The sequence below is a fragment of the Vibrio sp. 10N.239.312.C11 genome (assembly GCF_041466065.1).
In the GTDB taxonomy this organism is placed as follows: domain Bacteria; phylum Pseudomonadota; class Gammaproteobacteria; order Enterobacterales; family Vibrionaceae; genus Vibrio; species Vibrio tasmaniensis_A.
On sequence record NZ_JBFSRZ010000011.1, the window covers coordinates 53,661 to 110,162 of the forward strand.

At 42.6% G+C, this 56,502-nt stretch carries 58 protein-coding genes and 1 tRNA gene (1 of these 59 cut by a window edge); 31 read left to right on the forward strand and 28 right to left on the reverse strand.

Annotated elements, in window-relative coordinates:
* Positions 1-658, forward strand: the 3' end of a protein-coding gene (gene pmbA / locus AB6D07_RS07245; protein WP_017103693.1) for a metalloprotease PmbA. Its footprint begins 686 nt before the window's first position; the window shows 658 of its 1,344 coding nt (coding positions 687-1,344); its start codon lies beyond the left edge, outside the window; its stop codon occupies positions 656-658.
* A gap of 97 nt (positions 659-755) precedes the next feature.
* Here pmbA and mgtE read toward each other — a convergent pair whose 3' ends face one another.
* From mgtE to AB6D07_RS07305, 12 genes are all read right to left on the reverse strand, one after another.
* Entirely contained in the window at positions 756-2,111 is a 1,356-nt protein-coding gene (gene mgtE, locus AB6D07_RS07250) for a magnesium transporter (RefSeq protein ID WP_017100033.1), read from the reverse strand.
* 147 nt (positions 2,112-2,258) lie between these two features.
* The gene (locus tag AB6D07_RS07255) at positions 2,259-2,534 is read right to left on the reverse strand and encodes an HPr family phosphocarrier protein (protein ID WP_009847745.1); all 276 of its coding nucleotides are present in this window, start codon (positions 2,532-2,534) and stop codon (positions 2,259-2,261) included.
* 2 nt (positions 2,535-2,536) lie between these two features.
* Entirely contained in the window at positions 2,537-3,406 is an 870-nt protein-coding gene (gene rapZ / locus AB6D07_RS07260; RefSeq protein WP_017097544.1) for an RNase adapter RapZ, read from the reverse strand.
* Between the two features lie 4 nt (positions 3,407-3,410).
* Positions 3,411-3,869: a PTS IIA-like nitrogen regulatory protein PtsN gene (gene ptsN, locus AB6D07_RS07265; protein ID WP_009847743.1), complete on the reverse strand. Its 459-nt coding sequence runs from the start codon at positions 3,867-3,869 to the stop codon at positions 3,411-3,413.
* Between the two features lies 1 nt (position 3,870).
* Positions 3,871-4,158 carry a ribosome hibernation promoting factor gene (hpf, locus tag AB6D07_RS07270; RefSeq protein ID WP_009847742.1) on the reverse strand — a complete coding sequence of 96 codons (288 nt, stop codon included), beginning with the start codon at positions 4,156-4,158 and terminating at the stop codon, positions 3,871-3,873.
* A 90-nt stretch (positions 4,159-4,248) separates the two neighbouring features.
* A complete protein-coding gene (locus AB6D07_RS07275) occupies positions 4,249-5,718 on the reverse strand; it encodes an RNA polymerase factor sigma-54 (RefSeq protein WP_017103692.1) in 1,470 nt (489 codons plus the stop codon).
* 54 nt (positions 5,719-5,772) lie between these two features.
* Entirely contained in the window at positions 5,773-6,498 is a 726-nt protein-coding gene (gene lptB / locus AB6D07_RS07280) for an LPS export ABC transporter ATP-binding protein (protein ID WP_009847740.1), read from the reverse strand.
* Positions 6,499-6,500: 2 nt separating this feature from the next.
* A complete protein-coding gene (gene lptA, locus AB6D07_RS07285; protein ID WP_009847739.1) occupies positions 6,501-6,995 on the reverse strand; it encodes a lipopolysaccharide transport periplasmic protein LptA in 495 nt (164 codons plus the stop codon).
* Complete coding sequence (lptC, locus tag AB6D07_RS07290) at positions 6,976-7,539, reverse strand: LPS export ABC transporter periplasmic protein LptC (protein WP_012604869.1); 564 nt, start codon at positions 7,537-7,539, stop codon at positions 6,976-6,978. Before lptC ends, lptA begins: the two co-directional genes overlap by 20 nt.
* On the reverse strand, positions 7,536-8,093 hold the full coding sequence (gene kdsC / locus AB6D07_RS07295; RefSeq protein ID WP_017103691.1) for a 3-deoxy-manno-octulosonate-8-phosphatase KdsC: 558 nt from the start codon (positions 8,091-8,093) through the stop codon (positions 7,536-7,538). The genes lptC and kdsC overlap by 4 nt, the downstream gene beginning before the upstream one ends.
* Entirely contained in the window at positions 8,093-9,064 is a 972-nt protein-coding gene (gene kdsD, locus AB6D07_RS07300) for an arabinose-5-phosphate isomerase KdsD (RefSeq protein WP_012604867.1), read from the reverse strand. The genes kdsC and kdsD overlap by 1 nt, the downstream gene beginning before the upstream one ends.
* A gap of 34 nt (positions 9,065-9,098) precedes the next feature.
* Positions 9,099-10,064, reverse strand: coding sequence for a calcium/sodium antiporter (locus tag AB6D07_RS07305; protein WP_009847735.1), 966 nt, complete (start codon positions 10,062-10,064; stop codon positions 9,099-9,101).
* A gap of 263 nt (positions 10,065-10,327) precedes the next feature.
* Between AB6D07_RS07305 and mlaF the strand changes: the two genes are divergently transcribed.
* From mlaF to AB6D07_RS07345, 8 genes are all read left to right on the forward strand, one after another.
* Positions 10,328-11,134: a phospholipid ABC transporter ATP-binding protein MlaF gene (mlaF, locus tag AB6D07_RS07310; protein ID WP_020477214.1), complete on the forward strand. Its 807-nt coding sequence runs from the start codon at positions 10,328-10,330 to the stop codon at positions 11,132-11,134.
* Entirely contained in the window at positions 11,124-11,903 is a 780-nt protein-coding gene (gene mlaE, locus AB6D07_RS07315; protein WP_009847733.1) for a lipid asymmetry maintenance ABC transporter permease subunit MlaE, read from the forward strand. Before mlaF ends, mlaE begins: the two co-directional genes overlap by 11 nt.
* Before the next feature lie 2 nt (positions 11,904-11,905).
* Positions 11,906-12,397, forward strand: a complete 492-nt coding sequence (gene mlaD, locus AB6D07_RS07320) for an outer membrane lipid asymmetry maintenance protein MlaD (protein WP_017100037.1) — start codon at positions 11,906-11,908, stop codon at positions 12,395-12,397.
* A gap of 4 nt (positions 12,398-12,401) precedes the next feature.
* Positions 12,402-13,061 (forward strand): phospholipid-binding protein MlaC, encoded by a 660-nt coding sequence (locus AB6D07_RS07325; protein ID WP_050546670.1) that lies wholly within the window; start codon positions 12,402-12,404, stop codon positions 13,059-13,061.
* Positions 13,061-13,369: a lipid asymmetry maintenance protein MlaB gene (locus AB6D07_RS07330; protein ID WP_004735315.1), complete on the forward strand. Its 309-nt coding sequence runs from the start codon at positions 13,061-13,063 to the stop codon at positions 13,367-13,369. Before AB6D07_RS07325 ends, AB6D07_RS07330 begins: the two co-directional genes overlap by 1 nt.
* A gap of 13 nt (positions 13,370-13,382) precedes the next feature.
* Positions 13,383-13,637, forward strand: coding sequence for a BolA family iron metabolism protein IbaG (gene ibaG / locus AB6D07_RS07335; protein WP_004738686.1), 255 nt, complete (start codon positions 13,383-13,385; stop codon positions 13,635-13,637).
* Positions 13,638-13,645: 8 nt separating this feature from the next.
* The gene (gene murA, locus AB6D07_RS07340; protein ID WP_029223045.1) at positions 13,646-14,911 is read left to right on the forward strand and encodes a UDP-N-acetylglucosamine 1-carboxyvinyltransferase; all 1,266 of its coding nucleotides are present in this window, start codon (positions 13,646-13,648) and stop codon (positions 14,909-14,911) included.
* Between the two features lie 150 nt (positions 14,912-15,061).
* Entirely contained in the window at positions 15,062-15,787 is a 726-nt protein-coding gene (locus AB6D07_RS07345; RefSeq protein WP_004735318.1) for a 1-acylglycerol-3-phosphate O-acyltransferase, read from the forward strand.
* 125 nt (positions 15,788-15,912) lie between these two features.
* Here the strand turns inward: AB6D07_RS07345 and AB6D07_RS07350 are convergent, their stop codons facing one another.
* The 5 genes from AB6D07_RS07350 to arcA all read right to left on the reverse strand — a co-directional run bounded on the left by AB6D07_RS07350 (position 15,913) and on the right by arcA (position 20,487).
* Entirely contained in the window at positions 15,913-16,302 is a 390-nt protein-coding gene (locus AB6D07_RS07350; RefSeq protein WP_009847729.1) for a RidA family protein, read from the reverse strand.
* A 135-nt stretch (positions 16,303-16,437) separates the two neighbouring features.
* Positions 16,438-16,899 carry an aspartate carbamoyltransferase regulatory subunit gene (gene pyrI / locus AB6D07_RS07355; RefSeq protein WP_004735320.1) on the reverse strand — a complete coding sequence of 154 codons (462 nt, stop codon included), beginning with the start codon at positions 16,897-16,899 and terminating at the stop codon, positions 16,438-16,440.
* Between the two features lie 12 nt (positions 16,900-16,911).
* Positions 16,912-17,841, reverse strand: a complete 930-nt coding sequence (gene pyrB / locus AB6D07_RS07360) for an aspartate carbamoyltransferase (protein ID WP_009847728.1) — start codon at positions 17,839-17,841, stop codon at positions 16,912-16,914.
* A gap of 265 nt (positions 17,842-18,106) precedes the next feature.
* Positions 18,107-19,111 (reverse strand): ornithine carbamoyltransferase, encoded by a 1,005-nt coding sequence (locus tag AB6D07_RS07365; protein WP_017103687.1) that lies wholly within the window; start codon positions 19,109-19,111, stop codon positions 18,107-18,109.
* A gap of 155 nt (positions 19,112-19,266) precedes the next feature.
* Entirely contained in the window at positions 19,267-20,487 is a 1,221-nt protein-coding gene (arcA, locus tag AB6D07_RS07370; RefSeq protein ID WP_009847726.1) for an arginine deiminase, read from the reverse strand.
* 577 nt (positions 20,488-21,064) lie between these two features.
* On the opposite strand from arcA, the gene rraB reads away from it, so the two are divergent.
* Complete coding sequence (rraB, locus tag AB6D07_RS07375; RefSeq protein WP_017103686.1) at positions 21,065-21,481, forward strand: ribonuclease E inhibitor RraB; 417 nt, start codon at positions 21,065-21,067, stop codon at positions 21,479-21,481.
* A gap of 124 nt (positions 21,482-21,605) precedes the next feature.
* Positions 21,606-22,403, forward strand: coding sequence for a glycosyl hydrolase 2 galactose-binding domain-containing protein (locus AB6D07_RS07380; protein WP_017103685.1), 798 nt, complete (start codon positions 21,606-21,608; stop codon positions 22,401-22,403).
* A 94-nt stretch (positions 22,404-22,497) separates the two neighbouring features.
* Here the strand turns inward: AB6D07_RS07380 and AB6D07_RS07385 are convergent, their stop codons facing one another.
* The 5 genes from AB6D07_RS07385 to pepA form a co-directional block, all read right to left on the reverse strand.
* Positions 22,498-23,403, reverse strand: coding sequence for a GNAT family N-acetyltransferase (locus AB6D07_RS07385; protein ID WP_372091335.1), 906 nt, complete (start codon positions 23,401-23,403; stop codon positions 22,498-22,500).
* A 79-nt stretch (positions 23,404-23,482) separates the two neighbouring features.
* Complete coding sequence (locus tag AB6D07_RS07390) at positions 23,483-23,887, reverse strand: DUF2061 domain-containing protein (protein ID WP_017103683.1); 405 nt, start codon at positions 23,885-23,887, stop codon at positions 23,483-23,485.
* A gap of 220 nt (positions 23,888-24,107) precedes the next feature.
* Positions 24,108-26,981: a valine--tRNA ligase gene (locus tag AB6D07_RS07395; protein ID WP_017103682.1), complete on the reverse strand. Its 2,874-nt coding sequence runs from the start codon at positions 26,979-26,981 to the stop codon at positions 24,108-24,110.
* A gap of 103 nt (positions 26,982-27,084) precedes the next feature.
* Positions 27,085-27,534: a DNA polymerase III subunit chi gene (locus tag AB6D07_RS07400; protein ID WP_009847719.1), complete on the reverse strand. Its 450-nt coding sequence runs from the start codon at positions 27,532-27,534 to the stop codon at positions 27,085-27,087.
* Between the two features lie 99 nt (positions 27,535-27,633).
* A complete protein-coding gene (pepA, locus tag AB6D07_RS07405; RefSeq protein ID WP_017097529.1) occupies positions 27,634-29,154 on the reverse strand; it encodes a leucyl aminopeptidase in 1,521 nt (506 codons plus the stop codon).
* A 191-nt stretch (positions 29,155-29,345) separates the two neighbouring features.
* On the opposite strand from pepA, the gene lptF reads away from it, so the two are divergent.
* The gene (gene lptF / locus AB6D07_RS07410) at positions 29,346-30,446 is read left to right on the forward strand and encodes an LPS export ABC transporter permease LptF (protein ID WP_029223043.1); all 1,101 of its coding nucleotides are present in this window, start codon (positions 29,346-29,348) and stop codon (positions 30,444-30,446) included.
* Between the two features lie 3 nt (positions 30,447-30,449).
* On the forward strand, positions 30,450-31,520 hold the full coding sequence (gene lptG / locus AB6D07_RS07415) for an LPS export ABC transporter permease LptG (RefSeq protein ID WP_017103680.1): 1,071 nt from the start codon (positions 30,450-30,452) through the stop codon (positions 31,518-31,520).
* A gap of 63 nt (positions 31,521-31,583) precedes the next feature.
* On the opposite strand, the gene AB6D07_RS07420 is transcribed toward lptG, so the two are convergent.
* Positions 31,584-32,060, reverse strand: a complete 477-nt coding sequence (locus tag AB6D07_RS07420) for an RDD family protein (RefSeq protein ID WP_017097527.1) — start codon at positions 32,058-32,060, stop codon at positions 31,584-31,586.
* 195 nt (positions 32,061-32,255) lie between these two features.
* Between AB6D07_RS07420 and AB6D07_RS07425 the strand changes: the two genes are divergently transcribed.
* Positions 32,256-32,340 (forward strand) — tRNA-Leu (locus tag AB6D07_RS07425).
* Between the two features lie 504 nt (positions 32,341-32,844).
* Complete coding sequence (locus tag AB6D07_RS07430) at positions 32,845-33,411, forward strand: hypothetical protein (RefSeq protein ID WP_371715156.1); 567 nt, start codon at positions 32,845-32,847, stop codon at positions 33,409-33,411.
* Positions 33,412-33,905: 494 nt separating this feature from the next.
* Here the strand turns inward: AB6D07_RS07430 and AB6D07_RS07435 are convergent, their stop codons facing one another.
* On the reverse strand, positions 33,906-35,489 hold the full coding sequence (locus tag AB6D07_RS07435) for a hypothetical protein (protein ID WP_213967074.1): 1,584 nt from the start codon (positions 35,487-35,489) through the stop codon (positions 33,906-33,908).
* Positions 35,490-35,911: 422 nt separating this feature from the next.
* Here AB6D07_RS07435 and AB6D07_RS07440 point away from each other — a divergent pair, with 422 nt between their 5' ends.
* The 4 genes from AB6D07_RS07440 to AB6D07_RS07455 all read left to right on the forward strand — a co-directional run bounded on the left by AB6D07_RS07440 (position 35,912) and on the right by AB6D07_RS07455 (position 38,774).
* Positions 35,912-37,153: a tyrosine-type recombinase/integrase gene (locus tag AB6D07_RS07440; RefSeq protein ID WP_372091336.1), complete on the forward strand. Its 1,242-nt coding sequence runs from the start codon at positions 35,912-35,914 to the stop codon at positions 37,151-37,153.
* A 157-nt stretch (positions 37,154-37,310) separates the two neighbouring features.
* Positions 37,311-37,697, forward strand: coding sequence for a hypothetical protein (locus AB6D07_RS07445; protein ID WP_372091337.1), 387 nt, complete (start codon positions 37,311-37,313; stop codon positions 37,695-37,697).
* 46 nt (positions 37,698-37,743) lie between these two features.
* Positions 37,744-38,244, forward strand: coding sequence for a hypothetical protein (locus tag AB6D07_RS07450; protein ID WP_372091338.1), 501 nt, complete (start codon positions 37,744-37,746; stop codon positions 38,242-38,244).
* A gap of 101 nt (positions 38,245-38,345) precedes the next feature.
* The gene (locus AB6D07_RS07455) at positions 38,346-38,774 is read left to right on the forward strand and encodes a DUF2787 family protein (RefSeq protein WP_372091340.1); all 429 of its coding nucleotides are present in this window, start codon (positions 38,346-38,348) and stop codon (positions 38,772-38,774) included.
* A 324-nt stretch (positions 38,775-39,098) separates the two neighbouring features.
* Here AB6D07_RS07455 and AB6D07_RS07460 read toward each other — a convergent pair whose 3' ends face one another.
* Both AB6D07_RS07460 and AB6D07_RS07465 read right to left on the reverse strand, forming a co-directional pair.
* Positions 39,099-39,554 (reverse strand): hypothetical protein, encoded by a 456-nt coding sequence (locus AB6D07_RS07460; RefSeq protein ID WP_372091341.1) that lies wholly within the window; start codon positions 39,552-39,554, stop codon positions 39,099-39,101.
* A 752-nt stretch (positions 39,555-40,306) separates the two neighbouring features.
* Complete coding sequence (locus AB6D07_RS07465) at positions 40,307-41,188, reverse strand: WYL domain-containing protein (RefSeq protein WP_326483257.1); 882 nt, start codon at positions 41,186-41,188, stop codon at positions 40,307-40,309.
* A gap of 267 nt (positions 41,189-41,455) precedes the next feature.
* On the opposite strand from AB6D07_RS07465, the gene AB6D07_RS07470 reads away from it, so the two are divergent.
* The 9 genes from AB6D07_RS07470 to AB6D07_RS07510 all read left to right on the forward strand — a co-directional run bounded on the left by AB6D07_RS07470 (position 41,456) and on the right by AB6D07_RS07510 (position 48,850).
* On the forward strand, positions 41,456-41,722 hold the full coding sequence (locus AB6D07_RS07470; RefSeq protein WP_372091342.1) for a hypothetical protein: 267 nt from the start codon (positions 41,456-41,458) through the stop codon (positions 41,720-41,722).
* Positions 41,723-42,013: 291 nt separating this feature from the next.
* Positions 42,014-42,211 carry a hypothetical protein gene (locus tag AB6D07_RS07475; protein ID WP_017084383.1) on the forward strand — a complete coding sequence of 66 codons (198 nt, stop codon included), beginning with the start codon at positions 42,014-42,016 and terminating at the stop codon, positions 42,209-42,211.
* A gap of 546 nt (positions 42,212-42,757) precedes the next feature.
* Entirely contained in the window at positions 42,758-43,048 is a 291-nt protein-coding gene (locus tag AB6D07_RS07480; RefSeq protein ID WP_371702452.1) for a hypothetical protein, read from the forward strand.
* Positions 43,049-43,386: 338 nt separating this feature from the next.
* Positions 43,387-44,544 (forward strand): tyrosine-type recombinase/integrase, encoded by a 1,158-nt coding sequence (locus AB6D07_RS07485; RefSeq protein ID WP_372091344.1) that lies wholly within the window; start codon positions 43,387-43,389, stop codon positions 44,542-44,544.
* Positions 44,545-44,554: 10 nt separating this feature from the next.
* Positions 44,555-44,737, forward strand: coding sequence for an AlpA family transcriptional regulator (locus AB6D07_RS07490; RefSeq protein ID WP_016790998.1), 183 nt, complete (start codon positions 44,555-44,557; stop codon positions 44,735-44,737).
* A gap of 104 nt (positions 44,738-44,841) precedes the next feature.
* On the forward strand, positions 44,842-45,282 hold the full coding sequence (locus tag AB6D07_RS07495; RefSeq protein WP_016790997.1) for a hypothetical protein: 441 nt from the start codon (positions 44,842-44,844) through the stop codon (positions 45,280-45,282).
* A gap of 62 nt (positions 45,283-45,344) precedes the next feature.
* Positions 45,345-48,050 (forward strand): DNA polymerase, encoded by a 2,706-nt coding sequence (locus AB6D07_RS07500; protein ID WP_372091345.1) that lies wholly within the window; start codon positions 45,345-45,347, stop codon positions 48,048-48,050.
* 171 nt (positions 48,051-48,221) lie between these two features.
* Positions 48,222-48,626 carry a hypothetical protein gene (locus AB6D07_RS07505; protein ID WP_372091346.1) on the forward strand — a complete coding sequence of 135 codons (405 nt, stop codon included), beginning with the start codon at positions 48,222-48,224 and terminating at the stop codon, positions 48,624-48,626.
* 59 nt (positions 48,627-48,685) lie between these two features.
* Entirely contained in the window at positions 48,686-48,850 is a 165-nt protein-coding gene (locus tag AB6D07_RS07510) for a hypothetical protein (RefSeq protein WP_372091347.1), read from the forward strand.
* Between the two features lie 130 nt (positions 48,851-48,980).
* Here the strand turns inward: AB6D07_RS07510 and asnS are convergent, their stop codons facing one another.
* Positions 48,981-50,381, reverse strand: coding sequence for an asparagine--tRNA ligase (gene asnS, locus AB6D07_RS07515; RefSeq protein ID WP_372091348.1), 1,401 nt, complete (start codon positions 50,379-50,381; stop codon positions 48,981-48,983).
* 596 nt (positions 50,382-50,977) lie between these two features.
* Here asnS and AB6D07_RS07520 point away from each other — a divergent pair.
* Positions 50,978-52,039 (forward strand): hypothetical protein, encoded by a 1,062-nt coding sequence (locus AB6D07_RS07520; protein ID WP_372091350.1) that lies wholly within the window; start codon positions 50,978-50,980, stop codon positions 52,037-52,039.
* Positions 52,040-52,093: 54 nt separating this feature from the next.
* Here the strand turns inward: AB6D07_RS07520 and AB6D07_RS07525 are convergent, their stop codons facing one another.
* On the reverse strand, positions 52,094-53,791 hold the full coding sequence (locus tag AB6D07_RS07525) for an Eco57I restriction-modification methylase domain-containing protein (protein ID WP_372091351.1): 1,698 nt from the start codon (positions 53,789-53,791) through the stop codon (positions 52,094-52,096).
* 568 nt (positions 53,792-54,359) lie between these two features.
* Here AB6D07_RS07525 and AB6D07_RS07530 point away from each other — a divergent pair.
* Together AB6D07_RS07530 and AB6D07_RS07535 are read left to right on the forward strand one after the other, a co-directional pair.
* Positions 54,360-54,767, forward strand: a complete 408-nt coding sequence (locus tag AB6D07_RS07530; RefSeq protein WP_029223884.1) for a VOC family protein — start codon at positions 54,360-54,362, stop codon at positions 54,765-54,767.
* An 81-nt stretch (positions 54,768-54,848) separates the two neighbouring features.
* Entirely contained in the window at positions 54,849-56,102 is a 1,254-nt protein-coding gene (locus tag AB6D07_RS07535; RefSeq protein ID WP_017097526.1) for an HD-GYP domain-containing protein, read from the forward strand.
* The last annotated feature ends 400 nt before the right edge of the window (positions 56,103-56,502 follow it).

The following is a 56,502-nucleotide window of genomic DNA, read 5'->3' on the forward strand; positions in this document are numbered from 1 at the left end:
CCGTTTGGATGCGAAAAAGCTACCAACAGGCCAATACCCAATCATGTTTGCTAACGATGTCGCGACTGGCTTGATTGGCCACCTTGTGATGGCGATCAGTGGTGGTAACCTATACCGTAAGTCATCGTTCTTATTGGATCACCTAGGTCAGAAAATTCTACCTGATTGGTTTAACATTTCTGAGCGTCCTCATATCTTACGTGGTTTGGCTTCAAGCCCATTCGATAGCGAAGGTGTTTACACTCAAGATCGTGAAATTATCACGGATGGTGTGTTAGCAACTTACCTGCTAACCAGTTATGCCGCACGTAAAATGGATATGACACCAACAGGTCATGCTGGTGGTATTCATAACTGGTTCGTTAAATCAACGGGTCAAAACTTTGAGCAGATGCTAAAAGAATTAGGAACCGGCTTCCTTGTGACTGAAGTAATGGGTCAAGGCGTTAATACCGTGACCGGTGATTATTCACGTGGCGCAGCAGGTTTCTGGGTTGAGAATGGAGAAATCCAATACCCAGTATCTGAAGTGACGATCGCGGGTAACCTAAAAGACATGTTCACTCAGATTGTTGCGGTTGGTAACGATGTTGAAACGCGTTCACAAATTCAAACGGGTTCTATCTTGCTTGAGTCGATGAAAGTCGCGGGTGAGTAATGAAGTTAGCGCCAATATGATGAATTAAAAAAGGGAGCCGATGGCTCCCTTTTTGTTTTCTGTATTTCGCCAAAAATAGGCTAGCAGCTTATGATAACTAGATCAGTATGGTTGCTAAGCCTAAGAACACCGATAGGCCAATAACATCGGTTACTGTGGTCAGTGCCATACCGCCCGCAAGTGCTGGATCGATATTCATCTTTTTTAGCATTACCGGGATGGTTACACCGGCGATACCAGCGACAATCAAGTTGGTCATCATTGCAGCTGAGATGATGCCTCCCAGTATCCAGTTACCTTTCCAAGCAACCACTATACCGCCAATGATAACAGCCCATAACACGCCGTTTAGGAAGCCGATGGCCGCCTCTTTGAGTAGTAGTTCGCGTTTGTTACTGTCACCGATATGACCGAGTGCTAAACCACGAATCACAAGTGCAACGGTTTGGTTACCAGCAACCCCGCCCATTGAAGGTACGATAGTCATTAGAACCGCAATCGCTGCCATTTGGTCGAGTGTTGCTTCAAACATATTGGATACAGATGCAGCAGCAAGTGCTGCGAGTACGTTAGCACCCAACCAGACACTACGACGACGAGCAGATTTTACGACTGGAGCGAAAGTATCTTCGTCATCGTCCATACCCGCCATGCTCATCATTGAGTGCTCGGCGTCTTCACGGATAACATCAACCACGTCATCGATAGTGATACGACCAACAAGATGCTGGTTACTATCAACAACGGGTGCAGAAACCCAATTACGACGTTCGAACAGACTGGCGATATCGGAAGCACTGGTTTCAACCGCAATCGCTTCGTCAGCATCTTCCATCACTTCGGAAACCTGAACATCGGGCTGAGTTGTTACTAGTGTGGTAAGCGATAGGTTACCGATCAGACGTTCTTCTTCATCAATAACATACAGAGCATCGGTTGCGTCGGGCAATTCGCCACGCATACGCATATAGCGCAATACAACGTCGACATCGACGTCGCCACGAATCGTGATTACGTCGGTATTCATGATCGCACCCGCTGAATCTTCTGGGTACGAAAGGGCGGTTTCTACTAATGCACGATCGACGGAGTCCATTTGAGAAAGGACTTCGCGAGAAACATCGTCGGGTAGGCTTCGAAGTACGTACGCGACGTCATCGGTTTCCATACCTTCTGTTGCTTCTGCCAAGGTTTCTGGTGCCATTTTCGACACAAGCGCATCTTTGACGTCTTCGTTTAGTTCATCAAGAATTTCACCGTAGTCTTCTGGATCGGTGAGTTGCCAGAGTACGTCACGACTTTTGCGAGGGGAGGCTTCTAAAAGGTGTGCAATATCTTCAGGTTCCATGTCCTGAAGTTGTCGACGTACGTGAACAAATCGGCCGTTTTCTAGGGCTTCGCTGACTTCTTGGAGGGTTTGGTGAGCTTGGTCGAATTCTAATTGCTCTGCCATATTTTCCTCCTATTTTTTATTCTAACAATGCTTGGGATAGTAACTTAATTCTGGGGCTTATTTAAATCATAAACTTAGCTAGAACTAAGATTTAATACTGGTTGGTTCGAAGTTTGAGTCTTCAGTGTTGTGAGTGACTCGTTTTCGCTACTCACCTTCATCAAACTTGTCTTCAATGAGGTGGCAAACAGCATCAAGTGCTTGTTGTGAATCGGTGCCTGTAGCTTGGATCGTGATGTGTTGCCCTTGCGCTGATTCCAGCATAAGCAACCCCATCACACTGTCTGCAGTTGCGATTTTATCTTCTTCGCTATGGATCGTGATAGTTGCATCAAAACTTTGGGCAAGCTCAACCAATTTTACGGCTGCTCTAGCGTGAAGACCCAAGCGATTTTGGATCAGTACAGTTCGAGTTAATTCCATGGTTAGCCTTGTTGGTGCTTCTCTAGGGAGGCATGTCTGATTTGAACTTGATGACCGAGTTGTTCGAAGTATTCACCAATTTTCTGAGTTAGATAAACTGAGCGGTGTTTGCCGCCAGTGCAACCAATCGCGACCGTTAGGTAACTGCGATTATTCTTCTCTAACATGGGTAACCACTGCTCAACAAAGCCTTGAATTTGTTGCTTGAGTTCAAGAACTTCAGCGTGTTTCTCTAGGAAAGAGTGAATTGGAGCATCAAGTCCCGTCAATGGTCGTAGTGCCGGTTCCCAGTGAGGGTTTGGCAGAAATCGAACATCAAACACATAATCGGCATCACTTGGTAGGCCGAACTTAAAGCCGAAAGACTGAAAAACGATAATGAGTTCTTGTTTTTCTTTGCCCTCAACTTTGAAACGAACCTGTTCACTCAATTCGTAGAGGTTACAGTCACTGCTATCAATCACAATGCTGGCTTGCTCTACAAGAGGAGTCAGAAGTGTTTTTTCTAAATCAATAGCTTGTTCAAGAGAGAGTTTTTCTTGGCCGATCGATAAAGGATGAATTCTGCGTGTTTCGCTGTAGCGCTTGAGTAGCGTCTGTTTACTCGCATCTAGAAATAAGACGTTTAGGTCTATATCTGTGGCGGCTTCTAGCTGGTCTAGCGTTTCTGTAACTAACTGAGGCTCTTTTGGTAGGTTACGAATATCAATGCTAACAGCGACGTTTTGATTGATCTCGCGTACCGATTCGACGAAGTCGTTGAGCAGGTTTACTGGTAGGTTATCAACACAGTAATACCCCAAGTCTTCAAGAACTCGTAGCGCAACACTTTTCCCGGCTCCTGACTGGCCACTGACAACGATTAATCGCATGTTATTACTCGCAAGTTGGCACTTGAATCATGATGTCGTAAAGCTCTTGATCGCTTTGAGCATTACGCAACTGTTTAAGAGTCTGCTTGTCGTTAAGTCGCTCTGCCATACAAGAAAGGGTTTTCAGATGCTCTTTACATTGTTCACTAGGAACAAGTAGAGCAAACAGTAGATCAACTGGGCGGTTATCGATAGCATCAAATTCGATTGGGTCTTGGCATTGTATTAATACAGCAATCGCTTTATCACTGACATTCATGCGTGCATGGGGAATCGCAATACCGTTACCGATACCTGTACTGCCCATTTTTTCACGGCTCAGCATGCACTCAAACAGTTCTGTTGAATCTTGACCGCAGCTTTCTGCTGCGATTTGACTGATCAGCTCAAGGGCTCTTTTTTTGCTTGTGCATTGGACTGCACTTTTAGTGCAGTCCAATGAAAGTACTTCGCTTAATTGCATGTTAGTGACTACTTAGTTTTTCTTTGTGCTTGTTGAGTTGGCGAACAAGTTTATCAACCAATGAATCAATCGCGGCATACATGCTTTCATCTGTTGCTGTCGCATGAATTTCCCCTTGATTTATATGCAGGGTAGCTTCTGCGATTTGATTGATTTTCTCAACTTTTAAAACAACTTGAACACTATTGATATGATCAAAGAAGCGCTCAAGTTTGTCGAATTTGGTGTGAACATAGTCTTGCATTGAATCGGTAAGATCAACGTGATGGCCTTGAATATTGATTTGCATAGACTTTCCTTTTCAGTTGGTTGCCAGGTTACAACTAAATTAATAGTTAACTAATCAATCGTTAATGAATAAAGAGCTAACTACTTTAGTTTATAGCAGGCGTTTACGCTGACTCGATGGGGCAATGCCCAGAGATTCACGGTATTTCGCTATGGTACGTCTAGCTACCTGAATTCCTTGGTCAGCCAGTAAAGCAGCAATCTTACTATCACTTAGAGGCTTTGCGGTATTTTCCGCTGCGACAAGCTTCTTAATGAGTGCGCGAATTGCTGTAGATGAACATTCACCGCCATTGTCAGTGCTGACATGGCTTGAGAAAAAGTACTTGAGCTCGAAGATGCCACGCGGTGTGTGCATGAATTTTTGAGTCGTCACACGAGAGATCGTGGATTCGTGCATATCAACAGCTAAAGCCACATCATTCAGTACCATCGGCTTCATGGCTTCTGCGCCATGTTCGAAGAAACCGCGTTGATGTTCAACAATACACCGAGCGACTTTTAGTAGTGTTTCATTTCGGCTCTCTAGACTTTTAATTAGCCATTTTGCTTCTTGCAAATTTGAGCGGATAAATTGGTTGTCAGCACTACTGCCTTTGCTACTAAGGGCCGCGTATTGTTGATTCACTTTTAGTTTTGGCACGCTATCTGGATTGATGGTGACCAACCATTTCCCAAGCTCTTTGAAGACGGATACGTCAGGAACCACATACTCGGTTTCGTCTGGCGTGATCTTACTGCCAGGGCGAGGGTCCAGCTGTTGGATTAATTGCAAAACTTCGCGTAGTTCCGCTTCTTTCAACTTGGTCTCTTTGATAACCAGTTTGTAATCGCGATTGCCGAGTTGGTCGATATGGCTAGTAAGTACTAACTTAGCTTCGTTAAGCCAAGGGGTATCTTGTGGGAAGGTCGCCAATTGCAGTAACAAGCAATCTTGCAGATTCACAGAACCGACACCTAGCGGATCAAACTGCTGAATTCGTTTACGAACGGCTTCAATTTCATCAAGCTCGATCTCTTCGTTGTCGAAGTTCTCAAGGATGTCTTCACAAGATACGGTAAGGTAACCGCGGTCATCGATAGCATCAATTAGCGCAAAAGCTATGCTGCGGTCAGTTTCAGTAAATGGTGTTAAATCGAGTTGCCAGAGCAGGTAATCGTATAGACTTTGTGTGGTTTCGCCTTGATAAACGGGCATATCGTCATCAATCGCAATGCCAGTGTTACCTGTGTTTGCGCTGTAAACGTCTTCCCAAGTTGTATCGATTTCTAGTTCGTTGCCGATCTCTGATTTTTCGATTAAATCGGAGCTGTCAGGTAAGTCTTGTTCAACTGTTTCAACTGTTTCAACTGTTTCTTTCTCGTCACTGCTAGGTTTTTCTTCCGATGTTGGCGTATCTTCATTGCCGTCTTCGACATCGAGTAGTGGGTTCGATTCAAGTGCTTCTTGAATCTCTTGTTGCAAATCCAAAGTAGACAATTGCAACAAACGAATCGCTTGTTGCAATTGAGGAGTCATTGCTAACTGTTGGCCTAGCTTAAGTTGTAATGAGGGTTTCATTCAGTGTTACTTACCTAGTTATTATTCTAAGAACTCTCGATACTCTCTATCTAATCATAGACGGAATTGTTCGCCTAGATAAACTTGTTTAACTTGTTCGTTATTGAGAACATCTTCAGGAGTTCCCTCAGCTATTAGATGCCCTTGACTTACGATGTAAGCTTTTTCACACACGTCTAATGTTTCACGAACGTTGTGGTCGGTAATCAAAACGCCTAAGCCGCGATCGCGTAAGTGAACGATGATTTTTTTGATATCGATAACCGATATAGGGTCAACACCGGCAAAAGGTTCGTCCAGGAGAATGAATTGAGGGTTTGCTGCTAGTGCACGAGCAATCTCAACACGTCGACGCTCACCACCCGACAAAGCCATACCATTACTCGCTCGAATATGTTGGATGTGAAACTCTTCGAGAAGATCTTCCAGCTTATCTTGACGTTGTGCGTTAGTCATCTCATCGCGCGTTTGCAAAACAGCCATGATGTTGTCTTCAACTGACAATTTACGAAAAATGGATGCTTCTTGAGGAAGGTAACCGATACCAAGACGAGAACGACTGTGCATTGGTAAGATACTGATGTCTCGGTCGTCAATGCTGATAGTACCTTCATCACGCGCAACCAGACCCACTATCATATAGAAAGAGGTGGTTTTACCTGCACCGTTTGGGCCAAGTAGCCCGACGATCTGACCTGACTCTACTTGCAAGCTTACGTCTGTTACAACTTTACGTTTTCCGTAGGTCTTCGCTAGGTTCTTTGCTGTAAGGACTGCCATGATTACTTATTCACTTCCGCTGGTTGTAAAACCGTTGATACACGCTCACTGCTATCACTATCGGCAACCAACTTTTGAGAGGTGATCTGATAGGTAATCTTAGAGCCACGAATGATACTGCCATCTTGAGATAGCATCGCGTTCTTAGTCATGATCAATCTATCGGCAATCAGCTGGTAATGTAAATCGTCAGCTTCACCATAGAGTGTTTTCCCATCGTCAGTAAGTTGAGAAAAGGTTGCGGGCTTTCCGAAACCTTGTATTTCTTCAATTTCACCGTTGACGGCATTACGTGTAACAATGACCTTATCGGCATTGATATTGATGCTACCTTGTTTAAGGTTCACATCGCCAAGAAAGGTTACTTGATTGCTTTTCATATCTAATTGCTGACTGTCTGAATCAATATAGACAGGCTGCTCGCTATCCGAAGATAGAGCATAGACATTAGACGCCGCAAGGGTCAAAGCCAATAAACTAAGGTGTGAGAGTTTCATATCTACCCTGAACAGAATTAAAGAGGGTCGCATTGTTGGTACCGAAGTTCCCTTTCATTGCTTGCCCCTCATTTTCAAAAAATGTACCGATCATATGGACCGGAGTGTCTGAATAAAAATCTCGGCTAGTCAGTTCAACAACCATTTTATCTGTGGTCATTGTATCGAAGCTAGCATCTGGCAACAGGTTTTTCGCCACAACATTGTCATAAAAAGTGATGACTTGATTTTCATCCATAATTGCGCGATCAGCGGTCACTCGCCATTCTATCGTATGCCCTTCACGGAATACTGAAAGAATAGGGTCTTGAAAGTGCGTATCGCCAACGACCGAGTAGTGCTCTAGATTAGTTGATTCAACTCGGTAGCTACGAATACCGCTTTCGCCATAGCTAATGTTATCAAGATTCTTTCCGCTAAACGCAGGCAGTTCCAAGTTTGGATCTACTTGTATCGTCGATGTTTGCTCTTTGTCGTACAAGTAATAGGCCGACCAAGAGGCAATAAAGATGAGTATTAAATAGATAATACGATTAAAACTCATATGCTTAAACCTTTGTGCACGTCGAGTTCGTTTCTTGCTTGTAAAATAAGGTCGCAGACTTCACGAACAGCACCGTAACCACCATTAATGGTGGTTACGTAGTTGGCTCTTTGTGCAAGCAATGGGTGGCCGTCTGCCACACATACCTTCAAGCCAACCTTTGCCATTACAGGCCAATCGATTAAATCGTCTCCGATATAACCTGTGTTTTCAGGATTGATTGAAAGCTTATCGCAAATATCTTGGTAGGCTTTAACTTTATCATCCTGACCTTGATAAATTAGCTTGATACCGAGAGCGGTCATTCGATTCTCAACAATTTGAGATTTACGGCCAGTGATGATTGCGATTTCAACGCCGGCGTTCATCAACGATTTAATGCCGTAACCGTCGCGCGTATGGAAAGTTTTTAGCTCTTCACCATTGTTACCCATGTAGATGCGACCATCTGAGAACACGCCATCGACATCGCAAATAAGCAATTTGATCTCTTTTGCTACGGCAAACGCTTCTGAATCTACCGTGCCGTATAGAGTTTCGACTGTTTGTGACATTACATTACTCCTGCTTTCAGTAAGTCATGCATATTTAAAGCGCCTACTAATTTGCCACTATCACACAACATCAAGCCATTGATGCTCTTAGCTTGCATCAAATTTAAGCCCTCAACTGCGAGCATGTTTGGTTCTGCTACCGTTGGGTTCAGTGTCATTACATCGCCGATCTGCGTGCTATGAATATCAATACGTTTATCTAAGATACGGCGTAAATCACCATCGGTAAAAATGCCCTTCATTTGGCCATCTTCACCGACGATTGCCGTCATACCCAAGCCTTTTTGAGATATCTCTAACAGGGCATCTCGAACTAGTGCATCCGGAGCAACAATTGGGAGTGAATCGCCGGTGTGCATGATGTCGTCTAGTTTCAACAGCAGTTGACGGCCCAAAGCACCACCAGGATGAGACAGTGCAAAATCTTGAGCGGTAAAACCTCTTGCCTGTAAAAGTGCAACGGCTAATGCATCACCCATAACCAAAGTAGCGGTAGTACTGGTTGTTGGTGCTAAACCTAGGGGACACGCTTCTTCGGGTACTGAAATCTGTAAATGAATATCAGATAAAGTCGCCATGTTTGATGCCGGCTTGCCAGTCATGCTGATAATCTTAATGTTTAAACGCTTTAATACTGGGAATAGGCTGAGGATTTCTCCTGATTCACCTGAGTTGGATATTGCTATCACAATATCGCCAGGTTCGATCATTCCCAAATCACCATGCGCTGCTTCACCTGGGTGTACAAAGAAAGCCGATGTACCAGTGCTTGCCAGTGTGGCTGCTATTTTGTTACCAATGTGGCCTGATTTGCCCATGCCCATCACTACGACTTTGCCTTTGTTGTTCAGGATTAGGTCGCAAGCTTTGCTAAAATCATCATTAAAATATTGGTCTAATTGCGTGAGACCTGCAACTTCAGTTTCCAAAACTTGTTTTGCAACGCTGCAATAATCAAATGGCTGAGACATCAAATACTCCAAGTACGGGAAGTTAAATCAACAATTAAGCTGACATGTTCATTAGTAGGTAACTTTGATACGCCACAAACGTCACGATTAACACGCCGCCTTCGATACGATTCACGCTACGAGATTTTCCTAGTGCCATGATAACAAGGAGTAGTGATACGCCTAGCATCACCCAGAAGTCACGACCCATTGCAAACTCGCTCAAGATGGAAGGGTTTAGGATGCCTGGGATACCCATCACGGCAAGGATGTTGAATACGTTTGAGCCAATGATATTACCCACAGCCATATCATCTTCACCTTTCATAACACCAGCTAGTGATGCTGCAAGTTCAGGTAAACTTGTGCCAACGGCAATAATGGTTAAACCAATCACAAGGTCGCTCATACCAAAGAACTTCGCGATTACAACCGCGTTGTCAACCAACATGTTGGCCGCTAGAGGTAGAATAATCAGGCCAACCACCACCCACATTGCGGCTTTGGGGTTGCTCACGCCTTCAGGAACTTCAGATTCTTGTTCGTCAAGAAAGGCATCACCGTTCTTTTTCTCACTACGGCTGATTTGCAGCATCGCAAATAAGAAAGCGGCAAAAAGAACAAACAACAACACACCTTCATAGAAACCTAAGTGATTATCCCAAAGCAGTGCGCCCGCTAATAGAGTGACACCTATCATTAAAGGTAGTTCACGACGAATCACACCAGAGCTAATCGATAATGGCTTGATAAGGGCTGTAATACCTAAAATCAGCGCGATGTTAGCGATGTTTGAGCCTAATACATTACCTACCGCCGTATCTGTTTTACCATCAAGGGCTGCTGTAGCAGAAACCATCATTTCAGGAGCTGAAGATCCCATTGCTAAGATTGTCATACCGATAACTAGTGGTGAAATACCGAAGTTGCGAGCAAGAGCAGCGGCACCGTAGACCAGCTTATCTGCACTCCACACCAAAAAACCTAGACCGATAATAAGAAACGCAATCGCTTCAAGCATGATGATTCCTAAAAATTAATAAAAAACGGAGAATTAACCGCTAATTTTGACTTGTTGCTAGATAAAAGGGAAGTCACTCGACAAATTAATTGCTAGTTAGTGGTAAAGAAATGTTGATGAGGAATGAATTTCTCAATGCTTTCAAATCCCTGCCTTTGTTTTCTGTTTTTAATAATTAATTGAACAGCGCTTTTAATTCTAAAGTAGACTCATTACTATTGCAGCCATAATTGGCGTTTTTAAAGCAAGGAAACAACAAAAGTATGTTGAACACTGAGCTTGTGAAAGTTAAGAATCTCAGCTTCTCACGCGGTGAACGAATTATCTTTGATGACATCAGTTTAGAAGTTCCTCAAGGAAAAATAACCGCGATCATGGGGCCGTCAGGGAACGGTAAAACAACCTTATTACGTCTGATTGGTGGACAATTACCACCAGATGAAGGTGAAATTTGGTTTGATGGCGACAACATCCCTGCATTGCCACGTCGAAAGCTATATCAAGCACGTAAGAAAATGAGCATGCTTTTCCAATCGGGGGCACTTTTCACGGATCTGAATGTCTTTGATAATGTGGCGTTTCCTTTGCGAGAGCACACTGAACTTAACGAAAAATTCATTCGTACCATTGTATTGCTTAAGCTTGAGGCGGTAGGGTTGCGAGGCGCGGCGCAATTAATGCCGAGTGAGTTGTCTGGTGGTATGGCGAGACGAGCGGCGTTGGCCCGTGCGATCGCATTGGACCCAGAACTTATTATGTATGATGAGCCTTTTGTTGGCCAAGATCCAATCACCATGGGTGTTTTGGTTGAGTTGATTCGTAACCTCAATCAAGCCTTGGGTTTAACCTCTATTGTCGTTTCTCATGATGTCCCTGAGGTGATGAGCATTGCTGATTGGGTTTATTTGATGGCTGATGGGAAAATTATTGCTGCAGGTTCTCCTGATGAGTTGTACAACAACAGCGATCCAAGAGTGCTGCAATTTTTGCAAGGTGAATCGGATGGCCCTGTGCCATTTAGGTTTCCTGCAAATAGCTTAGAAAAGGATTTGTTTGAATATGATTGCTAAAACTATTGCGGGTGTCGGTAAGCGCGCACTTGCGATCTGTGAGTCATTTGGTCGAGCAAGCCTAATGCTATTTGGGGCTTTGTTTGGCATCCCGAAACTAAAAAACTTCCCTCTATTAGTTAAACAATTTTATAGCGTTGGCGTTCAGTCATTGGCTATCATTTTAGTTTCAGGCTTGTTTATTGGCATGGTACTCAGTCTGCAGGGCTATGTCGTATTAATCGACTATGGCGCAGAGGGTAACCTTGGGCAAATGGTCGCGCTCTCGTTGTTACGGGAATTGGGCCCTGTGGTGACAGCACTTCTGTTTGCTGGTCGTGCGGGTTCAGCATTAACGGCTGAGATCGGCTTAATGAAAGCTACTGAACAGATCTCTAGCCTTGAGATGATGGCGGTTGATCCTCTTAAACGCATTATTGCGCCACGTCTCTGGGCCGGCCTTATTTCTATGCCACTGCTCGCTATGATTTTTATGGCGGTCGGGATTTGGGGTGCTCAGTTAGTCGGTGTGGATTGGAAAGGTATTGACCACGGCAGTTTCTGGTCTGCGATGCAGTCTTCCGTTGAGCTTGGCCGTGATATTGGTAACAGTATGATCAAATGCATGGTCTTCGCTATCACCGTAACTTGGATCGCACTTTTTAATGGTTATGATGCAGTACCGACATCCGAAGGTATTAGTCAGGCAACCACACGCACAGTAGTACACTCTTCTCTAGCGGTATTAGGGCTAGATTTTGTTCTTACCGCATTGATGTTTGGGAATTAATCATGCAACAAACTCGAAAATTAGAATTATGGGTCGGCACCTTTGTTATTGCCGGAATTTGCGCAATCTTAATCATGATCTTTCAAGTCGCTGACGTAAAAGGTCTCGGTTCAAACCATACTTACAACTTAAAAGCGACCTTTGACAATATTGGCAGCCTAAAGGTTCGCTCACCAGTAAAGGTGGGGGGCGTCGTTGTTGGTCGAGTTCAAAGTATTGAACTTGATACTGAGAGCTACCTTCCTGTGGTTGAACTGTCTATTGATGCGAAGTACTCACAATTTCCTGATACCTCTAGTGCTCAAATCTTAACGTCGGGCTTGATCGGTGAGCAGTACATCAGCTTAGTTCCAGGCTTCATCTTTGAAGATGAAGAGATGTTGGTTGATGGTGATTCTATCGAAGACACCAAGTCGGCATTAGTATTAGAAGATTTGATTGGCCAAGTGCTGTATAGCGTCGGTGGCTCTGATAATAGCGAAGCTAAGGAGTAGGCTCATGTTAAAGACTAATTACTTATTGAAAAGACTGCTTCTGACAGCTGTCGCTTTGCTGATGTCGACTCCAGCTTTTTCGGCAAAACCGATTGACCGAACTCAGCCTTATCAGATGATGACTCAAGTTGCAGAAGAGGCTTTCGCCCGTTTGAAGAACGAGCAAGAGAATATCCAACAAGATCCTGAGTTACTGAAGGTCATCGTGGAAGAAGAGTTGATGCCTTATGTGAATGCTCAATATGCGGCGCTGAAGTTGCTAGGGCCGAACTTGAAAGGTGCTGACAGAGGAGACGTGCGCGTATTTATTGATGCATTTCGTAAATATCTCGTTTCTTCTTATGCTCAAGTGTTAACTCAATATACAGATCAGACGATTAAATTTGGTCCAGAACCAACAATTAAAACAGATAGCCGTATTACCAGTATTAAGGTTGATATCATTGATACGCCTCGACCAAACATTAACCTTGAGTTTAAACTGCGCAAAGATAAGAAGTCAGGTGAGTGGAAGGCATTTGATATGGTTGCCGAAGGTATAAGCCTGCTATCAAGTAAGAAGTCTGAGTGGAACACTAAGATTCGTCAAGAAGGCATCTTACAAGTAGCTGACGAACTCGAGAAACTGGCTTCTCAACCGATTCGTTTTGAGAGTAATAAATAATGAGCCATTCTCAATGGCAAGCGCTAAGCTCTAAAGAATATCAACTTCTTGGTGATATAGATCGAGATAGTGTACCTGCAATCTGGCGTATATTGGAAAAGTGGCAAACGACGGAATCGAGCGTTGAAATTGACCTTAGCCATATAAATCGAGTCGATTCAGCAGGAATGGTGATGCTAATTCACTTATTAGAGCATGCAAAAAATCAAAACTGTCATATAATGCTCAGTTTCGTGCCAGAACAATTACGAACGTTGTTCCAATTGAGCAATATCCAGCCAATGATGGCAGAACACATAAAAAATTAGGCAGGAGCTATTTGTGGACAGCACAAAAGTACAAGAATTATTAGCAGAGGCTCTGAACCTTCAGGAAATTATCGTGAAGGGTGAAGGCAGTCATTACGAAGTTGTTGCGGTTGATCCATGTTTTGACGGCATGAATCGAGTTAAGAAGCAGCAACTAATCTACGGCCCACTAATGGAATACATTCAACGCAATGATATCCATGCTCTTTCTATTAAGGCTTTCACGCCGGAAGAGTGGGAACGTGATAAGAAACTGATGTCACTTTAAGGTTTATGATGGAAAAGTTTCGAGTTATTGGATCGGATAAGCCGCTAAGCGGTGAAGTGACGATCTCAGGCGCAAAAAATGCAGCCCTACCAATCCTATTTGCTTCAATTCTAGCTGAAGAGCCGGTTGAAGTGAGTAATGTTCCTCACCTACGTGACATCGATACTACGATGGAATTGCTTAAGCGTTTAGGCGCAAAAGTATCACGCAATGGTAGTGTTCATGTTGATGGCAGCGAAATTAATGAATTTTGTGCACCTTACGATTTAGTAAAAACAATGCGCGCTTCTATTTGGGCTTTAGGTCCTTTAGTCGCTCGTTTTGGTGAAGGCCAAGTGTCACTTCCGGGCGGTTGTGCAATTGGTGCTCGACCTGTTGATTTACATATCCATGGCCTAGAGCAACTAGGTGCGACCATTGTATTGGAAGATGGTTATGTGAAAGCAAGTGTTGATGGCCGTCTGAAAGGCGCGCACATCGTGATGGATAAAGTAAGTGTGGGTGCCACCATTACTATCATGTGTGCAGCAACATTGGCTGAAGGTACAACTGTATTAGATAACTCAGCGCGAGAGCCTGAGATTGTTGATACGGCTGATTTCCTAAACAAACTGGGTGCTAAGATTTCTGGCGCAGGTACAGACACGATCACTATCGAAGGCGTTGAGCGTCTTGGTGGTGGCCAACACTCTGTGGTTGCTGACCGTATTGAAACCGGTACGTTCTTGGTTGCTGCGGCAGTGTCTGGCGGTAAAGTCGTTTGTCGTAACACTAACGCTCATCTTCTTGAAGCTGCATTAGCGAAGCTTGAAGAAGCGGGTGCGAAGGTTGAAACAGGCGAAGACTGGATCAGCCTTGATATGACAGATCGTGAGCTCAAAGCGGTGAAAATCGTAACAGCACCTCACCCAGGTTTCCCAACCGACATGCAAGCGCAATTTACTCTGCTTAACATGATGGCGAAGGGCAGTGGTGTTATCACTGAGACTATCTTTGAAAACCGCTTTATGCACATCCCTGAATTACAGCGAATGGGCGCAAAAGCCGAGATCGAAGGCAACACGGCTATTTGTGGTGAAACCAAAAAATTGAGCGGCGCTCAAGTAATGGCAACGGACCTTCGCGCATCTGCGAGTCTTGTTATTGCTGGCTGTATTGCTCAAGGTGAAACCATTGTTGACCGTATTTATCACATCGATCGTGGCTACGATAAGATTGAAGATAAATTGTCAGCCTTAGGCGCAAACATTACACGGTTTAGCGAGTCGAACTAACTTAGGTTAGTGAGTTCATGAATCAGTAAGATGAAAACATAAAAGTCGGAACCTTGGTTTCGGCTTTTTTATAGTTGTATTTACCGCCAGTGAATCTGCTGCCTATTTTGTGCAAATAGATGAATCAACTTGGCGGTTGTGAGGAACAAAATGATAGCAATATTACGTATTTTCGCAGTGGCGATATTTGCGATTCTTATGTTTGTATTTGGGTGTGGTTACTGTTTACTCAGCCCACGCAACCCGAAACACGTATTTACCTTTGGTCGTTATTTCGGTCGCATGTCGAAAATCTTTGGTATGAAGTTAGAGCTTCGTATCCCGGAAGATGCTTACTCTCGTGGACAACATGTTTACGTTGCAAACCACCAAAACAGCTGGGATCTATTCACGATTTCATCAGCGGTAACACCTAAGGTTGTGACTGTTGGTAAGAAGAGCTTAGCGTGGATGCCTCTTTTTGGTCAGCTGTATTGGCTGACGGGTAATATCCTAATCGACCGAGCTAACCGCAGCAAAGCGGTAGGTACGATTGACCAAGTGGTTACTAGCCTTAAAGAGAGTGATGTTTCAGTATGGATGTTCCCTGAGGGGACTCGTTCTCGTGGTCGTGGTTTGTTACCATTCAAAACGGGTGCTTTCCATGCTGCGATTGGCGCTGGCTTACCTATTATCCCTATCGTGTGTAGCTCAACAGGTGGCGTGAAGCTGAACCGTTGGAACAATGGTCATGTGATTGTTGAAATGCTGCCACCAATCAGCACTGAAGATTACGATAAGTCTAATGTTCGTCAACTGGCTAACCTAGCTCGTGAGCAGATGGCTGCGAAGCTTGAAGAGTTAGACAAAGAAGTGGTTGAGCTTAATAAGAAGTAATCATCTAAGCGAAACGATGAACAATAAAAAAGGTTGCCAAGTGGGCAACCTTTTTTTGTATCTGATAAACGCTCAGCTTTATGCCAATTTGTTTACTAGAAACCGTTTATTCTAGATATTAAAACCTATTTGCGAACCGCAATAGCTTCGATCTCGATACCTACATCTTTTGGCAGACGCGCTACTTCAACACATGAACGTGCAGGGTAGTTTGCAACACCGTGCTCATCAAAGAATTTACCGTAAACTTCATTTACTGTACCGAAGTCGTTTAGGTCTTTAACGAATACCGTTAGTTTTACGATGTCTTTTACAGTCAGGCCAGAAGCTTCAACAACCGCTTGAACGTTGTCTAGAGATTGGCGAGCTTGCACTGCGATATCAGCAGATACTTCACCAGTTGCTGGGTTTACTGGGATTTGACCAGAAGTCAGAACCATATTGCCAAGGTCAACACCTTGTACGTATGGGCCGATTGCAGCTGGAGCAGATTCTGTGTGAAGTACTTTAGTCATTGGTTATTCCATCAGTTATTGGATAAAAAGCGATTTTTAGTGTGCCTTCAAACTTAGGATAGGTAAAGAGCAAAATACCCCGCACAGGCGAGGTATTGAATAGTTTTTGCGTTCGATCGGCGTTGCCGTATGACGTTATCTTTCTGTTACGATCTCACGAGAGAAGACTTTTTCGCAGTATTTACACTTCAATCGAATATCTTCTTTCTTTTCAAAGATCTTAAAGCTGCTTTCAACGGGTTCATTGTGAGTAATACAGTTGGTGTTTGGACACTCGAACACATCGTTGATTTGCTCAGGAAGTTCTAGTGGTAGCTTCTTAACTACTTCGTAATCTTCGATTTGGTTTACGGTCGCGTGAGGCGCGTAAAGTGCTAACTTGCTCGCCTGTTCTTCAGTGATAAACACATTCTCTATCTTGAGCAGGTCTTTACCGCCTAGAGCAGAGGATGGCAGGTTTAGGCCAATCGTTACTCGCTGATTAGAGTTATGCATGTCGAACAGTTTGAGTACCTTGATCCCGATGTTGGCTGGGATATGGTCGATAACCGTTCCGTTCTTGATTGCTTCAACTTTTAATTGAGTCTCTTTAGACATGATATCTCTCCTCTACAGCGTTTCGTTAAGAACAAGGGCTAACAATGCTTCACGTGCGTAAACACCGTTCTCAGCTTGCTGGAAGTAGTAAGCGTAAGGCGTTTTATCGACATCAATCGTAATTTCATCAACACGAGGAAGAGGGTGAAGAACCTTTAGGTTATCACGTGCATTTTCCAACATCGGAGCCGTCAGGATGTACGCTGATTTGATGTGCGCGTATTCCGATTCATCAAAACGTTCTTTTTGAACTCGAGTCATGTACAGAACATCCAACTCTGGAATCACATCTTCCATGTCTGTCAGCAGTTGGTACTTAATACCCGCTTCATCAAGCTCTTCACAAATGTAGTCAGGCATCGCCAGTGCTTCTGGAGCAACGAAGTAGAAACAGATGTTGTCGAACTTCGCTAGTGCTTGAGTTAGTGAGTGAACCGTACGGCCGTACTTAAGATCACCAACGAATGCAACGTTAAGGTTGTCGAGGCGGCCTTGAGTTTCGGCGATAGAGAACAGGTCTAATAGCGTTTGTGTTGGGTGTTGGTTTGCGCCGTCGCCCGCGTTAATCACAGGTACACCGTTAGAGAACTCAGAAGCCAGACGCGCTGCGCCTTCTTGGGGGTGGCGCATTACGTAAGCATCAACGTATGAAGAGATAACCTGTACTGAGTCTGCCAGCGTTTCGCCTTTCTTCGCCAGTGACGTGTTACCACCGCTATCGAAACCAATCACATCACCACCGATGCGCTGAATAGCCGTTTCAAAAGAGAGACGAGTTCGCGTTGAAGGTTCGAAGAAGCAGCTTGCAACAACTTTGTTCTTGATGAGTTCTGGGTTTGGTTCAGCTTTAAGTTGACCTGCCGTTTGAACAATTAATTCTAGCTCTTCACGAGAAAGCTCTGGAATTGAGATGATGTGCTTTTGATAGAGCGAATTCGCCATGATCTTCTTCCCCACAATAATGTATTGGCCATAAAAAAGCCCCCCATAATGGGAGGCTTTAAAAAAGTGCTGAAAAGCAGAATAGACGGCCTGGCAAGCATGCTAGCTTGTGAGCAATATTTGGTGTCTTCACAATATCATTATGTTTTATCACAACATTGCTTGGCGTCATTTTCACTACTCTCAGACAAATTGCCGAGAATTATACGCTTTCAATTTGTGAGCGCAAGCGATTACATCAAGCTTTGTTTACTTTCATTATTCTCTATTGGCCAAGTGTCGCGACCATTACTGCTTTGATGGTGTGCATGCGATTCTCTGCTTCATCAAACACAATTGAGTAGTCGGACTCAAATACTTCGTCTGTTACTTCCAAACCGTTCATTCCATATTTGTCTGCGACTTGCTGGCCGATCACGGTTTCATTGTTGTGGAAAGCTGGCAGGCAATGCATGAACTTCACTTGAGGGTTACCTGTGAGCTTTATGACATCCATATTCACTTGGTAAGGTGTCATCACAGCCACGCGTTCGTCCCAAGCTTCAGGTGCTTCACCCATAGAAACCCAAACATCGGTGTAAAGGAAATCACAACCTTTTACGCCTTCGGCAACGTCTTCAGTCAGCGTTATTTGTGCACCTGTATTTTGCGCAATTGCTTGGCATTCTTCGACAAGCTGTTCTTCTGGCCAGAAAGCTTTAGGTGCGACAAGGCGAATATCCATACCCATCTTCGCGGCACCCACTAACAGAGAATTACCCATGTTGTTGCGTGCATCGCCTAGGTAAGCAAAACTGATTTGATGCAGATGTTTACCGCGACCATGCTCAAGCATAGTGAGGAAATCAGCCAAGATCTGAGTTGGATGGAACTCATCAGTAAGGCCATTCCACACTGGAACGCCAGCATAAGCGCCAAGATCTTCGACAATACTCTGGCCAAAACCACGATATTCAATACCATCGTACATACGACCTAATACACGCGCGGTATCTTTCATTGATTCTTTTTGACCAATCTGAGAACCAGAAGGGCCTAAATAAGAGACTTGAGCTCCTTGATCAAAAGCAGCTACCTCAAAGGCACATCGAGTTCGAGTTGATGCTTTTTCAAAGATCAAAGCGATGTTTTTACCGTTAAGCTTTTTTTGCTCTGTACCTGCATACTTAGCCTTTTTAAGGTAAGCAGACAGGTCGAGTAAAAACTGAATCTCTTTAGGAGTAAAGTCGAGAAGTTTTAGAAAGTTACGATTGCGAAGATTAAAGGCCATCTCTCGCTCCTTGGGTATATAGAATCAATGAAGAACTTAGTTAAACATAAAAATGCTATATTTGTGAATAGTTATTTTATTAATTTGATAAAAAAGGCCAGTACAATGGTACTGGCCTAGATAAGTTATGTGTTCGCTTTACTGAACTACTTGAGTTAAATACCGTCTCTTTCTATAGGACAGCTCATGCAACGAGCGCCACCACGACCGCGACCCAGTTCATTGCCTGGAATTGTCAGAACTTCGATGCCTGCTTTGTCGTATTTCTCATTGGTGTAAACATTACGCTCATAACCGATAACCGTACCCGGTTTCACCGTCAGTACGTTGTTAGCGTCATTCCACTGTTCACGTTCAGCTTCGTAGTTATCACCACCAGTTGTGATGATCTTCAGTTGATCGAGATCCAGTGCGCCTTCAATCGCTGTTAGGTAGTTTTCAGCTTTCTCTACTCGCATTTCGCCATTTTCTTTTGGCGTTAAGCGCCAGGTGTCTAAATCTTTGCGAACGATCTCTGGATAGACAGAGAATGTGTCGATATCCATGTGCGTCATGACCGTATCAAGGTGCATACAAGAGCGGTGCTTCGGTAAATCAATCGCAATCACTTCTTTAGCTTGACCGGACTTGAATAAACTCGCAGCTAGGTTTTCGACACCTTGTGGCTTGGTACGCTCTGAAATACCGATAAGAACAGCGCCTTTACCGATTACCAGTACATCACCACCTTCAATATTGGCGTTGTCGTAATGAAGATCTTCATCACCGAAGTACTTAATGAAATCTTGCCCCGCGAATACAGGGTGCCAGCGATATATTGCTCGCAAGTGATTCGTTTCTCGTTGACGAGCAGGCATCATCATAGGGTTAAGAGAGACACCGCCATAAACCCAGCAAGAAGTATCGCGGGTAAATAGATGGTTAGGTAGCGGCTCAATAACGAAATCAAGTGGGCGGTGCATCTTCGGTAGCATTGAAGAAGATTTAATAGGAAGCTCAGAATAGGCTAAACCACCAAGTAGGATCGTCGCCAAGTGCTCATTGTCCATTTGAGCAAGGTACTCTCTTAAATCACGTGCGAATGTAGGGCCGTAACGGAAATCAGAGATTTGAGTATTAAGCAGCCACTCACGAGCTTGTGCTACAGCGAGTGTCTCAACCAGTAGGTCATGCAGTAATAACACTTCAACGTCTTGGTTACGAAGTGTTGTCGCAAAGGCATCGTGTTCTTCACCTGCTGCTTCTACTGCAAGTACATCATCAAAGAGTAGCTCATGACAGTTAGAAGGGGTGAGGTGGGTGAGTGCCCTTTCAGGCCTATTTAGGAGAACTCGTCTTAATTGACCGACTTCGGAGCCAACGTACAGCTTACTCATTTTGCATCCTTACTATTAATCCAGCGTCTATTTATGACAAGCTTGTTCGTAATATGCAAGTTTTGAAACTTGTGTAAAGGTTGTGTTATTTTGATATTTTTGGTTTTAAATGCTGAGTTGTATGGGATTGTTAATATTAAAACCCAACCGAAAGGCTGAGTTCTGGAACAAACTTTTTGCGGATCTATGCTCTAATTTCAGTGATTTGAGAATCCACTTTGCTTGGTGAACGTGATTTTTCATTCAAAATTTATGCAGTTACTTACTTATAAGTGAGGTTTTATGCATCGATGAAGTGATCGGCAGTATGCATCTGATATGACTAACCACTCAATTTTGAAGGAGTAAGGCTAAAAGTAACAATAAAAATGAAATGCTAAAACACACGATGGTTAATAATATGTTGAAAATTTGTTTCTGTGATTTTGATTTCACTTTTTAATTGATATCCCTTCTGTTATCTAGCGATAAACTTGCTCTTCTACACCTGATCTAGGTGGCTTTTCTAGACGATCCGTGCCATATTTCGTGGCAATCAAATTTGATCTTTTCATAGTCAACACTCTGGAGCAGACACATGTCTCACGAAGATGAATATCTATCAGTAGCGGAATTAATTGAATTTCAAAAAGGAGAGACTCGCGACATCATTGAAGCACTAATCGAAGATGGTAGCGATCCTGAAGCTCTATACGATATCGAGCATCACCTATTCGCTGAAGATTTCGCAGTACTTGAGAAAGCCGTTGTTGAAGCATTCAAAATGGGCTTTGAAGTGCTTGAAGCTGAAGAGACAGAAGACGAAGATGGCAACAAGCTACTTTGTTGTGATGCAACGATGCAGTGTACTCTGAACGCAGAAGCGATTGATGAGCAAGTTGAGAAGCTTGTAAATCTTGCAGAGAAATTTGACATTATCTACGACGGTTGGGGCACTTACTACGAAGGTGAAGATGCTATCTACCCTGACGAAGATGATGAAGGCGAAGAGTAATCTCTCCCTCTTTTAAAGAATGCCAGCCTTGAGCTGGCATTTTTTTGTCCTCAGAAAAATAAATGTCTTTATATGCATTCATTCATTATAATGCGGTCAAAATTGATCTAGCTCAAGGAATGACATGCGGCTACCTCTCGATGGTCTTTGGCAAATTTCGCCACTGACGGATCTCTCTATCCCACAAGATGACATTACCTTTCCTGCTCCATTAAGCTCAAAGCTCCCTAGTAGCTTGAGTGAACAGGAAATCGCAGAGCAAGAATGGCACCTGATGCATGACATCGAAGTGGATGATGCCATGTTGGCGTGCCCATTTGTTGAGCTAGTCGTCGCAGGCGTTGACTACTTTGCAGAAGTGCGACTCAATGGCGTTGCCGTGTTTGATTGCGATGGTAGCCAAGCTGAATATCGCAAAGACATCCGCCCTTATATGCAGTCTGGCCGAAACCGTTTTGAGATCCTTTTCCTTGAAGAAGAAGAGAGCCTGCTGCTTGAAGAGGATATGGATGATTCTGTATCTTCACAGGTTGTCGCTAAATCTGATTCGCGCATCGGGATTTGGCAAGCGCCATACCTGCAGTTCGTTCGAAACGTCAAACTAGAGCAAGTTGTCACAGAGCAGATCTGGCACCATGGCGGTGGCTGTGAGTTCAAAGTAGATGTTATCTATCAAACGCTAAAGCCGGGGTTAATATCGGCATCCATCAAGTTTAATGGCATGACACTCGTAATGCCGATAGATGTGCGCGCAGAGCATACCGGCGTTGTGTTTCAGGTGGAGGCTCCCATGGTATTTAACCTTGAGAAGCCCAACCCTAAGCATCTATATCAATTAGAAGTGGTACTTGATGGGCAAGAAGAGAGTTCTTTCGTAGCCTTGAATCCAGCCTCTTGCGTGAGTAACTTTTTGCGTAACTAGCGGTTATTCAATTAGCCCGTTACGTAATGAATCAATTTGCTCACTCGCTTGTCATCTAATGAACTGCCGACGATCACCCTATTTCAAAAACACATTATAGCGTTTTGGCCATGACAACCTCACAAGCGTCATGGCCTGTTTCTCCCCAAGCTGAATCAAGGTGTTCAAAGCCCAATTTTTCGTAAAGTTTAACGGCGGCATTAAGGCATTCGGTCGTTTCCAGATACATATGTTGATAACCCAGTTCCTTAGCTTTCTCCATCGACATATTAACCAACTTCTTCGCTAAGCCTTTGCCTCTGGTTTCTGGTAATAAGTACATTTTTTGCAGTTCGCAGACTTCAGGCATACCTGCTAATGGTGCAAATCCACCACCACCACCAACCTTTCCATCAAGTTCAATCACCCAATACTGAGATCTTTCATTGTTATAAACACTGAACATGTCTTCTAAGGTGGGATCAGCCACACCATAACCTTTATCTTCAGTTAGCCCGTTTTCATAAGAGACTTGGCGAATCACATTGGCCACTACGGTGTTGTCTTGCTGTTGTAGGGGGCGAACCACCACATCGATTGAAGCGTGGCTTTGTTGCAGTGCTTTAAGGTAGTGCTCGACTCCCCCCGAAACTTGTTGAGTTTCCGCTTCCGTTAAACGCTCAAGTACCGAGTCATAAAATTGATTTTGTTGATTGTGAAGTTTGGCAAGAGTGTTTATCCCTTGCTCTGTTACTGATGCTACAACACTACGCTTATCGTTGGGGTGTGGTGAGGTTTGAATTAACGAGTTCTTCGCTAGATTGTTGACTGCTCTACTGGCGTTGGATTTATCAATATTGAGCTTATCCGCTAATTGGTTCACGGTTAATGGCTGCTGTTCTAGTTCAATCAGTGTATGAGCTTGAATCGGAGGTAGGGCAATAACACCACAATCTTTGTCGAGCATTCCAAGCTGTCGAACGAGTTGACGTGATAATTCTCTAAGTTGTGCTGAAGTCATGTTGCCTCTCAATATAGTTGCGATGTACAACTGTAATTTAATTGCGAATCGCAACCATATCAACAGTAAACTGTTTAGGTTAAGCATGTTGGTGCAAACAAAACTGTGGTTGTGCTGCTTTGCTTTCTGCTTTTCGTAACCACACCTTCTCATGGAAATAGTAAGCCACAGTATTCAAAGCGGGTTCTAACGTTGCCATCACACCACCAACAAAGGCGTCGCCAGTCAATAAATAGACAACGGTAAAGGCAACACTAAAGTGGATAGTAGCGAAGCTTGCTGTTTTTAACTTTGTCATCCACTGACGAGCTTTAAGCGCTGGAACTTGAGCCCACGCCTTTTCATGAAAATAGAAGGCGACGGTATTCACAGAAGGCTCAATCATAGCGATTAAGCTACCAATTAAGATGTCGCCAGTTAGTACGTAAGCGACACTAAATGCGATAGTAAAATGTAATGCAGCAAAGGTTAGTGTCTTTTTCATGATAATTACTCAGTCGTTGTGTTGTTTCGATAGAACTATTATTGAGAATTATTATCATTAAATCTAATGGGAAGGAGAGATTAATTTGATAGATGAAACCTATCAATAAATAAGTGACTGACGATAAGACTTGGAGTGAGAGGCATAAAAAAAGGTTGGTCACGAAGACCAACCTTTCTATTTAGAGCGAGAAGTTCGAAGTCTTCTCGTTCACTCAGCTTTAAAGCGCAGCGATGGTCGCTTTTTGCTCTTCAAGCTTAACAAGAGTTTCTTGGTAGCCTTCAAGCTTTTCACGCTCTTTCGCGATAACCGCTTCTGGTGCTTTAGCAACAAAACCTTCGTTACCTAGCTTACCTTCGATACGCTTAATCTCACCGTGAGTCTTCGCTACTTCTTTATCTAGACGAGCAAGCTCAGCATCTTTGTCGATAAGACCTGCCATTGGGATCATCAGCTCAGATTTGCCAACCAGTTTAGTTGCACAAGCCGGAGTTGCTTCGCCGTCGGCTAGAACTTTAATATCGTCTAGCTTAGCTAGAGAAGTAAGAACGTTCTTATTTGCTTCGATACGCGCTGCATCTTTCTCATTAGCGACTTTGATCATTACTTCTAAGCCTTGGCTTGGGGCAATGTCGTATTCCGCACGTAGGTTACGGATAGCAGTGATGAAAGTTTTAACCCATTCGATGTCGTCAACGATTTCAGCATTGAAGTTAGCTTCATTAAACTGAGGAAGCGCTTGAGTCATGATGGTCTCGCCTTCAACGCCGTCTACTAGCGGCTTAACGCTTTGCCAGATAGATTCAGTGATGTAAGGAAGAACAGGGTGAGCAAGACGTAGAGTCTTCTCAAGAACCGTGATAAGCGTGTAACGAGTCGCTTGTTGTTGAGCTTCAGTACCTTTCCAAAGAACAGGTTTAGTTAGCTCTAGGTACCAGTCACAGAATTGGTTCCAGATGAATTCGTAAAGCGTATTTGCTGCCATGTCTAGACGGTAGTTGTCTAGGTGAGCATTAAACTCTTTCGCTGCAACTTCAAACTGAGATTCAATCCACTTGTCTGCTAGAGAGAATTCCATGTTTGCACGGTCTTCAACAGACAGTGACATGCCACAATCGTGCTCTTCTGTATTCATCAGTACGTAACGGCTTGCGTTCCATAGCTTGTTACAGAAGTTACGGTAACCTTCAAGACGCTTCATGTCCCAGTTAATGTCACGGCCAGTTGAAGCCATAGCTGCAAGAGTGAAACGCAGTGCATCAGTACCGTACGGTTCGATACCATCTTCGAAAGTTTTACGCGTAGCTTTTTCGATCTTAGCAGCCAGTTTAGGTTGCATCATGTTGCCACAACGCTTCTCTACTAGTTCTTCAAGGCCGATGCCGTCAATCATATCGATTGGATCAAGTACGTTACCTTTCGACTTAGACATCTTGTCGCCGTTTTCATCACGGATAAGACCCGTCATGTAAACGGTTTTGAAAGGTACTTGAGCCTTGCCATCTTCGTCTTTCACGAAGTGCATGGTCATCATGATCATACGAGCAACCCAGAAGAAGATAATATCAAAACCAGATACTAGTACTTCTGATGGGTGGAATGTTTTCATTGCTTCAGTATCTTCAGGCCAGCCTTGTGTGCCGAACGTCCAAAGTGCAGAAGAGAACCATGTATCAAGAACGTCGTTGTCTTGCTTAAGAACAATTACCGGTGAAAGGTTGTTCTTTTCACGAACTTCTTCTTCAGTGCGACCTACGTAAACTTTACCATCGTTGTCGTACCATGCTGGGATACGGTGACCCCACCAAAGTTGACGAGAGATACACCAGTCTTGCACGTCACGCATCCACGCGAAGTACATGTTTTCGTACTGCTTAGGTACGAATTGGATCTCACCATCTTCAACGGCTTTAACAGCAGGCGCAGCAAGAGGCGCTGTGCGCACGTACCATTGGTCCGTCAGCATTGGTTCGATAACCACACCACCACGGTCACCGTAAGGAACGGTTAGGTCGTGATCTTTGATTTCTTCAAGTAGGCCTAGCTCTTCAAATTCAGCAACCGTTGCACGACGAGCGGCAAAACGCTCCATACCTTGGTATTTAACTGGAAGATCTGTTGAGTACACATCGCTTTCTTCACCGTTCGTTGTGAAGATTTCTGCCGCGTCACGGATATCACCGTTGAACGTTAGGATGTTGATCATTGGTAGGCTATGGCGCTTGCCCACTTCGTAATCGTTAAAGTCATGAGCTGGCGTGATTTTCACACAACCCGTACCTTTATCCATGTCAGCGTGCTCATCACCTACGATAGGGATAAGACGATTTACGATAGGAAGCAGGATTTCTTTGCCGATAAGATCTTTGTAGCGAGGATCTTCAGGGTTAACTGCAACGCCTGTATCACCAAGCATAGTTTCAGGACGTGTAGTCGCAACGACAATGTAGTCTTTGCCATCAGCGGTTTTAACACCATTCGCTAGTGGGTAGCGGAAGTGCCACATGAAACCTTTTTTGTCTTTGTTTTCAACTTCAAGATCAGAAATTGCAGTGTGCAGTTTAGGATCCCAGTTTACTAGACGCTTACCACGATAGATTAGGTCTTCTTCGTATAGACGAACAAATACTTCTTGAGTCGCAGCTGATAGGCCGTCATCCATAGTGAATCGCTCACGATCCCAATCTACAGATGCACCAAGACGACGAAGTTGTTGAGTGATCGTGCCACCTGATTCGCCTTTCCATTCCCAGATCTTGTCGATGAAAGCTTCACGGCCGTAGTCGTGTTTTGTTTTGCCTTCTTCAGCAGCGATCTTACGCTCAACAACCATTTGAGTTGCGATACCAGCGTGGTCAGTACCCACTTGCCAAAGCGTGTTTTTGCCTTTCATACGTTGAGCACGGATAAGTGTATCCATGATCGTATCTTGGAACGCGTGACCCATGTGTAGGCTACCAGTGACGTTCGGTGGCGGGATCATGATGCTGTAAGCTTCTTTTGATGTGTCACCGTGTGGCTTAAAGTAGCCTTTCTCTTCCCAAGTCTTATACAGAGCTTGTTCGATTGATGTTGGGTTGTATGTCTTTTCCATAGTGCTCTTATAACGGATACTGTGAATGGTTAATCGTGGTCAAACTTCATAAGTGAAGCTTCTTGAATCTAAATCCAAAGATAGCTTTAACTATGAGGTTTGACTATGGATGTTGAATCTCGATAGTTTGTAGCTGATATCCAGCCTGACGGTAAATTTTATACCTTTCTCGAGCGAGTTGCTTAGCTTTTTCTTCGCAAGGAACGAAGTCTATCACCTGAGCAAAGGCGTTCGCAAAGGTTGTATGATTATCGGCCAGATTTATTACCAATTGGCGGTTCCAATTAGGTTTGACACCTTGATGGCCTATCTCAATATTCGTTGAATATTTTGGACCTTCACCAACCAAGTTGTGCGCGATAAATTCAGTCGGCTCTACCTGCCAAAAAACTTCAGCGATACGCTCAGCATGAACTTTATCGTTACAGTTGAGATAAAGTTTAGCGCCTTGTTTTGCAAAATGCTGAGCAAGAAACAACACGTAGTGAGCAAAACCCTCTTCGCCGGCTTGTGGGCTGTCTGAAGACACAATGTAAAATGTGGCAGTCTGCATACTGAATACTCGAACTTGGAATCGTGGAAACCAATCATACTTGGTCAACAGGAGCTAGCAAATAACGCTTATTAAAAAAGGGCCCGTAGGCCCTTTCTATTATTTTGAAGATTGCTCTTCAGTCTCATGGCCGCTGCGGTTCAATAAGAATTGGACTAGCATTGAGACAGGACGACCTGTCGAGCCTTTCGCTGCGCCTGACTTCCAAGCTGTGCCGGCACTGTCAATGTGTGCCCAGTGGTACTTTTTAGCAAATTTAGATAAGAAACATGCTGCTGTGATTGTACCAGCAGGTCGGCCACCGATATTTGCCATATCTGCAAATGGACTCGTTAGTTGCTCATGGTATTCATCGGCCATTGGCATGCGCCATGCTCTGTCACTTGCTTGCTCAGAAGCATTCACTAACTCGTGAGATAGTGGGTTGTGATTAGACAGTACAGCACTGATGTGGTGACCTAACGCCATCACACACGCGCCGGTGAGTGTTGCTACATCGACAACACAGTCTGGTTCAAAGCGTTCAACGTAAGTAAGCGCATCACATAGAACCAAGCGACCTTCAGCATCCGTGTTTAACACTTCAACTGTTTGGCCTGACATGGTCGTTAGGATATCACCTGGGCGGTAAGCATTGCTGCCTGGCATGTTTTCACAACCTGCTAGGATACCAACTACATTAATCGGTAGGTTCAGTTTAGCTAGTGCCTTCATTGTACCGAATACAGAAGCCGCACCACACATGTCGTACTTCATCTCATCCATACCTTCACCAGGCTTAAGCGAAATACCGCCTGAATCGAAAGTAAGACCTTTACCGACTAGAACAATCGGTTTTGCATCTGGGTCAGCAGCACCTTTATATTCCATGATAGACATCATAGATTCGTTCTTAGAACCACGGCCTACCGCTAAGTATGAAGTCATACCCAGCTTTTCCATCTCTTCTTCGCCAATGATCTTAGTTTTCACTGTCTCGTAATCATCGGCCAAGCGACGAGCTTGAGAAGCAAGGTAAGCAGGATTTGCGATGTTAGGTGGCATGTTGCCTAGATCTTTAGACGCTTTCACACCTGAAGCAATCGCAAGACCGTGAGAGATTGCTTTCTCACCAAGGCTCAATTCACGACGAGTTGGTACGTTGAATACCAGTTTACGTAGTGGACGACGAGTCTCTGGTTTATTACTCTTGAATTGATCAAAAGTGTAAAGGCCATCTTTAGTCGCTTCTACTGCTTGGCGAACTTTCCAGTAAGTATCACGACCTTTAACGTGCAGTTCAGTCAGGAAACATACTGCTTCCATAGAACCCGTTTCGTTTAGTGTGCTGATGGTTTTTTGGATAATTTCTTTATATTGACGCTCGCCTAGCTCACGTTCTTTACCGCAGCCTACAAGCAGAACACGTTCTGAAAGTACACCAGGTACTTGATGCAGTAGTAGCATCTGGCCAGGTTTACCCTCTAGATCACCGCGACGAAGCAGTGAACTAATATAGCCATCGCTAATCTTATCTAACTGCTCGGCTACTGGAGAAAGGCGGCGCGGTTCGAATACACCGACAACGATACATGCGCTGCGCTGTTTCTCTGGGCTGCCACTTTTTACACTGAACTCCATGCGTACTCCTACATCCTGAAGACAAATCGAACTAAATGTTGGATAATGGGTTCTTACTTGTTGGATCCTATAATGGAACTGACCTTAAAGAAGAACGTTAACACTTAGCTAAAAATTTAAAAAATAAAAGGTTCAACGGGAAATTATAGTGATTCAATCAAAAAAACAAGTTTTGTATAGGTAATTTGAGCGTGATTATTGTTAGATATTTGATCCGAGAGACAATCAAGAGCCAATTTGCGATATTTTTTGTTCTCTTTCTTGTGTTTCTCAGCCAAAAGTTCATCAGTGTTTTATCCGACGCCTCTGATGGTGATATTCCAGCAAGCCTTGTATTATCGATCGTGGGTCTAAATATGCCAGCGATGGGGCTCTTGATGCTTCCACTTAGTATCTATATTGGCATTTTGCTGACTTTTGGCCGCCTTTATGCCGAAAGTGAGATTGTGGTGATGAATGCTACGGGTATTGGCAATAAATTCCTTATCCAATCAGCACTTTATCTGGCGTTAATTACCGCAACTGTCGCTGCTTTTAACTCCTTTTGGCTGTCTCCGTGGTCACAAGATAAAGTAGAACAAATGTATGAGGAAGTGGCTGCAGAGAACAGTGTTGATTTACTACCCAAAGGCAAATTTGCAAGGACTCCCGATGGTTCTTCTGTTGTGTTTATCGAGGGTATCGATGGTAATCAATTAGACAATGTGTTCGTTTCTCAAATGCGACCTCGTGACTCAGTGCTTCCTAGTGTGATGTTCTCTAAGTCGGGAGACGTAAAAGAATTGAGCGATGGCCGCCAAGTTATTGTGATGTACGATGGTACTCGTCATGAAGGAGTGCCTTCTCGCCTTGATTATAGAGTGACGCACTTTGAAGAGTATGAAGGCTTAATTGGTCAGCGTGAAGTAGAGAAGAAAGGTCGAGAGTGGGAAGCGATTCCAACTATTGATCTTATTGGAAATCAAGATAATCGTGCCAAGGCTGAATTGCAGTGGCGCATGTCACTGGTGTTGTGTATCCCATTGTTGACTATGCTCGTTGTACCGCTGTCAGCAGTTAATCCACGACAAGGTCGTTTTGCAAAAATAGGTCCGGCAATCCTGATTTATTTGACTTACTTCTTGGCAATCAGTGCAACCAAATCTTCAATTGAAGAAGGGGACATTCCTGCTGCAATAGGCATGTGGCCAATCAATGCATTATTATTGTTTGTCGCGATTGGTGCCAACTTTATGGATAGTGTGCCTGTTAGGCGTTTGAAAGAAAAATTCAAGAATAAGAGGTTGGCTTAAGCCGTGTTTAAGATTCTCGATTTATATATAGGCAGAACCATCATCGCGACCACGTCACTGGTATTGGTGACGTTTGTCGGTCTCTCTGGAATTATCAAGTACGTTGAGCAATTGCGGAAGGTAGGTCGTGGTACATACGATCTATTACAAGCGTTGTATTTCGTTTTATTGAGTATTCCTCGTGATATCGAAATGTTCTTCCCAATGGCGGCATTGCTTGGTGCATTGATTGGGCTTGGTATGCTTGCTGCGAGTTCTGAGCTTGTGGTTATGCAAGCCGCGGGTTTCTCTAAGTTAGATATTGGTTTATCGGTACTTAAGACTGCGATTCCGTTAATGGTGATAGTGACATTGCTTGGGCAGTGGGGAGCTCCGCAAGCGCAGAAGATGGCTCGTGACTTAAGAACCATCTCGGTTGCTGGTGGTAGTATTATTTCTACTCAAAGCGGTGTTTGGGCTCGAGATGCCAACGACTTTATTTTCATTGTTAAAATAGACGATGATAAGCTCTATGGTTTGAACATGTGGCGCTATGATGAGAACAAGGCTCTGAAAACGGCCATATACTCAAAAGAAGTCGATTACGTTGGAGACAACGTTTGGACAATGCGCGATGTGGAGGTCACCTCTTTTGAGAATGAAATTCAGGTCACTAAAGAGAATTTACCGACTTTTTCTTGGGAAACATCGTTAGCTCCAGACAAACTCGCGATAGTGACGGTGAAACCGGAGGAGCTGTCGTTAAGTGGCTTGTATGATTATGTTTCTTATCTCAAAGCATCAGAGCAAGATGCTGCACGTTATGAGCTAGCTTTGTGGAGGAAGATTACTCAACCTATTTCGATAGCGGTCATGATGTTGATGGCGTTGTCGTTTATCTTTGGTCCTCTACGTAGCGTGACCATGGGTGCAAGGATTCTCTCTGGTGTGATTGCTGGTTTTACTTTCTATATATCCAGCGAGTTCTTTGGTCCAATCAGCTTGGTTTATCAAATACCACCTGCTTTTGGTGCGATAGCCCCTAGCGTGGTGTTCTTCGGAATTGCCATTATGCTTTTGAGGCGGAAACTATAAATAGAAGAAAGGAAGGCATTGCGCCTTCCTTTTTTGATCTTGCTTTAAGTTCGCTTAATAGCGTTATTGTGCTTTTGGCAACACAACGACTTCGGTCTTTGCCCAGATATCGTGAAAGCCACGTTTCTGAGGATCGAATGGAACACATAAGTTTGCAAGTCCAAACCCCGATGTACCTAAACGTATTAGCGCTTGAGTTATTGTGATCGCAGAGCCATCTTTGTTTTGAACTCGTAGCTTCCAAGCTCTCATCCCCAGAGTTTGACCTGCTCTGGTCCAGAAGAAGACAAAGAAGTAAACCCAAACGACGACTAAGTAAAAAGTATACGCAGGGCTCCAAATCGGATGATTAGTCAAGAAGTCACTGACATCGGCATAGCCGCTATGGTTAAAAATACCAAGAGCCATGAGCGCGTGCAGTAGAGCAACAATGATGCCGGCAGCCATCATTTCAATAGCGATTACGATAAGAGCGTCATAGAACAAGGCACCAAATCGGCGCATTACCCCAGCTGGTGGCAGAGTGTTTGTTGATGTCATGGTGTTATTACTTCTTTAAAAATTGAGGCGTCAGAATATAGTTTAAGGCTTGGCCTGAAAAGAGACATGACGCACAGCTTATGACTTAGTGGCGAAATTATCGGCAAACACACATGAATTCAAGTTTTTATACTTGCCACATCAGTTCGCATACGTATAATGCCAAACATCGACAGGGCAATGCCCCAAGATAATGCCGGTATGGTGAAATTGGTATACACGACGGATTCAAAATCCGTTGCCTTCGGGCGTGGCGGTTCAAGTCCGCCTACCGGTACCATATTTAAATGACAAAGCCTCGACGAAAGTCGGGGCTTTGTTGTATCTAGGCTAATCAAAAGCTTAGCTCAGTTTTCCTTTTCTGTTATCTACACTTTTTTCCCTCAATAGACTCACTTTATCAGCCTTGAATTTTCTTCCATGGTGCATCTATGGTTCATCACATGTCGATTCTGTGCTCAAGGGAATCCTAGTAAATCCAGCAACTGCTAAATCTTGTAATCTTGAAAGCCAGTATTACCAAAGGCTCTAGAGTCTGAGAACCATGGTACGACCATGGTGACTTTACGGTGCTATGAATTTTTAATATGGTTTTTGGTTGCGAAAAGATCGTTTTAATGGGTTTGTTGTTAAGCCTTTTATCATGGGTGTTGTTGGGTTGTGTGTGACTAGCGCGCTGGGGATATACATTAGTAATCAATCACACGAAATAAGTGCGCAGTTGCATTTGTCGTAATGATATGCATTATATTTAACTGGCTTTAAGTGAATGGAATTGATTTGAATGAAAGCGATATTTGTTGATGCGGAAAATGTAGGTTTAAAGGAGCTTGAGAAGATCAACGCTGCGATTGTCGATAAGGTATTTGTATTTTCGAAATCAGATGCTGTTAAGTTGGTTTGCCAAAAATCGTTATACCACTTCTTGGGTGATTACCCTACAGGACCGAATCAAGCCGACTTCTACATTATTGCTTACCTATCGAGAGTGCTACTGGCTCTGGATAAGAAGCAACTAGGTTCAACACATTTTGAGCTATATAGTAACGATGAGAGCTTGATAACAGCTTTTGAGTTTCAGTGTGATGTGCTTGGAGCTAGCTGTCAGAGTATTCGAACGAGGGAGCAGACCGTTGTATCTCTCATTGAATCTAAGCCTAAAAAGCCAAAGAAACTCACACCTGAAGAAAGAGTGCTTAATGCACTGACTTCCCCTCAATCTCTCAACCCTAATTTCCAGAAGAAAGTAGGGTTGTCGCAATCGGATTTTAGCAAAGCAATTACTGAACTATCGAAAAACAAACAGATCAAGCGTTCCCCTCAGTCGAAGAAAAAGTGGGTATCTTGTTAGCCATGTATTTTTACATGTAAATGTCTCGATATTCTCTTTAGAAACCTATCAACGAATTTCACTACAGCCACCAGAAACGATTCTAATGCGATGATTCAGTATCGTTATTACTAACTTTAAATGGGTGAATATCACTGCTGTAAGCTCACTGAGAGATTGTCAGGGGTGTTTCTGTGGGGAAGTGGGTGAGATAACTGACTCAGTTGTTGCAGGGGGAATCAATCTATATTACTGATACGGTTGCTATGTGAGATATGGACTTTAATTGAGGTGGTGGTATCGGTGGATAGTTGATTGCGTGAATGTGGTGGGATGAATTGAGAGCTAGGCTTCGGATAGGATATTGATATTAAATATATAATAACCAGTACAACAGCTTGCCGTAGGCCGCTGTTGTACTGGTTATTATTAATATGTTGGTGGTTCTGCTGACGAAAATCAGACACTAAGCCCTTAGAAAACCTCTTTTTCTATAAGAGGTTTTTTCGTGTCAGTTACCCCAAAACCTCGACATCACTAAACATGTAGCCGCGTTCTAGCAGTGATTGCTTAACTGACTCTCTGAGACTGATATCGATATGATCTAGTAGTTCTTCTGCTGCTAGTTTTGGCTGTATTGTTAAGATTTTTTGGTCGCAGATGCTAGCTTCTTGAAGAAGAATTAGGTCATTGTTGTCTAAAGAATATATTAAAGTCTTCCCTTGGTTTTCTCCTTCTGTAGAGAAAGCCAATTTACCACCAATTTGAACTGTATGAATGACTGGTTCGGGTGCTTGTACAGTCAACATGTCTTTGAGTCCGTTTAATAGTTCTAACTCATGTTTATTTCCGTCCAAAGCAATTTTTAGCTGGCCTGATTTCAAAATGCTATCGGCAATAACAGATAGGTCATTCAGGCGAGGATCTAGAACCTCAAGCTCTTTACCTGATGTGAGAGCTTCACAAGCTTTTTGGTGGAATACTTTATCGCTATCTAGCTTGGAACATAGTCCTAGTTCTTTCTCCTTAAAGTTAAAGAGTTCTGAGTAGCGAGCTTGCTGTTCCTCTATAAATTTTTCAAAGGTGCTTTGAAGTTTTTTAGCGGAATCAATTGCGAATTCGATATCGTCGAATTCGATGAAACCGTCCGGTTTTTCAATAGATTCCGGGTAATAACGTGGTTGTTCCTCTTGAAAGAGCACATCATATTTATCACCAAGTTCACTATGACCTATTAATTTTGCAACTGATTCCATACTACGAACTAATTCTGCAAGTGGATGAGAAAAGTACGAGCTAGTGTAGCTAAAGTCTTGTATGGCTTTTTCTACACTACTGAGAAGTTCTCTTTTCACGTTTTCATAACTTTCATTTTGGTCGTGGTCGAATCTTAAGTTTCTCTTTAAGTTAGTTGAAATTGCGTATTCGATAGTACTTTTAAAATACTCTTTATTTTTAAGCTCACTTTGGCTCTTCTGATCTATTTGTCCTTCGGTTTCTTGGATCGCTTTTTTTAATTTTCCTAGTGTAGATTGCATAGTGCCTTGGTCGCTTGATGGCAGTACGCGTAGCGGTTTTCGGTTTGTAAATGTTAGATTGATGTAATGCTCTGGGTTTCTTACGTTAGGGTTGTCATAAAATGGGTTCATAGTTCTCTTTAGGTTTGAGTCAACCTCTTGGCATACATACAAGTGATACTGAGCCGCGATAACCTCATTTAATGACTCTAATGAATCAGCACTATCGAACTTCTCACGCAATTCGAAAGGAAGTGACTTGAGCTCTCCTATAAAGGCTTTCATTTGCTTTACCAGAAATAGGTCTAGGTCTTCTTTAGATAAAGCTAAACGGACGCATTTTGAAACTTGGAATGTTTCTGCTTTATGGTTCGGTAAGCGGAGGTTTAACAATGCTCTTAGTTTTTGAAGGTATTCATTGCTAGCTTTCTGACCGTCTTTCCATCCGTTGATTCTGGACTGTTTTACGCCACATCTGCGAGCGATTTCTGATGGGGCTATATTTAACGATTCAAGTTGCTCGACAATGCTTTTTGCGCAGTCCTTATCAAGCTTTTGATTGTGGGTTATTGATTCTGACATAGGTACCTCTGTTTGGGTTAAGTTTGAAGTGACTATAAGTGCATGTTAGGGTTGATGGAAAGGAAAATTTACGTAAGTGTTAATTTTTAAATGGTTGAATTTTAAGTTTTATTTTTTCTTTGTGAGGAATTGGTAGAGAAATTTTTGGTGTTTTGAAGGTGTTTTGGATAGAGGTATACCTTGCTATTCGTTACTTTTGAGAGATTTTTTACATGAGAGGCGAGTTTTGGTGTTTAAGTGTATGTCTGCGTAAACTTCACATAAGTAAGTCTTTATGATTTACTTTTATTGCTTGTCTTTGATTTGATTTTGCGGAAGTTTTGGGTAACTTTTGTGGTTTCTCTAACCATATCGCGTCGCTGTAACAAACAACTATTCAAACACATATTAACTAATTGAATATCTAGTTAATGGAGGTTTGAATGAGCAAATCACAACGACTCACCACCACTTTCCTCAACAATCTCAAGCCCAATCCTGCCAACGCTAAATCCACCGATTACGAAGTTAATCTATCTGCTATGAAAGATAGCGGCTTGCCCGTGGGCGTTAGATGTCTGGTGGGCAAAGGAAAGGGATCTGTCAGGTTCATATTTAGGTTTACTAGCCCTGTAACTGGTCGTAAGGCGTCGATCGGTCTAGGGCGGCTCAATGACACTGACCTAATCACCTTGCGCAAGAAAGCGAAAGAATATCGGCAGCAAATTCTTGAGGGTATTGATCCGAAGATCGAGCGTGATACTGAAAAAACTGATTCTTCTATGACCCTTGAACGGTTCTTTAATGAAGTCTATTTACCACTGGCTAAGCAAAAACGAAGTTGGAAAGATGATCAAGCGAGGTTCCGTCATGCTAAGTCGATATTTCATGTTCCCATTAATGAATTATCGGCGGCACATATCGTTAAGATCCAAATGGAAATGCAGGGAGCTATAAGCGAGACAACAGGGAAACCTTATGCTGTAGCTACGATTAATCGTGTATTAGCGCTGTTGAAAACGGTGAACCGTCAGGCTTACAAGTTGATGGACGCGCCGTTGGTTGCTGATAAGGTCAGCTTGTTGAAAGAAGACAACGTCCGCACTGGTTACTTTACCGAGGCTCAGTTAAAGGAATTCATAGGTCACGCTCTCAATCATGAAGATAAAAGTATTGGGGCATATCTAATTATTCTGTTTTTGACTGGGTTACGCGATAAGGAGCTTCGACTCCGCTTGCGAAGTGACATCTCATGGGAGGAAAAAACTCTCACTATTCCGCATACGAAAAACGGTAGTAGCCATGTTATTTACTTGAGTGATTACATGCTTGATATTTTGAGGTCGGTGCCTCATGTGGCGAATAACCCTTATCTCTTTCCTGGACGTAAAAGGGGTAAACCCGTAGGGCAACCTAGACATGCTTTCAAGGCTATCAAAGCTAAGATGGGACTGCCCGACATACCCGGAGATAAAGCGAATCTGACCCTACACAGTGCTCGTCATACGGTTGGGAGTTTATTAGCTAGTCAAGGAGTCTCGTTACACGACATAGCCAAGCAGTTGAATCACGCTGACCTTTCATCCACAAGACGCTACTCGAAATTGACTGTAGGGCGTCGGCGAGAAATTGGTTCTCGTTTGTCGGATATGGTGACTGCGAAGCCAGAGATACGTTGGGAATGAAGAAGTTAGGTTTACCCAATTAATTTAGAAATGACATTTGAAAAGCCCCTGTTTAGCGATGAGCTAAACAGGGGCTTTTTCATTATTAGAAGGAAAATCATCTGACACGTCTCGATAGAGAGTGGAAAGATGGTTTTCGTTAGTTATTAGGAAATTCATGATGAAAACAGTAAACAAGTTTGAAGACATTCAATCACTACCAATGTCTGATGCAGTGAAAGCAAAGTTGCTAGAACACTTGATAGAGCCATTCGGTAATGAAGAAAGCACGAAAGCGTTCTGGGATGAGGTTGGCACTACTTTGTATTTGATTGAAGCTGATGATACCGATGAAACCTTGAGTAAAGAATCTGAAGAAGATCAGTACTACTTGCGATTTTTAAGTAACTACCCTGAATGGGTCTTGTTACTAAACGACGATGAATGCCCTTGGCTACTTGCTGTTGCCATTGTTACTACGGCTGGTAGTGGGGTGTATTGCTGCGCTCCAATGAACAGTCCAACGTTCCCAGTCCTCAAGCTTGCTAAACAAGCTGAATCTTAATCTCGAATTTAGTCTTAATAGTCACTAATAGTAATGGAGGTGTCTCATGGCACGTAAAGCCAATCAAAAAGAAGAAGTCGTTCAACCTGAAGTATTAGAGGGTAATGAACAAGTCACGGTTACTGACGACAATCCAGTAGACCATTTCACTAATGTCGTGCTTGATGGTAAAGCGAAAAAGTTATCACCGAAAACTCAGAATCATGTGTTCTATGAGCTTTCGGTACATGATGATCTAAATACTCTATTCCTTAGGCTTTCGGGTAATGAAGGTGGCGGTCTTCATAGTAAAGAGTGGGTAGCCTTTGAAGATATTGTAGCTGTGTTAAATGAGCAAGACGACAAGCCGTTTAAAAGCACTGTACTTAAATCTGTGTTCAAAGGTGGGTCTGCTAATAATGCTGGATTTATGGCAGCGGCACTGCGTGGGTTATTGCTTATCCTGCCGTCAGAGAAATCAGTCTTCCTCCACGTACTCTCAGAGGACTACAAGCAGCGTCGAGACGAACTCCTGTCGTTCGTAGAGGGTGAAACCGAAGCTAAATAACCCTAAAAGCACATCAATCCTTACTGACTAAACCTCTTCCCAATTTTCATACCGCGCACTACACACGAGTGCATCCCTAACAAATTAAAAGAGAATTTATTATGAACTTAACTTTTGACGTTGAGCGCTTACTGCTGCCAGTAAGTGTCGATCTTCAGGATACTTTAAACCGAGTGATCAACGAATCAGGTAAATGGACACCCATGATCCAATCGGTCGTGATTAACTTCCGAGATACAAGCTATAGCTCTGAGAACGGTGGATATCACCCTATTGAGATTTATATTAGTAGGCTTGGTGACCAATGGGTTTTCGATTACATCACTGATTTTAGCTACTGTGGATTGATGCCTGAACTTGAGAAAGAAATCGACTTTGATTTTGGTCATGGTGTGGCTTACATCCGATACATGGGCGAGGTTCCCATTACTGAATCCAGTGTCGCTGAGTTCTATTCGATGTGGGAAACCAACTTTCTAGGCTACATCGGAATGGACTGCTTTGATGAGATAAAAGTCACGGTGGATTAGCCCATCACTAACGAATCAAGTTGAAAGCACCATGTATGCACCATAAAATCCGCCTCTCACTTCCTAGTGACACTAAGGCTTCCTATTGCTCCATGTAACTCATGGTGTGATGGGAAGCCTTTTTCATTTGGGTAACGTTCTACAACGGATTACTTAAACGTTGCCGTTGGGATTCAGAGAGGATTAAGTTGCAGGACTGCAATGGACGGTGGAAACACCAAAGAAGGGAGACTCGATTTTAACGAGTTTGGTTAACTTAAACTGGTGTTTTGTCATTAAAGACTCCCATTGCTATCTGAAAGCAATGGGAGTGAGTGTTTAGGTTTAGCCTGCTAGTTCAATCAGGGCTTGTTGAGCTTGTTGCTCTTTACTGTCAAGGCTTGATGGAAGAGCGTAACTCTTAATGTTTGGTAGTGAGTTCAAGTACTTGAAAAAACCTTGAATTGTCATAGGTTGTACAGGTTCGAAGTAAGCTTCTTCATCATCACCAAATGAAAACTCTGAGCAGTACATTACAAGATCTTCTTTCTCATAAATCAGGGCGATAGAGCGAGAGTCTTCAAAATCACTATACGCTTTGAACTCCAAGTGTAGAACTTCCTGACCCTCAACATTCGATAGGAACTCAGCTCCAGCTTCAATCGTATAGTGGTCAGCGTCGACTGACATTGTACACATTCCCATAATTGCCTCATGAGCATGTGCTGCTGCGTTGCATTTAGCTAGCTTTTCACTAGTACAACCATTTAATAGCCAATCTTCTTTGTTGAATTGAGTCATTATTGTCATTTCCTAACTTATTAATTTAGTAAGCTATTGTAATGGGTGCTAATCTACTGATTTTCAAGGGTTATAATTTGTTTTGTAGATATTTATTACTGCATGGCAATGTTCTTTTGAGTCTTATTGTCAGATAGTTTCCTATTGCTATGTCGAAGTAATAGGAGTGAATATTTACATCTAGGTATGACAACTTGGCCATTTTTTCACTTTTGATATGAGAAACAAGGTCAGAACGGGCGTTTTACCACGACATCGAGATAAGCATTGATTGGAATGGAAACTTGCAATTTATAAGCTCAATGACAAGTTTAATCCATTAAAACCACTCTCGCTAAAACAACCAAGTTATCTGGCTCATGGTAACCACCACAGCGACATTGGTGATATCGACGATAAACAGATATGGACTGGATTCAGTGGTTTTAAGCAGAGTTCTAGCATCAGTTCTCATAGTAATTCCCCTATATAATAACCTGCTCAAAGCGCAGTTATTTATTAGTTAGTCACCGTTCACCGAAAAACAGCATCGTTTTGAGTCTTCCCTTAACTGGTATCGGTTCGAAGTTTCGTAAAATACCCCAGTTCCTATATCTAGCATCCAAAGCTTACAAACCTCTGCATAGTGGTTTCTTTATGACACGGGGCGACTACAACAGAGAACCGAAACGACATTATGTCTTGGTGGTTGCATTTCATTTCAACAAAGCATCAACAAACCCAACGACGTACTTCAATTCGCTCAGTGCCTTCTACTTGGTTGAATCCAGATACGCTTGGAGCTCTTGCTTCAACAAGTAACGTATCCAGTCAGGTGAGAGCACCTCTGCATGTGGTAGCCACGTTTTAAGTTGGCGTAGTAACTCTGGTATGTTCTTGGTTTGGTGACTAATTAACACATCACCGGAATCTAGCTCTTTCAATACTCGGAAGTCATCTGCATTACCTTCATTTAAGAAAGCTTCTACGCCTTTAGCGCTCATCTGTATAAGAACTTCAACGGGATTGAATAGTTCATCTTCATATCCACAACCAGTCAGCTTCTGTTCAATGCTAGGGTTAGGAGAGTATTTATCCTCGTAACGCACTAATTCACGAATCTTCGCCACTCTGAGAGACTCTAGGCGGTTTCTGTGTGTTCCGACAATGAACCACCATCCACGTTCATTCAACAGTTTGTAGCTGTGGAACTCGTCGTAGGTTTTCCCTTCATGGCTAAAGCTAATCACGTTTCGTCGTTGTATCGATTCGATAAGCTTCTCGAACACCGAAGCACATTCACTAATGTCCTCGACTTGTGGGTTCTTGAAGAGAAAGGGTGGGGTGGTTTTGTTGTTCAATACGCCATTGCTTAGATAGTGCTTACCCGAAAACAAAGTATCGAACCCCATGTTTAACAGCAGGAGAGATAGCTCATTATTGGTCTGTCTGCCTAAAAACTTAGGGTCTAACGAGTAACAAGCACCGTCACGTTGTATCGGTAAGTAGTTTAACCGTTCATTGAAGTCACGATTTAACGTCCTTCTTGCAACTCCAAATTCACGACTTAAATCTTCTAGATGCAATTTCTCACCTGTATTTAAACGGGTCAGGATGATGCCAAGTCGTTTCGCTAGTTTGTCATGCTCTTTCATTCTACGCATTGTAGATAGGTCGCTCGTCAGGTGGTGTCGCACTGAGAAAGAACCTGATTATTTCTAGCGGATTTTCATAAGGTTACTGATATTGCTATAGCTTTCATTAGTTACCTCAAGGTATGTCTTACAAGGCATTCATCAATCATTTCAATATTTCTACATCTGAGCGACACACCCTGTCGTTCACCCTCTTTAAACTGATCATCAATCACGTTAACGCCGTCTCTTATAAGCGGCGTCATTGCGTATTTAAGGAAAACAAAAATGAAAAAATCAATTGTCCTGCTAGGTCTAACTTCGCTATTCGCATCTTCAGTATTTGCAGGTGGCACGTTCGGTGGTAATCCGGGCGATATCTCGAAAATGAAAGAGCTACTAGAGCCACAATGGAATGGTAAAGCAGGAATTCAGAACACATCGTCTTACGGTGTCATTGTGCAGTGGAAAGCCGATGTCTGCGGAACAATGAATGGTCATGTTACTGATGTGACTCAATGCGGCTCAGATACCCCGAAAGGTAAAGCACAATAAGTTTTGTTGCGGAGCTTGGCTCTCGATATCTCAGTTTCGAAATTGGAACTCTCTAGGCTGAGGTATCAATGAGCTCCGCAACACTCAATCAACCAAAAAGAAGGAGCCTTTACATGGCGATTAAATCAATAACAACATTAGTTACAACCTGTCCTGCATGTGGTGAGCGTGCATATGATGATGGTAGCTGTCAGGTGTGCGGTCACTCTCATTAGGTAGTAATCGTAATTATCCAAGGGCGATATCGAGAGGTATCGCCCTTTTCGATTTCTAGAGGAAAGGAAAAACATTATGGCGAAAACACATTTTCATTCTAACTCTCAGCAGCGTTGGTTTAAGCCTAGCGTTTCAATGGGATTAAAAGGGGCACAGTATAGTTCTATTGCTGCATCTCGTGTTTGCCCTCAATTTATCGTTCTTGCGGGAGCTGTGGGGTTTGTCACTGGTGCTGTCATTGGTGGTGTTCTGGATGAGCTAGACGTTCTCTAATGAAAAAAAAGTAGAGGTGGTTTCTCCTCTACTTTTTTTTGATCGTAACCAATGGAAAGTGATTTCCCTTTGTGCTTTAAGGGGTGCAGCTTAGTGTGTCATTAGTCTGTTGGGGATGATCATAAATCACTAATCACACGATGATTATCATCAAGTTTTATTTATTCTAAAGAAACAAAAAATGAGGAGCTATTCGAGGTTTCTTTGTTCAGATTGCAAGAAGGTTTTAGATTTATTTTGAGTGATAATTTGTCTTTATATTCAATTTTGTTATATGTGGATAGTTGTGAAATCATGGTTCATGTTAAACAAAAAAATGAATCTAGGGATTTTGTGGCTTCTTCAAGGCGTAAAACTTTGTGAAGAAAATGTTGGCTATAAATGCTCTTTTTTTATCACATTTACAGTGAGTTGAGTGTGGTTTTTGTGTTGAAAAATAAGGCTTGATAAGGAGTTGGTAGTACGTATTATGATTTGCATCTACCGAGTGTAGTAACGAGTTTTCTTGATGAAAACTGTCTTTAAATAGCAATAGGGATACTTAACATGAATATTCAAAATGATACTAATCTGATGAATCTACAAGCTGACGTAAAAGCTTTTACCTTGGCGACAACCCCAAAGCGTCTTACGGGTAATGCTAGCTACTTTACCAACATAACAGCAGAGGTAATTGATGCTGCTGAGTATGATTTGGGCGATCGTGAATACTTGAAAAATAGCATTGAACACCGCTTGAATAGTACCTATGACAAACATGGTAAGAAGTGTACACAGTGGGGCTACAAACGTGTGTTAGAAGTTGTTGAGCAAGCTTTTAAGCATGTAAATAAATAAGCTGTTGATGAACAGTTAGGTTTAAAGTTCTAGTTGAGGATACACATCGCTTTAATATTGGTTTAGCAGACCGTGGCCTACGTGCGCACTATTACATACCAGTCTTTTTCTACATCAGTCTCATCCCTGAGCATCAGTCCCTATAGGGCATCCCTTTATTTCCAGTCATTACATATCCGATAACCGATAAAGCAATTTGGTTAGGGAGTTCTATGCCTTTCTTCCTGTTAATGGAAGTGATGTAGGTATCCCTAATTCAATCTAATTAATTGCTTTGACTATTAACTTATCGTTGTCTGTAAAAGAAGCGATAGAAAGCTGATATTTGGATGGATTAGATGAGCAGTACATCTATAGAAATGACCCAAAAGGTACTCAACACCTTGCCTCGTCCTGCTAAGGGGGATCAAGGTGTTGAGTATCGATGGGCTAAGAACTCTCGCTTACGTTTATTGGTAACAGCTTCGAGTAAGCGCTGGATCGTTCGCTTTGGTTGGAAAGGGCAACGTTACTACGAGTCATTTGGTACTTACCCTGAAATGAAGTTTGCTGACCTTGAGAAGTTGGCTTACCAGTTTATTGCTGATGTTCAGTCTGGTGCTTACCGCAAGGGATCGCGCCTGACTGTTCAGCAGTTTTTTGATGAAGTACTTGTGCCTTTCAGTCGACGTCACCACCGTGATCATAAAACGTTTGTATCTCGCTCTAAGCGCGTAATGGCTGTCTTGGGTAACAAGCGTATCGCTGATGTGACTCGTCGTGATGTGGAGAGGTTTCTTAACTCTTTAACGGGATTGTCGAATTCAACCTTAAATCGTTATCACGCCTTTGTGTCCAAGCTTTTCTCTATGGCGGTCGAGCACGACATCATTGATAAGAGCCCTGTAAAGGGTATAAAAAAGCTGGTGGAGAATAACCAGAAAGACCGAGTGTTGTCCTCTAAAGAGATGGAAAGCTTTTGTCGTCATGCTTGCGCTGAACCTAACTTCATTCATGCCTATGCTTTGATGCTTAGCCTGCTTACAGGTATGCGTGTTGGTAACGTGATGAGCCTTACGCGTTCCATGTTAGCTGATGACTTATCATCTGCTTTATTACCTATGACTAAATCCGGTAAATCGCAGCGAATTTACTTTTCTGAGCCTGCACAACGTCTTGTCCGAAAGTGCCTCAAGGTTTCTTTTAATGATTGGGTGTTCCCCTCGTTAAAGAACCAAGGTGAGCATATTGCATACCCACGAGCTTGTATGGAACGCATTCAACAAGCCATGAAGCAAGATGGTTGTCTGGAAGCGCCTTTTACTATCCACGATCTTCGTAGAACTCAAGCGACTCAAATGTTGCATGTAACGAACGACATTCGACTCGTTCAGCAAAGTCTTGGTCATTCCAATGTGAGTGTTACTGAGCGTTACGCCTACTACCAAAACAACCATCTAGCGCAAGCCTCTCAGCAGACTGTTGAGGCAATGCTACCTAATTTTAAATTCAGCTAAGGAGAACACGATGAAAAATGCATTAACAGTAGAAGAGTTTGCAGAGGCATACAGCCTTAACCCTGCCACGGTGAGAACGAATGTGACTCGAAAGCCTGACAGTTTACCCAAGGTATTGCGCATTGGCCGCAGTGTCCGGTTTTTAGTTAGTGAAATTGAAAAATGGGAAAAAGCTTTATTGGAAACGGCATAAACCACGAAATTTTCCAATTCTTTCCAGCTATTACTTTTGCCAGTCGAGATTGGCTTGATTGGTACACAAACTTAAATAAAACATAAATCGATGGAGATTTTATTATGACGACTTCAACTCAACCACTATTCATCCGTAACGGTAACTCTGTAGTAAATGCGAGTACTGCAACGAGTTTGACTCATAACGGTGACTTTACTTTGCTACTGGATGATAAATGCCAAAAGGTAGCTTTTGACCAAAGCGAGAAAGCGCCCGAATTGTTTGAACGTGTGAAGAAAGCAATTAAACCGCATGACAAGTATGGATTGGTGTTAGATAACGGTGGATTCATTGATACCCGTGTTATCTCAAATGTATTCGTATCGCCGAAGACGAGCAATCTTGTGATAGTTGGTTTGAATGACCGTCCTCTATGTGTTCTTGATGCTAAGACTTTCTCTGATCTAGATGGATTGACCGAAGTGATTTTGGATGCTCTGGTTAGTGTCGGTGAAGGTGAGAAGTTCCCTGCTATTGAATGGTCTGCTTACAAGGCTCAGTAATCTGATTTCGATTTAACACTATGGCTCTTTGGAGCCATTTTTTGATCTAAGAGGAGGATAAAATGGAAGAAAATATGAATTACTGGGCTGAAGATAGTGGTGTTGAAATAGAAGAATCATTTGATGGTATCGAGGTCGATGAAAGTTTGGTTGAAGCTTGGGGCAATGCGAGTAACGATGATCATGTAGATGAAACACTTGGTAGTATTTCGGTAGAGACTAAACCGCTCGTTGAAAACATTAATGAGTATGAAAGTTCGAAGAAGAAGAAGCGCTATAAGGCACGCACTAATTTCTTCGACCGTCCGATTATCTCATTCGATACTGAGTATGTGTTGTCGAAGTGTGGCAAGTACAACCGAGTTTTAAGCTATCAATTTGTCACTTTACACAATGGTAAAGTATCTAAGTTGGTGTTGTATCCAGACTCAGCTAAAAAATCTAGTCGCTTATCGATGGATTACTGCTTCGCGCGTGTTATTGAAAAGGCTATTGAAGATGGAGTGCTTGAGCGTTGGCCTACCGATATCATTGTGACAGCTCATTTCATGAAAGCTGACCTATTTAACTTCAATCAGGCTTTTGACCAAGTAAAAACACATATTAAGGGTATCCGAAAAACTGTAGCGAGTTTGGGGGATGCGTATGAGTTGGATTTGAGTAAGGTCATGACTCGTCGTATAGATAAAGAGCCTGTTCAGATTAAAGATAAGAACCGCAACTATCACACCTTACATATGTCATTTTTTGACACAATGCTACTTGCTCCAGCTAGCGCTCAGTCTTTATCGGCTGTCGGAAATATAGTGGGTGTACCTAAACTGGAAATACCAGAGCCATACAGCATTGAATGTATGGATGAATACCTTGCTGGTGATAAAGCTGGGTTCGAAGCGTATGGACTGACCGATAGTTTGATATCAGCCCTCCATTTCAAGGCTACAGCAGACCTTTGTAAAGAGCTAGGTTTGAAGTCAGTGCCGTATACGATTGGTGGTATGGCGGTCAAAACATTCATTAACTCGCTTGATGACCCTAAAAGTTATCGCAAGCTATTTGGTTTTGAAGAGAAGAAGAGAGAAATATGGTCGAAAGAAACTGGCAAGGTTCGTACAGTCACTATTGAAGAGCCTACTCAAGCTCGTAAGACCATGGAGTGGTTCGCATCGGAATGTTATAGCGGTGGTCGTAATGAAGCGTTCTGGTCAGGTGTTACACCAGTTGATACTTGGCTAGATTTAGACGTTCCTTCGTGCTACGGAGCGATTACGAATGGTCTGCGCGAAATTTCTTACGAAGACATGTACATGAGTAACAAGGTGGAAGATTTCTTTGGCGATAAAATGGCACTGGCTTGGGTTGAATTTGAGTTTCCATCTTCTACTCGCCATCCGTCACTTGTTGTTCGTGATAAGGACTCACTAATTTTCCCACTCCGTGGTGAGACTCACTGTACGGGACATGAATTAGAAGTCGCCTATAACCAAGGCGCTAAAATTAAGATCAAGCAGGGTTTCATATTTCCATGGAAAAACGATGTGCGGATCTTCGAGAAGTACATGAAGTGGGGACGTGAAAAGCGAAAGAGCTATGAGAAAGGCTCATTTCAGGAAAAGCTTGTTAAGGAGATGTTAAATTCTACGTACGGTAAATTCAGCCAAAACGTAAAACCAAAGCAAACATTTTCAGTGGAGGATGGATACAGTAAGCCTCAACCTCCATCCAAATTGACCAACCCATTCTATGCGTCGTATACATGTGGTTTGGCGCGCGCATTATTAAGTGAAATGTTAGCTAGTGTGCCAGATGATAAAACGGTTCTGTCAATTACGACTGATGGATTTTTGGGTAATACAAGTGTTGAAGACCTTGATTTAACTGGACCAATTTGTCAGCGCTTTCGTGAGTTGTTTCATCGTATGGAGCCTAATGGTGGTGGGATATTGGAAGTTAAGCATAAGGCTAAGCAACTTATCTGTGCGAAGACACGCGCTCAATATACGGTAGCTCCAATGGAGGGTTGGGAACCTGTACTTGCTAAAGGTGGAGTTCAGGTGCCTAAACAAGTTACGGATCAAAATCAGTACATGGTGGATCTATACAAAGAACGAACGCCTGAACATATGACTGATTCGTCGCACCTTACTTCGCTCCGTTCAATGTGTACCGAACGTAAAGATATGCTGATGGAACGGAAGCAATCACGTTTGAACCTTGAATTTGATATGAAGCGTGAACCAATCAACCCACGAGTTATCGAAGTTGATGGTGTTCCATTAGTTAGCTTTGAAACTAAGCCGTTTAAGAATGCTTTTGAGATGCGTTATACCCGTATCCGCTTTGATGCTTGGCGTAAGAGTGGTCGTTGTTTGAAGACCATGGATGATTGGTACGATTGGCAGGAGCGTTTGAGCATGTATAAAGCTAACGATAAGGGGGAAGTTCGTTTAAAGAAAGATGAAAAGTCTGATGAGTTAATGGCGCGCTTGTTTGTGCGATTTTATGGTCATGAGGCATCTGGTATCACTAAGAAAGATATTACCGCTAAAGCTCTGTCTGAATGGCTTGTAGAGCTAGGTTATGACATTAAGCCGAGCTTAGTTCGTGGTGCTGGTCGTACAAAGCTTGTAGAAGGTACTGTTCCCCTCACTCCATCAACGTTGAAACTAGCAAAGCTGCTGATGGGTAAATTTCCTCAATTTGACCCTGTACCGTTGTTTAATGCCTCCGATGAAGAAGTTATGCGTCAATTAGAAAATATTTCGTAAATAATGAAACGCCATGAGCCCTTGTATAGCAAGGGTTCATGGCGTGTGTGTATCTAGTTCGTTGGGGATATACATCAATAACCAATCACACAACCTCATTTCTTTCCAAATCTTTCCAGCTAGTTCCTATGCCACAACGTCGTGGTGATCTTGAAAAATATAGGACCCGTTATGTCTAAAACTAAATATTATGCTGCATTGAACAATAAGCTTGCTGCGGTTGTTACTAACTTTGAAGAAGCTAAAGAGATCTATGACAATGAACCGGGTGGTCATAATCGTAAATTCAATACTTATGCTGAAGCTGAGGTTTATCTACTTGAAAAGATTAAAGAACGTGATAGCCGATTAAAGTTTAACAAACCTAAACGTGGAAAACGTAACCCATATCAGAAGAAGTCTACTGCTATGCAATTACTGGTAATTACCCCTGACAGCTTAGAAGTGAAACCAGCTAAGGCAACTAAGCTAGTACTAACTTGCTACTTCGGTGGTAAGAATGCCGATTCAACCATTACAGGTTCTGATGGAAAGTGTGAGGTCGTTACGCTGACTACTGGTGTACTGCCAAGCTGAAGTACCTAGAGCTGGCTCATGCAGCGATTAAGTGTGCTGATAGTGCGTTAGATAGTGGTGTGGATAGTGTCGAAGTTTGGGGTGTTGACGGTTCGGTGCTTGTCACTCTGAATGAATGGGCTCCTAGATACCGAGAACGAGGTTGGGTTAACTCGTTCGGTAAGCCTGTTGTTTATCGTGAGGTGATTGAGTCTATGTTGGAGCTAAATGAAAAAGCTAGGTGATAAGGTAAACTGGATGCGGATGAACAGCTCGTGGGTAACGAGGCTCGTACGCACGGTTTTGTAAGCCGGGTGAGGTTGTGACGCCTCATCCGACTCGAATCTTAACCTTTAAATTCGAGTAAGTATCGAATTAGAAGTTTGCAGAGCGTGGTGTACGTGGGAATGGAATCACGTCACGAACGTTGCCCATGCCTGTTACGTAAGATACTAGGCGCTCGAAACCAAGACCAAAACCAGCGTGTGGCACTGTGCCGTATTTACGTAGGTCGCGGTACCAGCTCATGTGCTCAGGGTCGATACCCATCGCAATCATACGCTCGTCTAGAATGTCTAGACGTTCTTCACGTTGTGCTCCACCGATGATTTCACCGATGCCTGGTGCAAGTACGTCCATTGCTGCAACTGTTTTACCGTCGTCGTTTAAGCGCATGTAGAAAGCTTTGATGTCTTTCGGGTAGTTCTTAACGATAACTGGTGCTTTGAAGTGCTCTTCAGCTAGGTAACGCTCATGCTCAGAAGACATGTCGATGCCCCACTCAACGTCAAACTCAAATTTCTTACCAGAATCTAGTAGGATTTGGATTGCGTCAGTGTAGTCAACTTGTGCGAAGTCAGCGTCAACGAATTGCTCTAGGCGAGTAATCGTTTCTTTGTCAATGCGAGAAGCGAAGAACTCAAGGTCGTCGCGGCGTTCTTCAAGAACTGCAGCGAAAACGTACTTAAGCATGTTTTCAGCTAGCTTTGCTACATCGTCAAGGTCTGCGAACGCCACTTCAGGCTCAACCATCCAAAATTCAGCTAGGTGGCGGCTTGTGTTTGAGTTTTCAGCACGGAACGTAGGACCGAACGTATAAACCTTGCTTAGTGCACAAGCGTAAGCTTCAGCATTAAGTTGGCCAGACACGGTTAGGAATGTCTCTTTACCGAAGAAATCTTCGTTGAAATCAACTTTGCCTTCGTCAGTGCGAGCTAGGTTGTCCATGTCTAGCGTAGATACTCGGAACATTTCACCTGCGCCTTCTGCATCAGAAGCTGTGATAAGTGGAGCCGAAGTCCAGAAGAAACCTTGATCGTGATAGAAACGGTGAATCGCTTGAGATAGACAGTTACGTACACGTGCTACAGCGCCGATCACGTTTGTACGTGGGCGTAGGTGAGCAACTTCTCGAAGGTATTCGATAGAGTGACGTGTCTTAGCCATTGGGTAAGTATCAGCGTCTTCAACCCAGCCTACAACTTTAACGTCAGTTGCTGCTAGTTCGAAGTCTTGACCTTTCGCAGGAGACTCAACAATCTTACCCGTTACTTCAACAGAGCAGCCAGTCGTTAGCTTTAATACTTCGTTTTCGTAATTATTCAGATTATTAGGAACCACGGCCTGAATCGGGTCGAAACAAGAGCCGTCATAAATGGCAAGGAAAGAGATTCCAGCTTTGGAATCACGACGTGAACGGATCCAGCCTCGAACAGTTACTTCACTGTCTACCGCTAGCTTGCCGCCAAGTACGTCTGTTACAGGCGCGTAAGTCATGTTGGTTTCATTCTCCATTGAGGGACAAATTCATCCCAAAGTTAGTGGCGTTAATGCAAATAAATAGGCTTTTGCACAACATTTAGCCTAAACATTGAGTTGTATAAACTTTTAAATCGATTGAACATCTTACCTGTCATACGGACAGCTTCAACCTTTATTCTTTCTTGGCGAAAGAAATATTGTATCTCGTTAGTCAAGTCGTCGATGCTACAAGTATTAGTTACCGAAAGATATGTTTTTACGCAAGAATTGTTTGAGGTAGTGCCAGTGCCTCGAGTTTTGGGTTGTATCGTCTAATCCGTTATTTATTTGAATGCTCAAATCAGATTAGTAAAGAATAAATGCGGGTCGTAAAACCCTATGTCTGAAGGCTTAAATGCTTTGAATCAGTTTGCTCGTATTCTGCATGGTAGTGAGTTTTTAGTTCGGCCAAGCTCATGGTTTTTTATGTGGTGGTGTGTGGAGGGGGGAAGAGTGATAATTGATAGGAGTTGAAGGATAATAAAAATCATATTTATTAATTGCTTATACTTATTGATTTAATCTGGTGCATAGGTGATATTGACTAAATTTTTGTTTGAAAATGGTGTTTTATGGATAATTTGTTAAGTCGAGCCTATGAGATTAAATCAAATATCGACCGCTCTGGGTTGAGTATTTATGATGACATTGAAATGAATGATCCTGACTTGTGGTATTCAGGGGCTGAGTTAGAAGCTTTATTGCTTGATCAAGTTTTAGGTCACTCATTTGAGGGGCTTCCTTTAAGGACTCGTTCAAAGAAAGCTAAAGATCTTGTTTGTCAAAGTCTTGGATACTTCCCTCCGAAAAGTTATTCGAAAACTACCCCACGTTTTTTGGGGCAAAAATTTGATCTTTATGTTCAAAAATCAAATAACTTACAAGTTTGGAACGAAGAACTTGATTCAGAGAGGAGGTATGTACTGTTTCGACTTGATGAAATTGATCAAATTACGAATGTTAAAGTTGTTAATGGTGCAGCTTTAGCTAAGTTAGATACAACTGGAACGCTAACACAAAAATATCAAGCGACCTTAGATGTTGGTAGAAGAACTCATGAGTTGATTAGTTCTTCAGATACTGATGCTATGTGCTCACTTGTGTCTAGTCGGAACTTACCTCTCAGTTTTTGCAGTCCTATTGATACTCCTGAGTTTACTAGCTTGTACTCTATTGAGGCTTTGTTTGTGAAGCTTTCAAATATTGTAGGGCAGTCATTTGATAATGTTGGAGCTGTGCAAGAGCGGATACGTGGGGATGAATTACATAGGCTTGTTTGTGAATCGTTAGGGTATGGGTCTTTTGGTGATAATGGCCAATTTCCTGATGTAAAACACCAGCTTTTAGAGGTTAAGCTACAAACTTCAGCGACGATTGATTTGGGTTTAGTCTGTCCGGATAGCACTAATGTTTTAGACATCGAACCTATTAATGAGCAATCAGTGAGGCATTGCGATGTAAGATATGCTGTGTTCAAGGCTGAGATTATTGGTAATAAAATTGTTGTTACTAATCTATTTCTTACAACAGGGGCTGATTTTTTTACTCGCTTTCGAAAGTTTGAGGGTAAAGGTTTAAATAAGAAGCTGCAAATTCCGTTGCCTCGTAACTTTTTCGAGTTAAATGTAAATTAGTTTAAGGCAGTCATCTATCTCACTAGTGAGATAGATGACTCGTAGATATTACTGTTATTGATGGACGTTAAATATTTCCCAGACTAAGTTATTGATTTGGGATTCAATTGTTAGTCTTACTTGTTCATCGTTCTCGTTAGCACAAGCTTGACTTAATTCAATCAGTTGCTTTGAGCGTGGGTCTTCAGGGGCTGGTAATGGAAACTTTTCAACATATTGCGTTATAAATCGTCGCTTATTTGAATAAAGTTTATTTTGAAATTTAATGTCGTAAAACGTTTCTATAAATGTTGAGTTTGCTACAGCAAGCACTAACCATAATATATTCTTAGGAAGATTTTGGTTATCAATGATCATCCAATAGCAATCACCATTTATTACAGTGCCTTCATCCATCCAAAACATTGGTTTTTCAGTTATATCTCGAAATACAACTTTTGGCACATCCCAGAGTGCTGGGTTTTGTGGGACCCAGATTTCATACCAAGCTCGGTTAGCTTTGGTAACATAACTACGGCCTGCAAGCTGCTCTCGATGAGCTTCTAAATATCTTTCTGATAAAGGGTTTTCGTCCAGTGGGATTACTTTCTTTTTTCCAGCTACTGATGTATGCGTGTATAAAACGGACTTTTTTTCTTTACCGTTAGTTCTAAAACGTCCCCCGATATGATGGGTAGTTAGTGGTTTTAGTAATTCTGGTTCATACCCGATATCGTCTAACCAATTATCTCTAATAAATATTTTGTCAGCGGTAGTTTTGATGCCAACTCGCACCTTTCCAACATCTCTAAATGTGCACCAAGTTTTTGCTTCTACTGCTTGTAGCCAGCGCTCTGAATCTTCATCCTGAAGTCTCCATAGATCTTTTGGTTTATCATCAAAGATCATATGGCCATGTTTAACTATGTAGTTATTACCAGAAGCAGAGCGAACAATACCTGAAAAATTAAGTGCATTTACGGGGTGGGTTACAGCATCATCATTTTCAGGCTTTTTATCTGTTAAATATACAGAAGAAAATGGTATTGAGTAGTTCACTTCATTATTAGTTGTTGGTCTTAGTGTCATTACTGCTGGTAGTACTGCTGCTTCAAAGATACGTGTATCACCAAAGTCCCACATTCCTTCGAAGTGATATTGTGAGTACATTTTATCTCGGAATTCACCTGTACCTTTAGTCGTAAGGAAGCGATTTGATACGATGACACTAGCGACGCTGTTTCTATGTAAAACAGCATTCATCCCGACTAGGAATGCTTGGTAGATATCAAGCTTTCCTTTTAGTCCGAATTGTTTGCTTAGATCCTGGGATTTATCAGCACCAAGTACTTGTGTACGAATGTAAGGAGGGTTTGCGATAAGCATATCAAATTGAGGAATGTGCTCGACGCTTGGATCATTTACTCTTTTTTTTAGGCATAGTTCTAGAAAATCTCTAGATTCTAAGTGAAGGTTAACATTTGGGAATAGTTTTTCTAATCGTGTTCTAGTGATATTAATTGACTGTTCGTTTGTGTCAAAACCGTACGCGTTTATATGATTAGTGCCTGAGTCTATCAACTTATTGATCAAACTAATAAGTAACTCTCCATCACCGATAGCAGGATCAACTATGTTGACAGAATTCATAGGGTGAGAATGTGTCAAAATTTGCTCTGCCATGAAATCGGACATGAAACCTGGAGTGTAATGTGCACCTTCTGATTTTCGGCATTCTACATGTGCATATCTGTCTATAGTTGTATCTACCATTTACCAAATTACTCTGTGACTTAAATCGGATTAAAAGATACTACCAGAATGTGTGTGCTAGGTAACTTGATATTGATATAGCTTCGGAGGAATGAAATTAACCCTACATGGACCGATAAAAAGATTTGAGTTCCAAGTTGAGGTGGTATGTTACTTATGCTGATTCTGTGACCTAAGCATTTGATGCATATCCAACAACCCCCATCCTATGGTCTTTTATATCTTACTAGCTCCTAGTAATTCCAACTAGCTACTAGGTCATGTAAGGGATTCAAAATCCGTTGCCTTCGGGCGTGGCGGTTCAAGTCCGCCTACCGGTACCATATTTAAATAACAAAGCCTCGACTCAAGTCGGGGCTTTGTTATATCTGGAGAATAGAAAGCGTTGCCTTCGTAGTAGCGGCAGGAACGCCTGTCCAATCAGTCAGTTCTTATTGTGCCATTCCAAAATATTACCGTTTCCGTTCGTAATGCGATTCCTTAGTAAATTAATTATCTTAAATCAGAATGTTATCTGTCATTCTCACGTCTATTGTCTATGTTTAAAGGACTAATAGAGGAGAAACATATGCTGACAGTAACCCCTTACTTGTTTTTTGATGGTCGTTGTAGTGAAGCGTTAGATTTTTATCATAAATGCTTTGGTGGTGTTGTTTTATCGAAGCAACTCTTTAGTGATGCTCCTCAGGTAATAGAGGGTGCACAACCTAGTTGGGTTATGCACGCTGAGTTCGAAGCATTTGGTATGAAGCTCATGATGTCTGATGGCGTTAAAGCTAAAGAACTTGAAGGGAACAATCTGGCACTTTCCTTGGTTACAGAGGATACCGCAACTCAAGAGAAAATTTTTGAGAAGCTTAAACAAGGGGGGCGAATAATGACGCCACTCGCAGATACGTTTTGGGGCGCTAGATTTGGTAAAGTGGAAGATAAGTTCGGTATTCGTTGGATGGTGCATTGTGATTCTTTAAGTTGAACCTGTGAAATTGGATAGTGAAATTCCCGCGTGGTTTTATTAGAATTATAAATATAGATTATTAATCAATATTATATAAATATGGGCAGCATAAAGATTACTGTAGATCGCATCCAGGCCGGCCTACATATACGACTCCCCCTAAAATGGAATGAACACCCATTTTTATTCAACAGCTTCAAAATAAAAGATGACGCTCAAGTGAAAATAATTCGGCATCTTGGGATTAAGCATGTCTATATAAATCTAAGTCAAAGCGATACTGCACCTTTACCTTCTAATCACAAGATAGAGAAAGGGGCCGATTCAGATCTCCAGATAAGCCTTGAAACTGAAAGGATGTGGAAAGATAAGCATGAACGTATCGAAACCCTAAGCTCTTACCGTCGTAGAGTCAGTCATTGTGAGAAAGAGTTCGAGCGCTCGCTTGCTCGAATGCGTTCAGTAATGACAAAAATTCGTAACCGACCTATAGATGCGGTAGGAGAGGTTAAAAGTCTAGTTGATGATATTGTTGAAATACTGGCAAGTGACGATAGCGTTACCTTACACCTTATGAATGCTAAAGCTGACTTTGAAGACATTTACTTTCATACATTAAATGTCTCTGTCGTTGCGTTAATGATAGGTAAAGCTAAAGGCTACAATACTCAACAATTGAAAGCGCTTTCTTTTGCTGCGTTGTTCCATGATGTAGGAAAGATCAAAATACCAGCTGCAATACTTAGAAAGCAGAGTACGCTGACAGCACCGGAAGAGAATTACCTAAAACTTCATACGAAATATGGTGCTGATATTGTCTCTGGAATTGATGACTTTCCTGAAAGTGCCAAAAAAGTAATCGCTCAACATCATGAAATGAATGATGGCTCTGGTTATCCTGAAGGCTTAAAAGAAGAAGAGATAGATGAACTTACCAAAATAGTTTCAGTGGCTAACGCATTCGATAATCTTTGTCATGGTAAAGCGCAATCTCAACAAATGATCCCATACTTGGCATTGTCCCACTTATATAAGAACTGCAAACATCTATATAGTCAGGATAATTTGAGTCTATTGGTTAAGTTTATGGGAGTCTATCCGCCGGGTACTGTCGTGCAGCTTTCCAATGAATCAATTGGAATCGTGATTTCGGTTAATGCCAAACATATGCTTTATCCGAACGTACTGATCTATGATCCTAGCGTTCCAAGAACCCAAGCCCCGATCATTGACCTATTTACTAAAGAGATAAAAATTGTCAATGCAGTTAATCCAAGCAAGTTACCGGAGCAAGTTAGAGAATATCTAAACCCTAGGGCTCGTTTATCTTACTTTTTTGATAATGGCGAGTAGTTATCCACAGGTTGTTGTGGGTAGTTTGTTCGAAACTTGGGTTGAAAGTTGTATAAATAAGCCCTTGGTTGAAATGTCTTCACTTAACCTCTTTTTTTAATAAAAAACGCATTTAATGCTTGCCAATAAAAGCTGCATCTCTATAATGCCGCCTCACTGACACGGTAGACGCCATAAGGCTTCAGCGAAGAATGTTGGTAAGGCAACTAGCTTAAAGCGTTTAAACGCTCCTACTTTTAAAAAGTAGAAATTAATTCCCAATAAGTGTTTGACACTAAGAATTAAAACGCTAGAATGGCCGTCCACTTCGAGAGGCTCCTTGCTTAAAAGGAAGGCTCAACAAGTGAAGCTCTTTAACAATTTAAACCTATCAATCTGTGTGGGCACTCGTTGATGAATA

What these genes read in the sequence shown, in the direction of transcription:
- kdsD (WP_012604867.1), bottom strand. Translation starts at nt 9,064, where the DNA reads ATGTCTCAGCCATTTGATTATTGCAGCGTTGCAAAACAAGTTTTGGAA.
- AB6D07_RS07520 (WP_372091350.1), top strand. Translation starts at nt 50,978, where the DNA reads ATGGATAATTTGTTAAGTCGAGCCTATGAGATTAAATCAAATATCGAC.
- AB6D07_RS07445 (WP_372091337.1), top strand. Translation starts at nt 37,311, where the DNA reads ATGATGAAAACAGTAAACAAGTTTGAAGACATTCAATCACTACCAATG.
- AB6D07_RS07490 (WP_016790998.1), top strand. Translation starts at nt 44,555, where the DNA reads ATGAAAAATGCATTAACAGTAGAAGAGTTTGCAGAGGCATACAGCCTT.
- AB6D07_RS07500 (WP_372091345.1), top strand. Translation starts at nt 45,345, where the DNA reads ATGGAAGAAAATATGAATTACTGGGCTGAAGATAGTGGTGTTGAAATA.
- AB6D07_RS07460 (WP_372091341.1), bottom strand. Translation starts at nt 39,554, where the DNA reads ATGACTCAATTCAACAAAGAAGATTGGCTATTAAATGGTTGTACTAGT.
- AB6D07_RS07450 (WP_372091338.1), top strand. Translation starts at nt 37,744, where the DNA reads ATGGCACGTAAAGCCAATCAAAAAGAAGAAGTCGTTCAACCTGAAGTA.
- pyrI (WP_004735320.1), bottom strand. Translation starts at nt 16,899, where the DNA reads ATGTCTAAAGAGACTCAATTAAAAGTTGAAGCAATCAAGAACGGAACG.
- arcA (WP_009847726.1), bottom strand. Translation starts at nt 20,487, where the DNA reads ATGAGTAAGCTGTACGTTGGCTCCGAAGTCGGTCAATTAAGACGAGTT.
- murA (WP_029223045.1), top strand. Translation starts at nt 13,646, where the DNA reads ATGGAAAAGTTTCGAGTTATTGGATCGGATAAGCCGCTAAGCGGTGAA.
- AB6D07_RS07475 (WP_017084383.1), top strand. Translation starts at nt 42,014, where the DNA reads ATGGCGAAAACACATTTTCATTCTAACTCTCAGCAGCGTTGGTTTAAG.
- lptB (WP_009847740.1), bottom strand. Translation starts at nt 6,498, where the DNA reads ATGGCAGTCCTTACAGCAAAGAACCTAGCGAAGACCTACGGAAAACGT.
- AB6D07_RS07380 (WP_017103685.1), top strand. Translation starts at nt 21,606, where the DNA reads ATGCGGCTACCTCTCGATGGTCTTTGGCAAATTTCGCCACTGACGGAT.
- AB6D07_RS07435 (WP_213967074.1), bottom strand. Translation starts at nt 35,489, where the DNA reads ATGTCAGAATCAATAACCCACAATCAAAAGCTTGATAAGGACTGCGCA.
- AB6D07_RS07390 (WP_017103683.1), bottom strand. Translation starts at nt 23,887, where the DNA reads ATGAAAAAGACACTAACCTTTGCTGCATTACATTTTACTATCGCATTT.
- AB6D07_RS07440 (WP_372091336.1), top strand. Translation starts at nt 35,912, where the DNA reads ATGAGCAAATCACAACGACTCACCACCACTTTCCTCAACAATCTCAAG.
- AB6D07_RS07525 (WP_372091351.1), bottom strand. Translation starts at nt 53,791, where the DNA reads ATGGTAGATACAACTATAGACAGATATGCACATGTAGAATGCCGAAAA.
- AB6D07_RS07470 (WP_372091342.1), top strand. Translation starts at nt 41,456, where the DNA reads ATGAAAAAATCAATTGTCCTGCTAGGTCTAACTTCGCTATTCGCATCT.
- lptC (WP_012604869.1), bottom strand. Translation starts at nt 7,539, where the DNA reads ATGAGTTTTAATCGTATTATCTATTTAATACTCATCTTTATTGCCTCT.
- hpf (WP_009847742.1), bottom strand. Translation starts at nt 4,158, where the DNA reads ATGCAAATCAATATTCAAGGCCATCACGTTGATCTTACCGATTCAATG.
- AB6D07_RS07530 (WP_029223884.1), top strand. Translation starts at nt 54,360, where the DNA reads ATGCTGACAGTAACCCCTTACTTGTTTTTTGATGGTCGTTGTAGTGAA.
- AB6D07_RS07485 (WP_372091344.1), top strand. Translation starts at nt 43,387, where the DNA reads ATGAGCAGTACATCTATAGAAATGACCCAAAAGGTACTCAACACCTTG.
- AB6D07_RS07400 (WP_009847719.1), bottom strand. Translation starts at nt 27,534, where the DNA reads ATGCAGACTGCCACATTTTACATTGTGTCTTCAGACAGCCCACAAGCC.
- AB6D07_RS07455 (WP_372091340.1), top strand. Translation starts at nt 38,346, where the DNA reads ATGAACTTAACTTTTGACGTTGAGCGCTTACTGCTGCCAGTAAGTGTC.
- pyrB (WP_009847728.1), bottom strand. Translation starts at nt 17,841, where the DNA reads ATGGCGAATTCGCTCTATCAAAAGCACATCATCTCAATTCCAGAGCTT.
- AB6D07_RS07275 (WP_017103692.1), bottom strand. Translation starts at nt 5,718, where the DNA reads ATGAAACCCTCATTACAACTTAAGCTAGGCCAACAGTTAGCAATGACT.
- ptsN (WP_009847743.1), bottom strand. Translation starts at nt 3,869, where the DNA reads ATGCAATTAAGCGAAGTACTTTCATTGGACTGCACTAAAAGTGCAGTC.
- AB6D07_RS07430 (WP_371715156.1), top strand. Translation starts at nt 32,845, where the DNA reads ATGAAAGCGATATTTGTTGATGCGGAAAATGTAGGTTTAAAGGAGCTT.
- mlaE (WP_009847733.1), top strand. Translation starts at nt 11,124, where the DNA reads ATGATTGCTAAAACTATTGCGGGTGTCGGTAAGCGCGCACTTGCGATC.
- rraB (WP_017103686.1), top strand. Translation starts at nt 21,065, where the DNA reads ATGTCTCACGAAGATGAATATCTATCAGTAGCGGAATTAATTGAATTT.
- AB6D07_RS07255 (WP_009847745.1), bottom strand. Translation starts at nt 2,534, where the DNA reads ATGGAATTAACTCGAACTGTACTGATCCAAAATCGCTTGGGTCTTCAC.
- AB6D07_RS07535 (WP_017097526.1), top strand. Translation starts at nt 54,849, where the DNA reads ATGGGCAGCATAAAGATTACTGTAGATCGCATCCAGGCCGGCCTACAT.
- asnS (WP_372091348.1), bottom strand. Translation starts at nt 50,381, where the DNA reads ATGACTTACGCGCCTGTAACAGACGTACTTGGCGGCAAGCTAGCGGTA.
- lptA (WP_009847739.1), bottom strand. Translation starts at nt 6,995, where the DNA reads ATGAAACTCTCACACCTTAGTTTATTGGCTTTGACCCTTGCGGCGTCT.
- AB6D07_RS07325 (WP_050546670.1), top strand. Translation starts at nt 12,402, where the DNA reads ATGTTAAAGACTAATTACTTATTGAAAAGACTGCTTCTGACAGCTGTC.
- AB6D07_RS07330 (WP_004735315.1), top strand. Translation starts at nt 13,061, where the DNA reads ATGAGCCATTCTCAATGGCAAGCGCTAAGCTCTAAAGAATATCAACTT.
- AB6D07_RS07505 (WP_372091346.1), top strand. Translation starts at nt 48,222, where the DNA reads ATGTCTAAAACTAAATATTATGCTGCATTGAACAATAAGCTTGCTGCG.
- kdsC (WP_017103691.1), bottom strand. Translation starts at nt 8,093, where the DNA reads ATGTCACAAACAGTCGAAACTCTATACGGCACGGTAGATTCAGAAGCG.
- AB6D07_RS07465 (WP_326483257.1), bottom strand. Translation starts at nt 41,188, where the DNA reads ATGAAAGAGCATGACAAACTAGCGAAACGACTTGGCATCATCCTGACC.
- AB6D07_RS07420 (WP_017097527.1), bottom strand. Translation starts at nt 32,060, where the DNA reads ATGACATCAACAAACACTCTGCCACCAGCTGGGGTAATGCGCCGATTT.
- AB6D07_RS07305 (WP_009847735.1), bottom strand. Translation starts at nt 10,064, where the DNA reads ATGCTTGAAGCGATTGCGTTTCTTATTATCGGTCTAGGTTTTTTGGTG.
- mgtE (WP_017100033.1), bottom strand. Translation starts at nt 2,111, where the DNA reads ATGGCAGAGCAATTAGAATTCGACCAAGCTCACCAAACCCTCCAAGAA.
- mlaF (WP_020477214.1), top strand. Translation starts at nt 10,328, where the DNA reads ATGTTGAACACTGAGCTTGTGAAAGTTAAGAATCTCAGCTTCTCACGC.
- AB6D07_RS07345 (WP_004735318.1), top strand. Translation starts at nt 15,062, where the DNA reads ATGATAGCAATATTACGTATTTTCGCAGTGGCGATATTTGCGATTCTT.
- AB6D07_RS07385 (WP_372091335.1), bottom strand. Translation starts at nt 23,403, where the DNA reads ATGACTTCAGCACAACTTAGAGAATTATCACGTCAACTCGTTCGACAG.
- rapZ (WP_017097544.1), bottom strand. Translation starts at nt 3,406, where the DNA reads ATGCGATTAATCGTTGTCAGTGGCCAGTCAGGAGCCGGGAAAAGTGTT.
- AB6D07_RS07395 (WP_017103682.1), bottom strand. Translation starts at nt 26,981, where the DNA reads ATGGAAAAGACATACAACCCAACATCAATCGAACAAGCTCTGTATAAG.
- AB6D07_RS07350 (WP_009847729.1), bottom strand. Translation starts at nt 16,302, where the DNA reads ATGACTAAAGTACTTCACACAGAATCTGCTCCAGCTGCAATCGGCCCA.
- mlaD (WP_017100037.1), top strand. Translation starts at nt 11,906, where the DNA reads ATGCAACAAACTCGAAAATTAGAATTATGGGTCGGCACCTTTGTTATT.
- pepA (WP_017097529.1), bottom strand. Translation starts at nt 29,154, where the DNA reads ATGGAGTTCAGTGTAAAAAGTGGCAGCCCAGAGAAACAGCGCAGCGCA.
- AB6D07_RS07365 (WP_017103687.1), bottom strand. Translation starts at nt 19,111, where the DNA reads ATGGCCTTTAATCTTCGCAATCGTAACTTTCTAAAACTTCTCGACTTT.
- AB6D07_RS07480 (WP_371702452.1), top strand. Translation starts at nt 42,758, where the DNA reads ATGAATATTCAAAATGATACTAATCTGATGAATCTACAAGCTGACGTA.
- AB6D07_RS07495 (WP_016790997.1), top strand. Translation starts at nt 44,842, where the DNA reads ATGACGACTTCAACTCAACCACTATTCATCCGTAACGGTAACTCTGTA.